Below are 56,784 nucleotides of genomic sequence, written 5' to 3'. Positions count from 1 at the left end.
CAGGCCCAGGCGAGGCGGACGGTGGCGGGGCCGAGGCGTTCGAGGCGGGTGACGAGGCCGCTGCCCTTGAGGGCGGCGGCGAGGTCGCGGAGTTCGTGGGCGCCGCCCGCGGTGGGTTCGAGGCCCTGGTCGCGGACCTTGGCGGCGAGCTCGACCGCCTCGAAGGGGTTGCCGGAGGTGACGGTCCAGCACTCGTGGCAGAAGGCGTCCTCGGCGTGGGCGCCGACGCGGTCGCGGACGAGCTGGGCTATGGCGTCGGTGGTGAGCGGGGCGAGACCGAGGGGCCGTTGGCCCGAGCGGCGGCCGGTGAACTCCGCTCCCTCATCGGGGAGTTCGTCGGGCCGGTAGGCGACGACGAGGAGCATGGGCAGTTCCTCGGCGCGCGGCGCGAAGGCGGCGAGCCAGCCGAGGGACTCGGGGTCTGCCCAGTGGGTGTCGTCGAGGACGACGACGAGCGGGGCGCGCCGGACGGCGAGGTGGGTGAGGACCCAGTCGAGTCCGTCGCGCAGGCCCTGCGGGTCGGGCGGGGAGCCCGCGCCGGTGGCACGCAGTCCGAGGGCGGGGCCGACGATGTCGTACCAGGAGCCGAGCCGTTCGCGGAGTTCGGTGTCGGAGGCGTGGGCCAGTTGGGGCTGGAGGAGCTGCCGGGCGACGTGGAAGGCGACCCGCTGCTCCTGGTCGCCGCCCCGGGCGGAGAGCACGGTGCAGCCGCGGGCGGCGGCGAGGCGCCGGATCTCGGCGAGCAGGGTGGTCTTGCCGAGCCCGGCGGGGGCGGCGTAGGCGAGGAGGCCGCCGCGCCGGGCGGCGCGGGGGAGGTCGGCGGAGTCGCCGTCGAGCGCGTCCGACGGACCGGGGAAGGGCCTCGGGGCCGCGCCTGGGAACGGCCTCGGGCCCGTGGCGGCGTCCGCGCCTGGGAACGGCCTCGGGCCCGCGGCGGCGTCCGCGCCCCGGAGGGTGGCGGGCCGGGCGAACGGTGGCCCCGCGTCGGGGACCGCGACGAGGCGGGGGCCGCGGGGCGCGGGCACACGGTCGGGCCGACCGGGGGGTGCCTCGCCGAGGCCGGTCAGGAGGTCGAGTGCCTCCTCGGCCGCCGTGAGCGCCGCCTCGCGTTCGAAGAGGCCGAAGCCCTTCCGGGCCTGCCTGCCGTCCTCAGCTACCACGTTCCACCCCCACACCGGGGGCGCGCGCCCGGCGTACGGTGCGGAGTGCCGGGCGGGAGGCCCCGCGAAGGCCCCAGCGTACGCCCGGAGGAGTGAGTTGAGACCCTCAAACGCCCAAGCGAGGGCGCGCGGTGGCGTCCACCGCTCATTTGGCTCGGCAGAGAGCGGTGGTGAGCACCTTCATGGCGGCTGTCGCCGCCGCGTCGGACAGGGTCAGACCGGTTTTGGCGGAGAGCGTGACCTGCCGCTCGTCGTCCGCGGAGGTGAAGCTGAACGTCTGGTATCCGACGACCTCTCCCGTGTGGCCGACGACCGGCCCGTCGGCGGCGCACGTGTTCGCGTTGCTCTCCAGGCCGAGGCCGTAGGAGCGCCCAGGCCGCCCGGGGTTCATGGGCTGCGTGGCACGCATCTCCCGCAGCAGGCGGGGCGGCAGCAGCCGGCCGTCGAAGAGCGCCTTGTAGAAGGTGTTCAGGTCGTGGGTGGTGGAGATGAGGGTCCCGGTGGCCCAGTAGACGGCGGGGCTGAACTCGGTGAGGTCGGTGGGCGCGGCGCCCGCTCCCCGGCCGTCGAGCCATTCGTAGCCGTGCAGGTGCGGGCCGGGGATGCTCGGGGTGGCCGGGAAGGAGGTGTCCTTGAGACGCAGGGGCCGCAGGATGGGGCGGTCCGTCTCGTGCCGGAGCGACCGCCTGGTGACGTGCTCGACGAGCAGTCCGAAGACGACGTAGTTGGTGTTGGAGTACTCCCAGGTGGTGCCAGGGGCGGGTCTGTCCGGCGCGTCGGTGACGAGTGCGATGAGCTCACGCGGGGTGTACGTGGCCTTCTGCGCGTCCCGTACCGGGTCGGGCTTCCTCAGCAGGACGTCGGTGTAGCGGGCCAGGCCGCTGGTGTGGTGGAGCAGCTGGCGTACGGTGATGTGCTCGCCGCCCGGCGCCACGCCAGGGAGCTGTCCCTCGATGGTGTCGTCCAGCCTGACCCTGCCCTCGGCCACCAGCTGGAGGACGAGCGTGGCGGTGAAGCTCTTGGTCACGCTTCCGGCCCGGAAGCGGTCACCGGCCTTGGCGGTACGTCCCGTGGCCAGATCGGCGGTCCCGCTGCTGCCGTGCCATGCGCCGCGCCCGGTCCGTACCTCGGCCACGGCTCCGGGGACGCCGGCGGCGACCGTGGCGTCGAGGCCTGCTGGAGCGCGACCCGGTCCGGCCCGGGCCCCGGGGCGGCGGGAGCGGCTGGAGTTGACTTCAGCCTAGGCCGGTGGACCCTCCCGACGATCATGACTGGGGAGGAGTGACGCCCTTCTCTTCCCTAGGGGTTACCCCGAGGGGGCTCCGAGGGGGCTCCCCCGCCTTCGCGAGACGTTCGAGAACGGCCAGCGCCTCCTCCGCGTGGGCGTGTTCCACGAAGAGGTGGTCGTGGTGGAAGCCCGCCACCACGTTGCAGCTGAGCCCCGCCCCGGCGAGCGCCCCCGCGACGGCGGCCGTCAGCCCGACGGCGTCGAGCGCGGAGTGCACCCGCAGCGTGATCCGGCCCGCCACGTAGTCGTACGGGAGGGCCGCGGCGTCCGCATCCTCCTGGCGTACGACAAGGGTCAGACCCTCGTCCTCGGCGACGGTGACCACCGGGGCGACCCCGGCCGGGGCGGGGCCGTCCACCGTGGTGAAGACGTAGCGGCCGGGGTCGAGTTCCGGCCGCATCCCGGCGAGCAGCCGGGTCAGATCACGTTCCGCGTTCATGGACGTCAGGGTAGGTGTGCCCCGCCGTCACGACTCAGCGGGTGGGCGGGGTGTCGCCGACGAGCCACATGGAGAAGAACTGCGCGCCACCTCCGTAGGCGTGGCCGAGCGCCCGGCGCGCGCCCTCCACCTGGTGCTCGCCCGCCTCGCCGCGTACCTGGAGTGCCGCCTCGGCGAAGCGGATCATCCCGGAGGCCCCGATGGGGTTGGTGGACAGCACGCCGCCGGAGGGGTTCACGGGCAGGTCGCCGTCGAGTTCGGTCACCCCGGCCTCGGTGAGCTTCCAGCCCTCGCCCTCCTCGGCGAAGCCGAGGTTCTCCAGCCACATCGGCTCGTACCAGGAGAAGGGCACGTACATCTCGACGGCGTCGATCTCCCGCCGGGGGTCGGTGATGCCGGCCTGGCGGTAGACGTCGGCGGCGCAGTCCCGGCCCGCCTGCGGCGAGACGAAGTCCTTGCCGGCGAAGAGGGTCGGTTCGCTGCGCATCGCGCCGCCGTGCACCCAGGCGGGCGGGCGCGGTGAACGGGCCGCGCCCTCGCGGTCGGTGAGGACCATGGCGCAAGCGCCGTCGGAGGACGGGCAGGTCTCGGAGTAGCGGATCGGGTCCCAGAGCATCGGGGAGGCCTGGACCTTCTCCAGGGTGAGGTCGTGCTCGTGGAGGTGGGCGTACGGGTTCTTCAGCGCGTTGCGCCGGTCCTTGTACGCGACGAGGGAACCGGTCGTGTCGGGGGCGCCGGTGCGGCGCATGTAGGCCCTGACGTGCGGGGCGAAGAAGCCGCCCGCGCCGGCGAGCAGCGGCTGCTGGAAGGGGACGGGCAGGGAGAGGCCCCACATGGCGTTGGACTCGGACTGCTTCTCGAAGGCGAGGGTGAGGACGGTCCGGTGGACGCGCGCCGCGACGAGGTTGGCGGCGACGAGCGCGGTGGAGCCGCCGACCGATCCGGCGGTGTGCACCCGGAGCATCGGCTTGCCGACGGCGCCGAGCGCGTCGGCGAGGTACAGCTCCGGCATCATCACGCCCTCGAAGAAGTCCGGGGCCTTGCCGATGACGACGGCGTCGATGTCCGCCCAGGTCAGCTCGGCGTCCTCCAGGGCGCGGACGGCGGCTTCGCGAACGAGTCCGGCGAGCGAGACGTCCCGGCGGGCGGCGACGTGCTTGGTCTGGCCGATGCCGACGACGGCGACGGGCTCTTTCGATGTCACGGCCTTACCTGACATGGGGCTCCCCTTCCAGGACGGCGACCAGGTTCTGCTGGAGGCAGGGCCCTGAGGTGGCGTGGGCGAGGGCGCGGTCGGAGGCGCCCCGGTGGATGCGGGCGGCGGCCTCGCCGAGGCGGACGAGTCCCGCGGCCATGACGGGGTTGGCGGCGAGGGCGCCGCCGGAGGGGTTGATCCGGACGGTGTCGTCGAGGCCGAGCGCCCTGGCGAGGACGACTTCCTGGGAGGTGAAGGGCGCGTGGAGTTCGGCGGTGTCGACGGGCGCCTCGAAGGCTCCGGCGCGCTCGGCGGCGAGGCGGGTGGAGGGCGAGTCGGTGAGGTCGCGGACGCCGAGGGAGTGGGCCTCGATACGGTGGTCCATGCCCCGGATCCAGGCGGGGCGCTCGCAGAGTTCGCGGGCCCGGTCGCCGGCGGCGAGGATCACGGCGGCGGCTCCGTCGCCGATCGGCGGGCAGTCGCCGGTGCGCAGCGGCTGGACGACGTACTCGCCCTGGGGGCGGGCGCCGGGCAACTGGGCGTGCGGGTTCGCGGCGGCGTCCGTGCGGCTCCGGCCGGCGATGGCGGCGAGCGCGGGTTCGTCGGTGTGGCCCGCGTCGACGAGCGCCTGGGCCTGGAGCGCGGCGAGGGCGACGGAGTCGGGCCAGAGGGGGGCGAGGTAGTAGGGGTCGAGCTGGCGGGTGAGGACGTCGCGGACGGAGCCGGGCGAGGACTTCCCGTAGGCGTACACGAGGGCGGTGTCGGCCTCCCCGGTGAGGAGCTTCACCCAGGCCTCGTACAGGGCCCAGGCGCCGTCCGTCTCGACGTGGGACTCGGAGATCGGCGGCCAGGCGCCGACGCCGTCGAGAGCCATGGTGAAGGAGAAGGCCCGTCCGGCGAGGTAGTCGGAGGAGCCGGAGCAGGTGAAGCCGATGTCGGAGGTCTTCAGTCCCGTCTGCCGGAGCACGTCGTGCAGGACGGGCATGACCATCTCGACCTCGGAGAGGTCGTCGGTGCGGCGGCGGTGGTCGCTCTGGGCGAAGGCGACGATCGCCACCTCTCGTCCCGGCCGGTGCGGCGTCACAGCAGCTCCTTGTAGGTGTCGTAGTCGGCGTCGGGCTCGCCGGTGGGCCGGTAGTGGTCGGGGTAGCGGCCGTCCTCGCTCCACACGGGTTCGACGCGCAGGCCCATGCGGACCTGGTCGTACGGAATGCCGGCGATGCGGCCGTGCAGGGCGAGCCCGGCACCGTCGAGGGCGATGTGGGCGTAGACGTACGGGACCTCGATGGCAGCGCCCTTGGCCTTGATGTTGACGATGCAGTACGTCGTGACGGTGCCGCGCGGGCCGACCTCGACCTGGTCGGTGGTGGCGACCCCGCAGGTGGGGCAGGCGCCGCGGGGCGGCACGTACACCTTGACGCAGGAGGGACACCGCTCGCCGACGGTACGGCGCTCGGCGAGCGCGTGGAGGTAGCGGGTCTGGGCGCGGCCGGGGCTGTAGGTGTAGTCGAGGCGGGCGGGAGCGACGATACCGGTGACCGGGGTGTCGCCGAACTGTCCGTCGTGCGGCCGTGGTTCGACCGCACGGTCGTCCGCGGGGCCGTCCGTGGGGTCGTCGCTCTCGTACGCGTACGGCTCGAAGCAGGCGATGTCGGTGATGGCGCCGGAGCGTTCGGCGGCCCAGCGGATGCGGACGCGCAGCCCGGTGCGGACGGCCTCGGGGCCGGGGGCGTCGAGGGCGTGGAGGAGGGCGGTGTCGGCGCCGTCGAGGCGGACGAGGACCCAGGCGAAGGGCGTCGCGAGCGGCTGTCCGGTGCGGGGCTCGGGGTTCCAGGCCCAGGTGGTGACAGTGCCGGTGGCGCCGACCTCGACGAGCTCGCGGAGTTCGGCGGCGGTGGCGGGGTCGTACTCGACGGGCGGGACGAGCACGTCGCCCGTCTCGGTGCGGACGCCGAGCACGGTCCGCTCGCGCAGTCCGGTGAGGAAGGCGGACTGGACGGGGCCGAGGGACCGGGTGAAGGGGAACTCGACGACGAGGGGGGCTTGGAGGGCCTCCGGCGGGGAGGCGGGGACGGGTGTCATGGGGCGGGCTCCTTCGATGAGGGCGGTGGCGTCCGGTGCGGGGTGGTGCTGCTGCCGCTGCGCGGGGGTTCTCCCTGCCCCGCCAAGGGGCCGGGCGGGGGGCGGCGGACAGGTCACTCCCGCCGGTACACCGGCGGCCGCTTCTCCGCGAACGCCCTCGCCCCCTCCTTCGCGTCCGCCGTGTCGAAGATCGGCCAGCCCCGCTTCAGTTCGGCTGCCAGCCCTTCGGTCTCGGTCATCTCGGCCGTCTCGTAGACCGACGCCTTCACCGCCTCGACGGCCAGCGGGCCGCACGCGTTGATCCGTTCGGCGATGTCGAGGGCCGCGTCCAGCGCCGTGCCGTCGGGGACGACGCGCCCGACGAGGCCGATGCCGGCCGCCTCCTCCGCGGTGTACGGGCGCCCGGTGAGGAGCATCTCCAGGGCGTGGGTGCGGGCGATCTGGCGGGGCAGGCGGACGGTGGAGCCGCCGATGGGGAACAGGCCGCGCTTGACCTCGAAGAGGCCGAAGGTGGCGGAGGTGCCGGCGACCCGGATGTCGGTGCCCTGGAGGATCTCGGTGCCGCCGGCGACGCAGTAGCCCTCGACGGCCGCGATGACGGGCTTGCGCGGGCGGTGGTGGCGCAGCATCGCCTTCCAGTGGAGGTCGGGGTCGGCTTTCAGCCGGTCCCGGTACTGCTCGCCCTCCATGCCTTTGCCGGCCAGCGCCTTGAGGTCCATCCCGGCGCAGAAGGCGCCACCCGCTCCGGTGAGGACGATCGAGCGGATGCCGTCGTCGGCGTCGGCCTCCAGCCAGCCGTCGTGGAGGCCGACGAGCATCGGCAGTGAGAGGGCGTTCTTGGCCTCGGGCCGGTTCAAGGTGAGGACGAGCGTGGCGCCTTCGCGCCGCACGTCCAGGTGTTCGGTGCCACCCATGGGGTCTCCCGTCTCCAGTTCTGGAACAGGTTGCAGGAGTGGGAGGTCCAGTTCAATAGTTTTCTGACACTCAGTCAGATTCTTCTGCGCATCCCCTTCCCCCCGTCGGCGGTCGGCGCTCTAATGACCGCCGAGTCACTGCGTACCCGTACGAGTCAGCGCGAGCCGGGGTCAGGAGGAACGGTGGAGTACAACCTTGCCGACCTGTTCGAATCGGTGGTCGACGTGGTCCCGGACCGCGAGGCTCTCGTGTACGTCGATCACCCGGGCACGGGTGAGGAACGCCGCCTCACCTACGCCGGACTCGACGCCGCGGCCAACAGGATCGCCCACCACCTCATCGAGTCGGGCATCCGTCCCGGTGAGCACCTCGGCCTCCACCTGTACAACGGCGTCGAGTACCTGCAGACGGTCCTCGCCTGCCTCAAGGCGCGGATCGTGCCGGTCAACGTGAACTACCGGTACGTGGAGGAGGAGCTCGTCTACCTCTACCGGGACGCCGACCTCGCCGCGCTCGTCTTCGACGCCGAGTTCACGGAGCGGGTGGCGTCGGCGCTGCCGCAGACGGAGAAGCTGCGGCACCTCGTGCGGGTGGGTAACCCGCCCACCCGTCGCCCGACCACCACCCCTCAAGGAGCTGCTGCGCAGCACAGCGCCGAATTCGAGGGAGCGCCGGCGCTCGACTGCGTACCGTTCGCCGAGGCGGAGGCCGCCGGCTCGCCGGAGCGGGGCTTCGGCCCGCGCTCCGGGGACGACCTCTTCATCATCTACACCGGCGGGACGACCGGGATGCCGAAGGGCGTCCTGTGGCGCCAGGAGGACCTGTTCTTCGCCGGCCTGTTCGGGGGCGAGCCCTCGGGCGAGCCCGTGAAGCGCCCCGAGGAGCTCGCCGAGCGGGTCGCGGCCGGCAGCCCGGGCATCACCTTCTTCCCCGCGCCGCCGCTGATGCACGGCACCTCGACGCTGACGGCGTTCATCGCCTTCAACTACGGCCAGCGCGTCGTCCTGCACCGCAAGTACGTGCCGGAGGAGGTCCTGCGCACCCTGGAGAAGGAGAAGGTGTCCAGCATCTCCCTGGTGGGCGACGCCATGCTGCGCCCGCTCGTGGACGCGCTGCACGGACCGCTCAGGGGCACGGACCTGTCAGCGCTGTTCAGCCTGTCGTCATCCGGGGCGATCATGTCGGAGACCGTACGGGCCCAGCTCCAGGAGCTCATGCCGAACGTCCTGCTCCTCAACAACTTCGGCTCCACGGAGTCCGGTTCCAACGGCCGCGCCACGGACGACTCCGGCCCGGACAAGGGCTTCCGGCTGCACGTCAACGAGCGCACCCAGGTCGTCGACGTGGCCACCTACGAGCCCGTCGCGACGGGCGAGGTCGGCAGGCTCGCCCAGCGCGGGCACGTCCCGCTCGGCTACTACAACGACCCGGCCAAGACCGCCGAGACCTTCTTCCAGAAGGACGGCGTGCGCTGGGTGCTCCTCGGCGACATGGCGACCGTCGACGAGGAGGGGGTCGTCACGGTCCTCGGCCGCGGCTCCCAGTGCATCAACACGGGCGGCGAGAAGGTCTACCCGGAGGAGGTGGAGCAGGCCCTGAAGTCCCACCCCGACGTGTACGACGCCCTGGTCGCCGGGGTCCCCGACGCCCGCTGGGGCAACCACGTCGCCGCGGTCGTCCAGCTCCGGGCGGACGCCCCGCCACTGGACCTGGAGGCGGTGCAGAGCCACTGCCGCCCGCGCCTCGCGGGCTACAAGGTGCCGCGCCAGCTGGTCCTCACCGAGCGGATCCAGCGCTCCCCGAGCGGCAAGGCGGACTACCGCTGGGCCCGCTCGGTGGCGGTCGACGCGGACGCGAAGACGGACGCGGATACGGACGCGGATACGGACGCGGGTGGGTCCACCGGGGGTTGATCCCGGGCCGGGCCAGACCGGCCGTATCACGTCTACAGACCGAACTCCCTCACGGCGCCGAGGAATTCGCCCGGCCTGGACGCGTGGATCGAATGCCCGGCATCGATGGTGACCAGGCGAGCGCCGGGAATGCGGTCGGCGAGCCAGGACTGCTGCTCCTGGGGCACGTGGCTGGACGGGCCCCCGGCGAGTACGAGGGTGGGGGCCGTGATCGCCGGGAGGCCCTCGCGCCAGGCCGGGTCGGGGGCGTTCAGCTGGGCATCGGTGGTGGTGACGATCCCCCAGTCGAAGGGGAGCCGCCCCTCGGGGCGGTCGGCCACCGGGCGCGGCGGGTCGAGCGGGAAGAAGACGGGCGCCTCCTCCAGGACGAGACGGCCGATGAGGCCCGGCTCCCGCTGGGCGAGGAGGTACGCGGCCGCGCCGCCCATCGAGTGGGCGACGACGGTCGCCCCGGCGAGACCGAGGGCGCGCAGGAAGCCGCCGAGCTCGTCGCGGAAGTCCTCGAAGCCGTAGCGGCCCGTGCGGTCGCTCAGTCCGTGGCCGGACAGATCGAGGGCGTACACCCGGTGGTCGGCGGCCAGCTCCTCGGTGACGGCGTGCCAGCCGGTGCCGTCCTCGCCCCGGCCGTGGACCAGGACGACGGGCGGGGCCTCGGGCCCGCGCACCCGGTAAGCGAGGCGTACGCCGTCCACGGTGACCGTGTGGACCTCCGGGTCGAGGAAAGCGGCGACGGGGCGGACGAAGGCGTCGGCGTCGTCCACCCAGGGGAAGTGTCCGGCGCCGGGCAGGACGACGAACTCGGCCTCGGGGAAGCAGGCCGCGGCCTCGGCCGCCCTGGCCGGGGTGGGTCCGGCGTCGTACTCCCCCGCCAGGATCAGCACCGGCGCCTTGAGCGCGGTCAGCGCGCGCCGGGTCGCCTCCGGGTCGTAGGCGCCCTCGCCGTGGTAGGCGGAGGCGGCCTCCCACCGGATCTGCCGTTGCGCTGTCGCCGCGTGTTCCCGGGCGGCCTCGTCCCAGCGGCCGTAGGCGAAGGGCGCGGTGATCTCCATGACGCGCGGGAGCGGGGTGTCGGGGCCGATCGTGGCGACCCCGGCCCAGGCCTCCGCGTACCACGGCTGGTCGGCGAAGATCGTGACGGCCTCGTCCCACTCCTCGTCGGTGGTGCCGAGGCCGAGCGCCCATCCGCTGGAGGTGACGAGGACGAGGGAGCGGACGCGGTCGGGGTGGGCGGCGGCGTACAGGGTGGCCAGGTTTCCGGCGGCGGAGTGGCCGAGGAGGTCGATCCGCTCCAGGCCAAGGTGTGCGCGGAGGGCTTCGACGTCGCCGACCTGGCGGTCGCAGCGGTACGTGCCGGGGTCGGCCGGCTCGGCGCTCGCTCCGGTGCCGCGGGCGTCGAGCACGACGAGGGTGCGGTGGGCGGCGAGACCGCCGAGGTCGCCGAGGTAGGCGGCGTCGCGCATGGGCCCGCCCGGCAGACAGATCAGCGGCTCCCCCGCACCCTCCCCGAGTGTCCGGTAGGCGAGTTCGGTCCCGTCGTACGTCGTGAAGGTCGGCATGCCGCCGATCATCACCGCCTGCTGTTGATCTTCGCAACGGATTTCGCCGAGGGCATGGACGACGGGGGGAACCGGCGGGAGAACCGGTAGGAGGAACCTTGGGTGGACCCTTGGGTGGACCGGTGGGAGGACCGGTGGGAGGACCGGCAGCGGGTTCGGCGGGCGCTCCCGAGGGCGCGATACGGTGGACGGATCCGTCCCCGCCATGCGAAGGAACCGTTCCACCGTGCCCGAGACCCGGGAATCCGCTCTGCGCGGCGACTGTGCCAACTGCTTCGGGCTGTGCTGCGTGGCGCTGCCCTTCGCCAAGTCGGCCGACTTCGGCGTGAACAAGTCGTCCGGTGAGCCCTGCCGCAACCTCCAGGAGGACTTCCGCTGCGGCATCCACACGCGGCTGCGGCCCAGCGGGTTCCAGGGCTGCACGGTGTACGACTGCTTCGGCGCGGGACAGCGGGTCTCCCAGGTGACCTTCGGCGGCGTGTCCTGGCGCGAGGCGCCGGAGACCGGGCGCCGGATGTACGAGGTGTTCCCCGTCGTACGCCAGCTCCACGAGCTGCTGCGCTACCTCACCGAGGCCCTTGCCCTGTCGGCCGCCCGCCCGCTCCACGCCGAGCTGCGCGCGGCTCTCGCCCGGGTCGAGGCGCTGGCCGGAGGAACGCCGGACGCGCTGGAGAAGCTCGACGTGACGCCCGTGCGGGCCGAGGTGAACCCGCTGCTCCTGCGCACCAGCGAGCTGGTCCGGGCTTCGGCCGGCGGCCGGCCGAAGAGCCGGCGGGGGGCCGACCTGATCGGCAAGCGGCTGCGCGGGGCGAAGCTGCGGGTCACGGATCTGCGCGGCGCGCTCCTGATCGCCGCCGACCTCACCGGCGCCGACCTGACGCTCACCGATCTCATCGGTGTCGACCTGCGGGACGCCGACCTGTCGGGCGCGGACCTGACCGACGCCCTCTTCCTCACGCAGCCACAGCTGAACGCGGCGCGCGGAAACGCCGCGACCCGCCTCCCGGCGGGCTTCGAGCGCCCCGCGCACTGGGCGACCTGACGCACCGACCGCCCCGATCCCCGGTTCAGCGAGGCCCGACCACGAGGATCTCGCCCACGCGGTGACCCTCCTCCACGGGCCGGTGCAACGTCGGCGGCCAGTACCTCGTCGACGCCTTCGCCACCCTGGCGGCCGGCGGCACCCTCTCCAGCGTGGCCGCTCCTCCGAGGCGGTACAGGCTCTCCTCGGTCGGCGCCTCCACGGCAAAACCGTCCTGGATCTCGCGCAACCGACCGGATCCGACACCGTCACCACAAGCTCAGAAGCTGTACGTGTACGGGGTCGTCGTGGAGAGCGTCAGGAAGCCGAGGCGCTGGAGGATCGGGCGGCTCGTCTCCGCCGCGTCGACCTGGACGTAGCGGTGGCCGCGGGCGGCGGCGATGCGGGCGCGGTGGGCGACGAGTGCGCGGTAGAGGCCGCGGCCACGCCAGGCCTCGACGGTGCCGCCGCCCCAGATTCCGGCGAAGTCGGTGCCCGGGGAGAGTTCGAGGCGACCCGCGCTGACGGGTTCCCCGGCCGCGAGGGCGACGACCGCGGTGACCGTGTCCGGGTCGGCCGCGAGCCGGTCGAGGAGCTGGCGGCCGATGTGGGAGCTGTCGGTGCCGAAGGCGCGTTCGTGGACCTCGACGACCTGGCGTACCCCGGCCTCGTCGGTGACCGCGTGAAGTTCGACGCCTTCGGGGAGCGGCACCTCCTGAGGCAGGGCCGCGGCCTCGGCGGCCATCAGGGTCTCGGGGTCGTCCACCGTGAAGCCGGCGGCGAGGAGGCGGTCGGCGAGGTCGGCCGGGGCGTCGTGCCCGTACAGCTTCCACTCGAAGGACAGTCCGGCGGCGCGGTAGTGGGCGATCTGCCCGGCGATCACGGCGTCGGCCCCGGGGCCGTCGAGGCCGGACCACAGGACGCCGTTCCAGGCGTGCGCCGGCCCGGTCTGCCGGACGACGGGTCCGACGCGCTCGACACGGCAGCCCGGCCCGTCGGGGCGCGCCTCGCGGCGCAGTTGGCGGTCGTAGAGGTCACGGAGGTACTGGGGTTCCATGCGGGTCACTCCAGCACCCCGTCCGGCGCCCCGGCAACAGGTTTCGCCTGGCCAGGGCGCTGGGGTCGGGTGCGGGGTCGGCACCGGAGTCAGAGCCGGGGCCCTGGGGTCGGGGTCGAGGCAGGGGCCGCGGTCGGGGCCGCGGTCGCGGTCGGGGCCGCGGTCGGCGTCGGGGCCGCGGTCGGCGTCGGGGCCGCGATCGGGGCCGGGGCCGCGGTCGGCGTCGGGGCCGCGATCGGGGCCGGGGCCGCGGTCGGCGTCGGGGCCGCGGTCGAGGTCGAGGTTGGGGTTGGGGTCGAGGTCGGGGTCGGGGTCGGGGTCGAGGCAGGTGATCGGGAAGCCGTCACCAAGTGACGGGGAGCGAGACCGGGCCTCGGTTGACCGTTCCCCGGCGCCATGCGATCCGCTCGGGTTCCACCGCTGTGGCGAGTCCGGGGAAGCGGGTGAGAAGGGTGGAGAGCATCACCTCGGCCTCCATCCGGGCCAGTTGGGCGCCGGCGCAGTAGTGCGCGCCGTGGCCGAAGGCGAGGTGCGGGGCCTCGTTCCGGTCGAGGTCGAGCCGGTCGGGGTCGGTGTACACGGCGGGGTCGCGGTTGGCCGCCGGGTAGAAGACGTAGACGGCCTCTCCCTCCCGGATCGTGACGCCGCCGACCTCGATGTCGGCGGTGGCGATCCTGGGCATGCCGACGCCGTTGCGCTGCGGGATGTAGCGGAGGAGTTCGTCGACGGCCCTGGGGAGGCGGTCGGGCTCGGCGCGGAGCTTCGCCGTCTGCTCGGGGTGGACCAGCAGCACGTACAGCATGGTGGCGACGATGTTCCGTACGGCGTCGAGGCCGTTGAGGGTGAGCATGACGGACATCGACACCAGTTCGGGCGTGCTGATGCCGCCGGTGGCGCGGGCGGCGGCGAGTTCGCTGACGAGGTCGTCGCCGGGGTGTTCGGTGCGGTGCCGGGCGAGGTCGGCGAAGTAGCCGGCGATCTCCTTCTTGACGGTCTCGCCCTCGGCTGCGGTGGTGTCGCTGGAGAGGACTCCGGCGCGCCACCGCTCGACCCGGTCGAGGTCGGCGGCCGGGACGCCGAGGAGTTCGGCGATGACCGTGGCGGCGAGCGGGCCGACGAAGGTCTCGGCGAGGTCTGCGGGCGGGCCCGCCTCCAGGGTGCGGACGGCGAGGGCTTCGGCCGTCCGCCGGGTGTGCTCGCGCAGCGCGACCATACGGCGCCGGCCGAAGGTGGACGCGACGAGCTTGCGGAGCCTGGTGTGGTCGGGCGGGTCGGCGCGGCCCACTCCCCCGGCGGGCGCGAGGGTGTGCGGGGTCATGCTGGTGACGGGCCTGCCGACGGTCAGGGCCCGGCTCAGTCGCGGGTCGGAGGCGATCTGCCTGACGTCCTCGTAGCGGGTCACGAGCCAGGCGTCGCCCTCACCGTAGGGGAGCCTGACACGGGCGACCGGCTCCTCGCGGAGGAGCCGGTGGGGCAGCGGATCGAAGACGGTGTCGGGAAGCGGGGGCACGGCCCAGTCGTGGACGACGAGGCCGTGCTGTTCCGGCGGTGGGGTCATGGGTCGGGGGTCGCCTCCGCCCGGGCGGGGGCCGTGGCCGGCCTGTCGGCGTCGTGCCGGAGGGGGGTGATCTGTTCGATGTCGTAGCGGACGCGGAGCTGTTCCACGGCGGCGTGGTCGACCTCGCCGCCCGAGCCGAGGATCTCCATGAGCTCCTCGAAGTACCGCTCGTGGTCGGGCGGGGGTGAGGCCTGGAACAGCATCCGTACCGGTTCCCCGGTGGGGTTGGCGAAGGCGTGCGGGCAGCCCGGTGGCACGAGGATCAGTGTGCCGGGGGTGGCCCGGACCGCCCGCTGTCCGGTTCCGGACTCCCACTCCCGCCAGCTGTCCGGAGTACGGACGAGCGGCTCGAACGCGAGGACGTCGAGCTCGCCCTCCAGGACGTAGAAGAGCTCCTCGCTGTGCCCGTGGGCGTGGGCGCCGACGTCGAATCCGGGTGGTACGACCACCTCGAAGGTGGAGGCCGTACGGGAGTGTTCGCCGGTCACCTTGAAGGTGACGTGCTGGGCGGCGGTGGTGAAGGTCCTGCCGTGGCCGGGCGGCACGACGAGGCCGCCGCCCGGTCCGATGGCTGTGGCGGTCACGGGGTGCGGGCTCCTCTCACCAGGTGACGGGCAGGGTCTCGGGGCCCCGGATGAGGGCGCCGCGCTGCCAGCGGATCTCCTCCTCGGGGACGGCGAGCCGCAGATCGGGGAAGCGGGTCCACAGCGATTCGAGGAGGATCTCCGACTCGATGCGGGCGAGGGCGGAGCCCGGGCAGTAGTGCGGTCCGTGGCCGAAGGCGACGTGCGGGTTGTAGCCGCGGTCGAAGTCGAGCCGCTCCGGCTCGGCGAAGACGTCCGGGTCGCGGTTGGCGGTCAGGTACGAGACGTAGACCGGGTCTCCCGCCGGGATGGTGACGCCGCCGACCTCGACGTCCTCCAGGGCGATGCGGGAGAGGCCGACGGCGTTGCGGTGGGGGATGTAGCGGAGGAGCTCGTCGACGGCCTGCGGGACGAGTTCGGGCTCGGCGCGCAGTCGGGCGAGGTGCTCCGGGTGGGTGAGCAGCGCGTACACCATGTTGGCGCTGTTGTTGCGGACGGCGTGGGCCCCGCCGATCTGGATGAGGACGGCGAGTCCGACGGCCTCGTGCTCGGTGAGGGTGTCCTCGTCGACGGCGTCGGCGAGGACGGCCGCGAGGGTCTCCTTGCCGGTGCCGTGGCTGCGGCCGATGAGTTCGGTGAAGTACCGGCCCATCTCGGCCTTGGCCTGCTCGCTGGCCTCCCGGCCCGCGCCGGCGGAGATGATCGTGTCGGACCAGCGGGCCATGAGCGACTGGTCGCCCTCGGGCACGCCCATGAGTTCGCTGACCATGGCGAGCGGGAAGGGACGGTTGACGAGTTCCATCAGGTCGGCGGGGGCGCCGTGTTCCTCGACCCGGTCGAGGAGCCGGTCCATGACCTCCTGGGCGTGGTCGCGGAGCGCGCGGAGGGCGCGGGCGCTGAACGCGCGGGCGACGACGCGCCGCATCCGGGTGTGGTCCGGCGGGTCGGCGAAGCCGACGGCGCCTTCCATCGGGATGAAGTGCGGGGCGACGCGGGTGATGGCGCGCCCCCAGACGGCCTGGCGGCTGAAGCGGGGGTCGACGGAGACGAACTTGACGTCCTCGTAGCGTGTGACGAGCCAGGCGTGGCCCTCGCCGTGCGGGAGTCGGACCCGGGTGACGGGGTCCTCGTGCAGCAGTCTGGCGAGGAGCGGGTCGAAGTCGAGGCCGGTGAGGTCGGGCACGGCCCAGAAGTGCACTTGGGGCGTGTCGGCGGTGCCGGGGGCGGTGGTGGTCACGGGGCCACCCCCGCCGTCGTGTCGGGGGCGCGGGTGTCGAGCGGGAACAGGGCAGGCATGACGTTCACTTTTCCCCGGAATGCCGCCCGACCGCCCCACTTCACCCAAAAGCACCCCAAGGTGTGATCCCAGGGCGAAACGACTGCCCGACGGGAGCGAACACGTCGCACCCCTTGCCAACCCCCCGGCCCCAGTGGTTTTACTGGCCCGTAAAGGATCTACCGAATGATCGGTAGTCCGTTTTACGGCATCGTGGACGACGGTACGGGTGAAGGAGTGGCGCATGCCGGATCTGACGGGACTGCTCGACAGCGGCGAACGGCTCGGGCGCGAGGAGCTGGCTGCCCTCCAGCTGGAGCGGTTGCGCGCGACCCTGCGGCACGCGTACGAGAACGTGCCCTTCTACCGCACGTCCTTCGACGCGGCCGGCCTGTCCCCCGACGACTGCCGCACGCTCGCCGACCTGGCCCGGTTCCCCTTCACCGCCAAGTCGGACCTGCGCGACCACTACCCCTTCGGGATGTTCGCGGTCGACCAGTCCCGGATCCGGCGCGTCCACGCCTCCAGCGGCACCACCGGTCGCCCGACCGTGGTCGGCTACACCGACAGGGACCTGGACACCTGGGCCGACGTGGTGGCCCGCTCCCTGCGCGCCGCCGGTGCGCGCCCCGGGCACAAGGTCCATGTGGCGTACGGATACGGCCTGTTCACCGGCGGGCTCGGCGCCCACTACGGCGCGGAGCGCCTCGGGTGCACGGTGATCCCCGCCTCGGGCGGCATGACGGCCCGCCAGGTGCAGCTCATCCAGGACTTCCGGCCCGAGATCATCATGGTCACCCCCTCGTACATGCTCACGCTGCTCGACGAGTTCGAGCGGCAGGGCGTGGACCCTCGCTCGACCTCGCTGAAGGTGGGCGTGTTCGGCGCCGAGCCGTGGACGGAGGCGATGCGGAAGGAGATCGAGGAGCGCTTCGCCATCGACGCGGTCGACATATACGGCCTGTCGGAGGTGATCGGCCCCGGCGTGGCGCAGGAGTGCGTGGAGACCAAGGACGGCCTGCACATCTGGGAGGACCACTTCTACCCGGAGATCGTGGATCCGTTCACGGGCGAGGTGCTGCCGGACGGCGAGGAGGGGGAGCTCGTCTTCACCTCCCTCACCAAGGAGGCGATGCCGGTGATCCGCTACCGGACGCGCGACCTGACCCGGCTGCTGCCGGGGACGGCGCGGGTGTTCCGGCGGATGGAGAAGGTCACGGGGCGCAGCGACGACATGATCATCCTGCGCGGGGTGAACCTCTTCCCCACGCAGATCGAGGAGATCGTGCTCCGCACGCCGGGCGTGGCTCCGCACTTCCAGCTGCGGCTGACCCGGGAGGGCCGGCTCGACGCCCTGACGGTGCGGGCCGAGGCCCGCGCGGAGGCGACGGGCGAGGAGCGTGCGCGGGCGGCCCTGGCGATCGCGGCGGCGGTCAAGGACGGGGCAGGGGTCTCGGTCGGGGTCGAGGTGGTCGACCCCGAGACGCTGGAACGGTCCGTGGGCAAGATCAAGCGGATCGTGGACCTCAGGGAGTCCGGCAGCGGGGGGTGACGATCCCGCGTCTCGCGGAGATCGTCTCGCGGAGATCGTCGTCCTTGGGCCGAGCAGGCCCTCCGCCGGCCGGGGCACCGATCGCCGGAAGGTCACCGCTGAGCCGGCACCGCCGGACCGTCACTCCTGGGTCGAGTAACGGTCCCTCAGTTCGCGCTTGAGGATCTTGCCGCTCGCGTTGCGCGGCAGTTCCGGGATGAAGTGGACGCGTTTCGGGGCCTTGAAGTGGGCGAGCTTCTCCCGGGCATGCGCGAGGAGTTCGGTCTCCGAGACCTCGCCGCGCGGGACGACGACCGCGGTGACGGCCTCGATCCAGCGCTCGTCGGGGAGGCCGATCACGGCCACCTCTGCGACGCCCGGGTGCGTGTAGAGGGCGTCCTCGACCTGCCGCGAGGCGACGAGCACTCCCCCGGAGTTGATGACGTCCTTCACCCGGTCGACGATGGTGAGGAAGCCCTCGGCGTCGCGCACGGCGAGGTCGCCCGAGTGGAACCAGCCGTCCCGGAAGGCCGCCTCGGTCTCCTCGGGCTTGCGCCAGTAGCCCTCGCACAGCTGCGGTGAGCGGTAGACGATCTCGCCGGCGGCGCCGTCGGCCACGTCCTTCCCGTCCTCGTCGACGACCCTTGCCTCGACGTGGCGGACGGGCCGCCCGCAGGAGTCCATGCGGCCCTCGTGCTCGTCGGGGCCGAGGACCGTCGCGAGGGGGCCGATCTCCGACTGGCCGAAGCAGTTGAAGAAGCGCAGTCCGGGCAGCCGCGCCCGCAGCCGTTCCAGTACCGGTACGGGCATGATCGAGGCCCCGTAGTAGGCCTTCCGCAGCGGCGACAGGTCCCGGTCGGCGAAGTCCGGATGGTTGGCGAGGCCGATCCAGACGGTCGGCGGGGCGAAGAAGCTGTCCGCGCGGCCCGTCGTGATCAGGTCGAAGAGGGCGCCGGGGTCGGGTCCGTCGACGATCGTGTTCTCGGCGCCGACGGCGAGGTAGGGCAGCAGGAAGACGTGCGTCTGCGCCGAGTGGTAGAGCGGCAGCGCGTGGACCGGCCGGTCGTCCTCGCGCAGGTCGAGGGCCTCGACGGCGCTCGCGTACTCGTGGACGAGCGCGCGGTGGGTCATCATCGCGCCCTTGGGCAGGGCGGTGGTGCCCGAGGTGTAGAGGAGCTGCACGACCTCCCCGGCGTCGCGCTCGCTCCGGTACTCCTCCGGCACGGCGATCGCGTCGAGGAGTGAACCGGGCGCGTCCCGCAGGGCTTTCACCGCGAAGCCGTCCGGGACGCGGTCCACGAGGGCGGGGTCGGCGAGGACCAGCGAGCTCTCCGACTGTTCCAGGAGGTACGCGAGGTCGTCGCCGGCCAGGTGGTGGTTCACGGGCACGTGGATCAGGCCCGCCCGCGCGCAGGCCAGGAACGCGATGAGGTAGGCGTCCGAGTTGTGGCCGAAGGTCGCGACCCTGGCCCGGTCGGGGAGGCCATGGCCGTGGCGCGGCTCCCGCAGGACGGCGGCGGCGGTCGACACGGCGGCGTCCAGCTCGGCGTACGTCCAGGTCCGGTCGCCGTACCGGACGGCGATCCGGTCCGGGACGCGCTGGGCGCTCATGCGGAGGACGCCGTCGACGGTGCGGCTGAGGAGTCGTTCCATGCCGCGATCCTCAGCGTGCGACGGGCGGAAGGTCAAGTACCGTGCGGCGCGCCGTACCTCCGGCACACACACCCCGACCTCGGATACCGAACGGGATGTTGACAAGGGGGCACGCAACTGCGTGCATGGTCCAACCCGCAGTGCTCATCCATCCGTTGGGAGGCATCTTGCACCTCCGCACCCGTCTGAAACACCTGGCGCTCACCGGCGCGGCTCTCGCCGTCGTCACCGCCACACTGCCCGGCGCGGCGGCGGCCGACTCCGGCGACCGCGGCCACCGGCCGTCCGACCGGGGTCTGTCGGCCGTCATCCGGTACACCGAGTACGGCATCCCGCACATCGTGGCGAAGGACTACGCGAACCTGGGCTTCGGCACGGGCTGGGCGCAGGCCGCCGACCAGGTCTGCGTCCTCGCCGACGGCTTCCTGACCGTGAACGGCGAACGGTCCCGGTACTTCGGTACGGACGCGGCCCCGGACGGTTCGCTCTCCTCGGCCACCTCGAACCTCTCCAGCGATCTGTACTTCCGCGGCGTGAAGGACGCCGGGACGGTCGAGGAACTGCTCCGGACGCCCGCGCCGGCCGGGCCGAGCGGCGACCTCAAGGAACTGATGCGGGGCTGGGCGGCCGGCTACAACGCCTGGCTGCGGAAGAACCGCGTCACCGACCCCGCCTGCGCGGGCGCCGACTGGGTCCGCCCGGTGACGGCGCTCGACGTGGCGCGGCGCGGTTTCGCCGTCTCGGTCCTCGGCGGACAAGGCCGGGCCGTCGACGGCATCACCGCCGCCCGGCCGCCCGCCGCTCCGCCGGCATCCACCCAGGCACCCGAACCGATATCCGGCCCGGCGTCCGACGAGGCACCCGGTGCGGATCCCGATCCGGCGCGCACCGCCGAGGCGGCCCGTGCGCTGTTCGCCGCGGAGAACGCCACCATGGGCTCCAACGCGGTCGCGTTCTCCGGGGCCACGACGGCGAACGGGCGCGGGCTGCTCCTGGGCAATCCGCACTACCCCTGGCAGGGCGGCCGCCGCTTCTGGCAGTCCCAGCAGACCATCCCTGGTGAGCTGAACGTCTCGGGCGCCTCGCTCCTCGGCACGACGGTCGTGAACATCGGCTTCAACGACAGGGTCGCCTGGAGCCACACCGTCGCCACCGGCGTCCCCCTCAACCTCCACCAGCTCACGCTCGCGCCGGGCGACCCGACGTCCTACCTGGTGGACGGCCGCCCGGAGCGGATGACCGCGCGCACGGTGAGCGTCCCGGTCAAGGGCGGCGACCCCGTCACCCGTACGCAATGGTGGACGCGGTACGGCCCCGTCGTCGGCGGCCTCGGAGCGCAGCTCCCGCTGCCGTGGTCCGCGACGACGGCGTACGCGCTCAACGACCCCAACGCCGTCAACATGCGCGGCTCCGACACCGCGCTCGGCTTCGGCAGGGCGCGCTCGACGCAGGACGTCGCCGACACGCTGCGGCGGACGCAGGGGCTTCCGTGGGTCAACACGATCGCGGCCGACTCGGCAGGGCACTCGTACTTCAGCCAGTCACAGGTGCTCCCCCGGATCACCGACGAGCTCGCCCAGCGCTGCTCGACCCCGCTGGGCCGGGTGACGTACCCGGCATCGGGCGTCGCGGTGCTCGACGGTTCGCGCGCGGACTGCGCGCTCGGGTCCGACCCGGACGCGGTCCAGCCGGGGACCTTCGGTCCGGCGCGGATGCCGGTCCTGCGGGACACCCCGTACGTCGAGAACTCCAACGACAGCGCCTGGCTGACCAACGCCGACCGGCCGCTGAGCGGCTACGAGCGGATCTTCGGCACGACCGCCACGCAGCGCTCGCTGCGCACCCGGGGCGGTGTCGAGGACGTGGCGGCGATGGCGGACCGGGGGCGGCTCACGGTGGCCGACCTGCAGCGGCAGCAGTTCGCCAACCGGGCGCCGGCCGGTGATCTGGCGGCGGCCGACGTCGCCGCCGCCTGCCCGGCGGCGCTGCCGGACGATCCGGAGGCCTGCCGGGTGATCGGCGCCTGGGACAGGACGGTGAACTCCGAGAGCCGGGGCGCGCTGTTCTTCGACCGGTTCTGGCGGAAGTTCGCCGGTTCCGTGCCGCCGGCCGAGCAGTGGAAGGTGCCGTTCTCGGCGGCCGACCCGGTCCGCACCCCGCACACCGTGAACACGGCCGCGCCGGGCTTCGCGAAGGCGCTGCGTGACGCGGCGGCGGAGTTGCGGGCGGCGGGGATCCCGCTGGACGCGCCGCTCGGCTCGCACCAGTTCGTCGTACGGAACGGGGAGCGGCTCCCGGTGAGCGGCGGGACCGAGTCGCTGGGCGTCTGGAACAAGACGGAGCCCGTGTGGAACGCGGCGGGCGGCGGCTATGTGGAGGTCGCGCACGGGACCAGCCACGTACAGGCCGTGGGCTGGGACGGGGGCCGCTGCCCGGTGGCCCGCACCCTGCTCTCGTACTCCCAGTCATCGAACCCGCAGTCCCCGCACTACAGCGACCAGACCCGGCTGTACGCGGGCGAGCGCTGGGTGACCTCGCGGTTCTGCGAGAAGGACATCCTGCGCTCGCCGGCGCTCCGGGTGGTGGCCGTCAGGGACTGAACGGGCCGTCAGGGGCTGAACGGAGCGTCAGGGACCGAGCAGCCCTCATGGGCTGAACGAGAGGAACACGAAGGCGGCGAAGATCACGAGATGGACGCCGCCCTGGAGGAGCGTGGCCCGTCCGGGCACCACGGTCAGCGCGCTCACCACACCGGTGAGGGTGAGCAGGACCAGATGGAGCGGGCCGAGGCCCAGCACCAGGGGCCCGGACAGCCAGATCGACGCGAGCGCGATCGCCGGAATCGTCAGTCCGATGCTGGCGATCGCGGAGCCGTAGGCGAGGTTGAGGCTGGTCTGCATACGGTCGCGGCGGGCCGCGCGGACGGCGGCGAGGGTCTCGGGCGCCAGCACCATCAGGGCGATGACGACACCGACGACCGCCTTCGGCAGACCCGCCGACTCCACGCCGTCCTCGATGGTGGGCGAGACCAGCTTGGCGTTGCCGACGACGGCGACGAGAGCGAGGACGAGCAGGCCGAGACTGGCCAGGGTCTCGCTTCTGCCCGGCGGGTCGGCGTGCTCGTCCGCCGCCTCCTCGCCGGGCCGGGGCACGGGGAGGAAGTAGTCGCGGTGCCGGATGGTCTGGACGGCGACGAACACGCCGTACAGGCAGAGCGAGGCGACGGCGGCGAACGCGAGCTGCGCGGAGGAGAACTCGGGTCCTGGCTCGCTCGTGGTGAAGGTCGGCAGGACGAGTGTCATGACCGCGAGGGTGCAGACGGTCGCGAGCGCGCCGCCGGAGCCCTCGGCGTTGAAGACCGCGACGCGGTTGCGGAGGGCGCCGACGAGGAGGGACAGGCCGACGATGCCGTTGCAGGTGATCATCACGGCGGCGAAGACGGTGTCGCGGGCGTAGGTCGAGGTCTTCTCGCCGCCTCCCGCCATGAGGGTGACGATGAGTCCGACCTCGATGACGGTGACGGCGACGGCGAGGACGAGCGAGCCGTAGGGTTCGCCGACGCGGTGGGCGACCACCTCCGCGTGGTGGACGGCCGCGAGGACGGCGGCGATCAGGCAGAGCGCGATGAGCCCGACGGCGAAGCCGGGAAGGTCTCGCCCCCAGGCCGCGCCGAGCGCGAGCGCGGCCACCACCGGGCCCCAGGTGGTCCACTGTCGTGTCAATGACGCCGTGCTCGAACTCATGATCCGCATCCTGCCATATGGCAGCTTTCACCCTTTTCGTTCAGCGGTCGTGACCCTCCCAGTACGGGTCGCGGAGGCGGCGCTTGTACAGCTTGCCGTTGGGGTCGCGGGGCATGGCGGTGACGAAGTCGACCGTCTTGGGGCGTTTGAAGCCGGCCAGGCGGTCACCGCAGTGGGCGAGGATCTCGTCCGCGAGCGCGGGGCCCGGCTCGTGCCCCTCGGCCGCCTCGACGACCGCCTTGACCTCCTCCCCCCAGTCGGCGTGCGGGATGCCGAAGGCGGCGGCGTCCGCGACGGCCGGGTGCGTGAGGAGCGCGGCCTCGATCTCGGCCGGGTAGATGTTGACCCCGCCCGAGATGATCATGTCGATCTTGCGGTCGCGGAGGAAGAGGTAGCCGCCCTCGTCGAGGACGCCGAGGTCGCCGACGGTGAAGAAGTCGCCGATGCGGTTCTTCGCGGTCTTCGCCTCGTCCTTGTGGTACTGGAAACCGCCGGTGTTCATCTTCAGGTAGACGGTGCCGACTTCGCCCGGGGGCAGTCGCTTCCCGTCGTCGTCGAAGACGGCGAGTTCGCTGATGGGCCAGGCCCTGCCGACCGTACCGGGCCTCTTCAGCCACTCCTCCGCCGTGGCGAAGGCGCCGCCGCCCTCGCTGGCCGCGTAGTACTCCTCGACGCACCGGCCCCACCAGTCGATCATCGCCCGCTTGACGTGCTCGGGGCAGGGCGCGGCGCCGTGGATCGCGTGGCGCATGGAGGAGACGTCGTACCGCTCCCGTACGTCCTGGGGAAGGGAGAGCAGGCGGTGGAACTGGGTGGGGACCATGTGGGTGTGGGTGCAGGCGTACCGGTCGATGAGCCGCAGCATCTCCTCCGGCGCCCACCGGTCCATGAGGACGAGGGGGTGCCCGATGTGCAGGGCGGCGGAGGCGAACTGCAGGACGGCGGTGTGGTAGAGCGGCGAGCAGACGAGGTGGACGTTGCCGTCGGCGGGCCGGATGCCGAAGATGCCGAGGAAGCCGCCGAGATGGGTCTCCTCCGGGAGCTTCCCAGGCAGCGGGCGGCGGATGCCCCGGGGGCGTCCGGTGGTCCCCGAGGTGTAGTTCATGACCCAGCCGAGCGTGCGGTCGGCGGGCGCCGACCCGTCCTGGCCGTCGAGGAGTTCGGCGTACGGGCGGAAGCCGGGCACGGTGCCGACGGCGTACCGGTGGCTGGGGGCGAGCCCGGCCTCGTCGGCGGCGAGGGTCGCCGCCTCGCCGAACCGCTCGTGGGCCAGCAGGACCTTGGCGCCGGAGTCGGCGACGATCCAGGCGATCTCGGGTCCGACGAAGTGGTGGTTGACGGGGACGAGGTAGAACCCGGCCTGGGTGGCGGCGAGATGGGCCGTGAAGAACTCGGGGCCGTTGGGCAGGACGACGGCGAAGGCGTCTCCGCGTTCGAGTCCGGCGGCGCGCAGCCCGTGGACGAGGCGGTTGGCCTCGGTGTGCAGCCGGCCGGCGCTCCACTCCTCGCCGTCGGGGGCGACGAGCACCGTACGCCCGGGGTCGGCGGCCGCCTGGGCCCAGAAGCCGGTGGGTCCCTGGCTCATGCCTCGCTCCGTCCCGCGATGCGGTTGATGCGGTCGACGGCCTTCTCGAAGCCCCGGGTGAGCTCGTCGACGACCTGCTGGACGCTGCGCTCGGAGTTCATCCGGCCGACGATCTGACCGACGGGTGTGCCGAGGAGCGGGTCGATCTCGTACTTCTGGATACGGGAGACGGCCTCGGCGACGAGGAGTCCCTGGAGCGGCATCGGGAGGGTGCCGGGGCCGGCCGGGTCGTCCCAGGCGTCCGTCCACTCGGTGCGGAGCTGGCGCGCGGGCTTGCCGGTCAGGGCGCGGGAGCGGACGGTGTCGCCGGAGCCGGCGGCGAGGAGCTTGGCGGTGAGGGCGCGCGAGTGCAGGTCGGCCTCGGTGGTGGTGAGCCAGATCGAGCCGAGCCAGACGCCCTGGGCGCCGAGGGCGAGTCCGGCGGCGATCTGCTCGCCGCTGCCGATGCCGCCGGCGGCGAGCACGGGCAGCGGGGACACCGCCTCGACGACCTCCGGGGTGAGGACCATGGACGCGATCTCGCCGGTGTGGCCGCCCGCCTCGTACCCCTGGGCGACGACGACGTCGATCCCGGCGTCGGCGTGGTGGCGGGCGTGCCGGGCGCTGCCCGCGAGGGCGGCGACGAGGACGCCGTGGTCGTGGGCGCGGGCGACGACGTCCGGGGGCGGCGAGCCAAGGGCGTTGGCCAGCAGTTTGATCGGGTAGTCGAAGGCGACGTCGAGCTGGCCGCGCGCGACCTGCTCCATCCAGCCGGTGATCCGCCAGCCGGAGGCCTCGCCCTCGGCGAGTTCGGGCACGCCGTGCTTGGCGAGGGTCGCGCGGACGAACGCGCGGTGCTCCTCGGGGATCATGGCCTCGACGTCCGCTTCACTCAGCGTCCGACCTCCCGGGGCCTCGGCCTTCTTCGCGGGCATCACGACGTCGAGGCCGTAGGGCAGGCCGTCCGTGTGCTCCTGCATCCAGTCGAGGTCGCGGGCGAGGTCGTCGGGCGCGGTGTAGCGGACCGCGCCGAGAACTCCGAATCCGCCGGCTCTGGTGAGGGCGGCGGCCACCGCGGGGAAGGGCGTGAAGCCGAAGATGGCGTGCTCGATCCCCAGGGTGCGACTCAGCTCCGTCTTCATGGGCGGCAGGATGCCGCAGCGGGGCGACGGAGGGAAGAGATTTTCTGATGCCGCGTCAGATTCTTTGGCGGCGGCGCCTCTGCGTCGGACGCCGTCCGGCTCGGCTCACCTTTCCTCCGGGGCGTCGACGGCCGGCCTGACGTCCTGTGACGCACGGCGTTCTGCCCGTTGCGCGTCCAGTGCGGCCCTCGCCTCGGCGACCTCCCGCGCGATCCGCTCCGTCAGCAGACGCACCCGGGCCTCTCGTTCCGCGCCGGTCAAACCCGTGAGGCCCAGCCTGGCGTCACGTTCCTCCTGGGACACGGTGCCCTCCCTCTCCTGGGTCGGCCTCTGCCGATCCGCCACCGGTGCTTCACGGATGGGCAGCGTACCCGTGGCGTCTCCGTGGCGGCGGGGCCGGGGCGGCAACAAGGGGGGCCGCGTATCTGCCGTACGACGGCGGCACGTCGACGTTTCGTCGCGGCGCATCGTGGGAGAGGGTGGGCATGACGGAGGATGCGGCACGACACGGAGTTCTGAGCCGCCGCGCGTTCGGCGGTGGCGTACTGGCCCTGGGAGGCGCGGTGATGATCGGTGTGGTGCCGGGGGCCGCGGCGGCGCCGGGGCCTGAGGGGGCGGGATCCGCGGGGGCCGGCCCCGGGCGGGCGGCGCGGCGGACGACGTTGCGGCGCGGGTCGGCCGAGCGGGCCGGGCTGCTTCCCGGGCACCTGGACCGGCTGGTGACGGACGCCGAGGCCTTCCTCTCCCCCTCTCCCACGCACCCCTGGTACGCGGGCGCCGTGCTGCTCGCCGGGCGCGGCGGGACCGTCGCCCTGCACCGGCCGATCGGCTCGGCCGTGCGCTACTCCGCGTACGACGAGAAGACGGACACCGGGGTCGAGCTGCCGCCGGGCGAGCGGCTCCCGATGACCGAGGACACGGTCTTCGACCTGGCGTCCGTCTCCAAGCTCTTCACGTCGATCCTGGCGGTGCAGCAGATCGAGCGCGGGGCCCTGGAGCTGGAGGCGAAGGTCACCGCGTACCTCCCGGAGTTCGGGGGTGGCGGGAAGCGGGACGTCACGGTTCGTCAGCTGCTCACGCACACCTCGGGGTTCCGGTCCTGGATCCCGCTGTACCGGGAGCCGACCCGGGAGGGGAAGCTGCGGCTGCTCTGGAACGAGGTGCCGGCGAACCCGCCGGGCTCCGCGTACCTCTACTCCGACCTGAATCTGATCTCGCTCCAGCTGATCCTGGAGGAGATCACCGGTCACGGTCTGGATACCCTGCTCCACGACGAGATCACCGCTCCGCTCGGGATGCACCGCACTCGTTTCAACCCACCGCTCTCGTGGCGGCCGGGGATCGCGGCGACCGAGGACGCCCGGCGCCCCTGGTCGGGGCTCGACCGGGGCATGGTGTGGGGCGAGGTCCACGACGAGAACGCGCACAGCATGGGTGGAATCGCCGGCCACGCCGGAGTGTTCTCGCGCGCCTGGGACCTCGCGATCCTGGCTCGCACCCTCCTCAACGGCGGGGCGTACGGCCGCGCCCGCATCCTCTCCCCCGAGTCCGTGGAGCTGATGTTCACCGACTTCAACACCGCCTTCCCCGGCGACGAGCACGGTCTCGGCTTCGAGCTCCACCAGCACTGGTACATGGGCGCGATGGCCACCCCGCACACGGCCGGCCACACCGGATTCACCGGCACCAGTCTGGTCCTCGACCCGACGACCGACGCCTTCCTGATCGTCCTCGGCAACTCGGTCCACCCGGTGCGCTCGTGGCGCTCCGGCTCGGCGCCCCGGGTCGCCGCCGCGAACAACCTGGCCCGCGCCGTGCCCGTCCGCCCCTCCCGGGGCCGTACCTCCTGGTTCTCCGGCATGGCGAGCGCCACGACGGCCACGCTGACGCTCCCTCATGTGGCGGGCGCGGCGCGCCTGGAGTGCGCGCTCTGGTGGGACACCGAGCCGGGCGCCGACAAGGTCGCCCTGGAGGCCTCGGCCGACGGCGGCGCGACCTGGGGACCGGTGCCGTTCACCACGGACGGTGGCGCCGAGCACCCGACGGGCTCGGTCGGCGGCTGGTCCGGCCGCGTCTGGCACACCGTGTCCGCGCCCCTGCCGACGACGGACGCGCGCCTGCGCTGGCGGTACACCACGGACCAGCGGTACGTGGGACGGGGCGTGTACGTGGACGGGGTGCGGCTCCTCGACGGTGCGGGGCAACCGGTGTTCGACGAGGCGCGTCCGGCCGACGGGGCGCGCATCGAGGCCGACGGCTGGACGCGGTCCGCCGATTGAGGGCGTGCGGGGCGGACTCCCGGGCGGACTGCGCAGACATGATCACACGAGGTGGCGAGGGGGTCAGTCGCCGGTCTGCGACGCCGTGCGCAGGGCGGTCAGGACCGGGCTGATCAGAGGGTGGTCCTCGGCGCCGCGCCGGACGGCGGCGAAGACCCTGCGGGTCGGGGCGACGCCGTCGATCGGGCGGACCGCCACGCCCGTGAGCTCCATGCCGCGCAGCGCGGAACGCGGCACGAGCGCCACGCCGGCGGAGGCCGCCGCGAGGGCGACGACCGCGCGGAAGTCGTCGGAGGAGTGCTCCGGGCGCAGTGTGAACCCGGCGTACTCGCAGGCCAGGACGGTCACGTCATGGCAGGGGTTGCCGGCGGACTGGCCGATCCAGGCGTCCTTGGCGAGGTCGCCGAGCGCGACCCGTTCACCGGCGGAGAGGGGGTGGCCTGGCGGCAGGACCGCGTCGAAGGGTTCCGCGTAGAGCGGGACGCGGGTGAGGCGGGCGTCGTCCTCGCCCGGGGCTCCCCGGTACTCCACCGCGACGGCCACGTCGACCTGCCGGTCGAGGACCATCATGAGGCTCTCGTCGCCCTCGGCGTCCTGGACGCGGACCCGGATGCCGGGCGCGGTGCCGGCCAGAGCCGTGAGGGCGGGGGCCACCACGAGACCGATGCCGGTGGCGAAGGCGGCGACCGTGACCGTACCGGCCTCGCCGGAGCTGTAGGCGGCCAGTTCGGACTCGGCGCGCTCCAGCTGGGCGAGGACGGCGTTGGCGTGGCTGAGCAGGATCTCGCCGGCCGGGGTGAGGCGCGCGCCGCGGGCGCTGCGGTCCACCAGGCGGTGGCCGGTCTCCTGCTCCAGGGCGGCGAGCTGCTGGGAGACGGCGGAGGGGGTGAGATAGAGCGCGGCGGCCGCCGCCGTGACCGTACGGTGGTCCGCCACCGCACGGAGGATGTGCAACCGCCGCGCTTCGATCATGCTCCTAGTCTCGCAGGCCGCGGGGCCCGCGCACGCCACCCGCTAGAGGGCCGCGCGGGCCTCGACGAAGGCGTCCACGGCCCGGTTCACGTCCTCCATGGAGTGCGCGGCGGAGAGCTGCACGCGGATACGGGCCTGGCCCTGCGGCACGACCGGGTACGAGAAGCCGATCACGTACACGCCGCGCTCCAGGAGCAGCTCGGCCATCCGGCCCGCCTCGGACGCGTCGCCGATCATGACCGGGGCGATGGCGTGGTCGCCGGGGAGGATGTCGAAGCCCTCCTCGGTCATGCGGGAGCGGAAGAGCGCCGTGTTGGCGTTCAGCCGGTCGCGCAGGTCTCCGGCGGACTCCAGAAGGTCGAGGACCTTGAGGGAGGCGGCGGCGATGACCGGGGCGAGGGTGTTGGAGAAGAGGTACGGGCGCGAGCGCTGGCGCAGCAGGGCGACGATCTCGGCGCGGGCCGCGACGTAGCCGCCGGAGGCGCCGCCGAGGGCCTTGCCGAGGGTACCGGTGATGATGTCGACGCGGTCCATGACGCCGTGCAGCTCGGGGGTGCCGCGGCCGCCGGGGCCGACGAAGCCGACGGCGTGCGAGTCGTCGACCATGACCATGGCGTCGTAGCGCTCGGCCAGGTCACAGATGTCGGCGAGCGGGGCGACGTAGCCGTCCATGGAGAAGACGCCGTCGGTGACGATCAGCTTGCGGCGGGCGCCGCCCTCGGTGGCCTCCTTGAGCTGCTGCTCCAGGTCGGCCATGTCGCGGTTGGCGTAGCGGAAGCGGCGGGCCTTGGAGAGGCGGATGCCGTCGATGATCGAGGCGTGGTTGAGGGCGTCGGAGATGACGGCGTCCTCGGGGCCGAGGATCGTCTCGAAGACGCCGCCGTTGGCGTCGAAGCAGGAGGAGTAGAGGATCGTGTCCTCCTGGCCGAGGAAGGAGGACAGGCGCGCCTCCAGCTCCTTGTGCACCTCCTGCGTGCCGCAGATGAAGCGGACGGACGCCATGCCGTAGCCCCAGCGGTCGAGCGCCGCGTGGGCGGCGGTGACGACCTCGGGGTGGTCGGCCAGGCCCAGGTAGTTGTTGGCGCAGAAGTTGAGGACCTCGCCGGGACGGCCTCCGGCGGTGACGGCGACGGTGGCCGACTGAGGGGTGCCGATCACACGCTCGGGCTTGTGGAGACCGGCCTCGCGGATCTCTTCGAGGGTGGCACGGATGTCGTCGCGTACGGAATCGAACATGGGTCAGGCTCCCGCAGTCCAGTCGAGGATGATCTTGCCGCTCTTGCCGGAGGCTGCGTCGTCGAAGGCGGCCTCGAAGTCGAAGTACGCGTACCGGCCGGTGACGACGGGGGCGAGGTCGAGACCGCCCTCCAGGAGCACCGACATCGCGTACCAGGTCTCGAACATCTCGCGGCCGTAGATGCCCTTGACCGTGATCATGGACGTGACGATCTTCGCCCAGTCGACGGCGAAGTCCTCGCTGGGCAGGCCCAGCATGGCGATCTTTCCGCCGTTGGTCATGTTGGCGACCATGTCGCGCATGGCGTGCGGGTTGCCCGACATCTCCAGGCCGACGTCGAAGCCCTCCTTGAGCCCGAGGGTGCGCTGGCCATCGGCGATGGTCTGCTCGGCGACGTTGAGGGCGAGGGTGACGCCCGTCTTGCGCGCCAGGTCGAGGCGCTCCTCGCTGACGTCGGTGATCATGACGCTGCGGGCGCCGGCGTGCTTGGCGACGGCGGCGGCCATGATGCCGATCGGGCCGGCGCCGGTGACGAGGACGTCCTCGCCGACGAGCGGGAAGGACAGCGCCGTGTGCACGGCGTTGCCGAAGGGGTCGAAGATCGCGGCGATGTCGAGGTCGACGGGGACGCGGTGCACCCACACGTTGGAGGCGGGCAGCGCCACGTACTCGGCGAAGGCGCCGTCCCGGCCGACACCGAGGCCGACGGTGGCGCGGCAGAGGTGGCGGCGGCCGGCCAGACAGTTGCGGCACTTGCCGCAGACGAGGTGGCCCTCGCCGCTGACCAGGTCGCCGACGGCGATGTCCGAGACGTCACGGCCGACGGAGACGACCTCGCCCACGAACTCGTGGCCGATCGTCAGGGGCGTGGCGATGGACTTCTGCGCCCAGCCGTCCCAGGAGCGGATGTGGAGGTCGGTTCCGCAGATACCGGTCCGCTTGACCTTGATCAGTACGTCCCCGGGGCCGGTCTCCGGCTCGGGCACGTCCGTGAGCCAGAGTCCCGGCTCCGCCTTCAGCTTGACCAGCGCCTTCAATGCAACGGCTCCCGACGTGCGTGTCCTGTGATGTGGGGGTGCGGGCACGGTGGAGCGCCCAAGATCCCTGGAAGAGAATCTTCCGTAACGCGGGGCTCCTGGTCCATCGAGGATTTCTTAAGCGCGCTCGCAGATCAGCTTCACGCCCCAGGCGGGAGGAGGCCGACGTCAACCGGGGTGCGCTGTTCGTCACCGCCCGAGGGCGCGCGCGTCATGGTCCGAGGACGGACGCTCGGGGCACCCGTCCGAGGACGCTCGGGGTCACCGTCCGAGGGCGCGCGGGGTCACCGGCCGGGCACGCTCGGGAGCACGGTCCGAGGACGCGCGCATCACGGTCCGAGGGCGCGCGGGGTCACCGTCCGAGGGCGCGCGGGCTCACCGTCCGAGGGCGCGCGGGGTCACCGTCCGAGGGCGGCCATCGCGGCGTTGTGGCCGGGGACGCCGCTGACTCCGCCGCCGCGGATCGCGCCCGCGCCGCACAGCAGCACGTTGGCGTGGTGCGTCTCGACGCCCCAGCGGCCGGCGCCCTCGTCCCCGTGCGGGAAGGAGAGGTCACGGTGGAAGATGTGGCCGCCGGGCAGGCGCAGTTCGCGTTCGAGGTCGAGCGGGGTCTTCGCCTCGATGCAGGGGCGGCCGTCGTCGTCGAGGGCGAGGCAGTCGGCGATCGGCTCGTCGAGGTGGGCGTCGAGCTGGGCGAGGGTCGCCTTGAGGAGCGCGGCGCGGGCGCCCTCGTTGTCGGCGGCGAACAGCCGGGCGGGCGTGTGCAGACCGAAGAGGGTGAGGGTCTGGTGGCCGCGGGCGGCGAGTTCGGGACCGAGGATCGTCGGGTCGGTCAGGGAGTGGCAGTAGATCTCGGAGGGCGGGGCCGTGGGCAGGTGTCCGGCGGCGGCCTCGGCGTGGGCGGTAGCCAGCTGCTCGTACCCCTCGGCGACGTGGAAGGTACCGGCGAAGGCCTCGCGCGGGTCGACGGAGCAGTCGCGGAGCCTGGGGAGCCGGGTGAGCAGCATGTTGACCTTGAGCTGGGCGCCCTCCGCGGGCGCCGGGGGTGTCTCGCCGAGTAGGGCGGCGAGCTCCTGCGGGGAGGCGTTGACGAGCACCTGCCCGGCGTCGACGGTGGACTCGCCGTCGTCGGCCGTGCGGTAGGTGATGGTGGCACGGTGGCCGTCGGTCTCGACGCGGGTGACCTCGTGCCCCGTCCTCAGGTGGGCCCCTGCCGCGCGGGCGGCGTCCGCGAGGGCGTCGGTGAGAGCGCCCATGCCGCCGACGGGGACGTCCCAGTCTCCGGTGCCGCCGCCGATGACGTGGTAGAGGAAGCAGCGGTTCTGGAGGAGCGTGGGGTCGTGGGCGTCCGCGAAGGTGCCGATGAGGGCGTCGGTGAGGACGACTCCGCGGACGAGGTCGTCGGCGAAGCTCCGCTCGACGGTCACGCCGAGCGGCTCCTCGAAGAGCATCCGCCAGGTCTCGGCGTCGTCGACGCGGGCGCGGAGCTCCTCCCGGGTGGGGAGCGCCTCGGTGAGGGTGGGGAAGATCCGCCGGGCGGCCCGCCCGGTGCGCCCGTAGAACGCCTGCCAGGCCTCGTACTCGCGGTCGGAGCCGGTGAGCGCGGCGAAGGAGGCCCTGGTGCGGTCGGGCCCGCCGCCGACGAGGAGTCCGCTGTCGCCCTTCGGCGTGTACGAGGAGACGGACCGTTTCCGCACGGCGAAGCGCAGTCCCAGCTCCCGCACGATCTTCTCGGGGAGGAGCGAGACGAGGTACGAGTACCGGGAGAGCCGGGCGTCGACCCCGGCGAAGGGCCGCGTGGAGACGGCCGCCCCGCCGGTGGAGCCGAGCCGCTCCAGGACGAGGACGGACCGTCCGGCACGGGCCAGATAAGCGGCGGCGACGAGGCCGTTGTGGCCACCCCCGACGACGACGATGTCGTACGCGCGGGGAGCGGCGGGGGCGCCGGGGAGCGGGTCACGGGCGGTCATGGCTCATGCTCACACGACGCCACGGGACCGGGGAAGACCACGGAGGCGGGCGGGTCGGGGTGGGCGGCCGGTCAGGGGTGGGTGGTGGGGCAGGTGGGGTGGCCGGTCAGGGGGCGAGCCGGTCAGGGGGCGGTGGGTCAGTGGTGGTGTCCCGGTCAGGGCGCTGTGGGTCAGGTGGGGTAGCCCGGTCAGGAATGCCGTGGGCCGGCTGCCGCTCTGCGGTGGAGGGCGACCGCCTCCGTGTGGCGGCCGAGGCGCTCCAGGCAGTGGGCCTCGTCCTCGAGTCCGGCGAGGGTGTCGGGGTGGTCGGGGCCGAGGACGCGGCCGCGGATGGCGGCGATCGCGCGGTGTGCGGCCAGCGCCTCCTCCCAGCGGCCGAGCCGGCCGAGGGCCACGGCGGTCTCGCGGTGGCTCAGGAGGGTGTCGTGGTGGTCGGGGCCCAGGACGCGCTCCCGGGCGGAACGGACGCTCTCGGACTCGTCGAGGGACTCCGCCCAGCGACCGAGCCTGCCGAGGTTGACGGCGAGGGCGTGGCGGGCGCGCAGGGTCTCGGGCCCGTCGGAGCCCTGCACGCGCGTGCGGGCGGCGACGACGTCGCGGCAGACGTCGAGCGCGTCCGCGGCCTGCCCGATGCGGCCGAGGCAGACCCCGGTCTCGTAGCGGGCGGTGAGGGTGTCCGGGTGCTCGTCGCCGAGGGCCGCGGCGCGCGCGTCGGCCACCTTGCGGTACTGGGCGAGCGCCTCCTGCCCGCGTCCCAGCCGCCCGAGGGTGTACGCGACCTCGTGGCGGGTCACGAGCGTGTCGGGGTGGTCCTCGCCGAGCAGCCGGGCCCGGGCCTCCACGACCTCGCTCGCCGTGCGGTACGACTCCTCCAGCCGGCCCAGGCGCCCGAGCGTGAAGGCGAGGTTGTGACGGCAGCGCAGGGTATCGGGGTGGTCGGGCCCCACGGTGCGCTCGCGGGCGGCGAGCACGGCGACGTACAGCTCGTACGCCTCCGTGTGCCGCCCGAGGCGGCCCAGCGCGTACGCCCGCTCCTGACGCGCCGCCAGGGTGTCGGGGTGGTCGCCGCCGAGGGCCCGGGCGCGGCCCTCGGCGACCCGGTCGAAGACGTCCAGGGCGTCGGCGGGGCGGTCGAGCCGGGCGAGCGCGAAGCCGACCTCGTAGCGAGTGGTCAGGGTGTCGGGGTGGTCGTCGCCGAGCACACGGGCACGGTGTTCGGCGACGGATCGGAGAACCGCCTCGGCCTCGTCCCAGCGGTCGAGCCGGCCGAGGCCGATCCCGGCACGGTGGCGGCCGGCGAGCACCGCGAGCAGCTCCGCCGTGGGGCCGGGGGCGGGGGCGGCGCTCTCGTCGGCGAGCGAGCTCGCGTCCGAGGCGCGCGTGGCGGTGGTCCACTCGGTGGTGAGGACGGCCGCGGCCGGGTCGTGGGCGGCCGGTCGCGGCGCCGCGACGGTGCCGGCCGGGGTCCCGGGCCGGGGTCCGCCGCGCATCTCCCGTGCCCACGCGGGCGCGGGCGCACCAGGGCCGGGACGCGGAGCTCCCGGGACCGGGTAGGGCGCGGTCTCCGCGAGCTCGACGCCCGGTGCCGTGACCGGAACGGCCACGGGCGCCGGGGACAGGGCGAAGCGGCCCGAGACGATCCGGCGCCGCAGGTCGCCCGCGTCGGCCGGACGCTCCTCGGGGACCTTGGCCAGCAGGTCGACGACGATCCGGTCGAAGTAGGGCGGCAGCTCCGCGCGGTGGGAACGCGGCGGGCGCGGCACGGTGTCCCGGTGTCCGATGAGGATCGCCCAGGAGTCCCCCAGGTCGAAGGGCGGGGCTCCGGTGGCCAGTTCGTACAGCACGCAGCCCAGCGAGTAGAGGTCGCTGCGGTGGTCGACCTCGCCGCCGCCGATCTGCTCCGGGGACATGTAGTGCGGCGTGCCCATGGCGATGCCGGTCCCGGTGAGCTTGGAGGTGAAGCCCATGTCGGTGCCGAGTCGCGCTATCCCGAAGTCGCAGATCTTCACCGTCCCGTCGGCCAGCCGCATGATGTTCGCGGGCTTCAGGTCGCGGTGCACGATCCCCTGGCGGTGCGTGTAGGCGAGGGCGTCGGCGACCTGGTCGGCGATCTCGACGAGGTCCTGGACGGGCAGGGGGTGCTGGGCGTTGGCCGCGAGGAGCTGGCTGAGGTTGCGTCCCTCCAGGAGCTCCATGACGAGGAAGAGCACGCCGTCGTACTCGCCGAAGTCGTGGACGACGGTGATGCCCCGGTGCTGGAGCGCGGCGGCGACGCGGGCCTCGCGCCGGAAGCGCTCGCGCACCACCGAGAGGAAGTGGGGGTCGTGCTGCGGACCGAGCGGTTTGAGGCACTTCACGGCGACGCCGCGCCCGAGTGCCTCGTCGGTGGCACGCCAGACCTCGCCCATGCCTCCGCGGCCGATGACCTCGTGCAGGCGGTACCGGCCCTGGATCAGCCCGCTGTCCCCCATCGTGTGCTGTCGCCCCCGTCGCTTCCGTGCACCCGCCCCGACCTGTCCAGTATGGCCGCAGCCTCTGACAGTGGGTACGGGTAGGGCGCGTGTCAGGGATCGGAACGGTTCCCGGTACCCGGGTGGCGGGTCCCGGCGCCCGGTTCGCGCTGGGCGCCGAGGCGGGCGTAGGGATCGGGGCGGGTGTCCTGCCCGAGGCGGTCCATGGCCCGGAGGATGTGCCGGGGCGGCAGACGCCAGCGGAGGCGGTCCGGCACGCACCGGAGCAGGTTGGCCGTCGCCGTGAGCCGGTGGGTGACGGTTTCGGCCGCCGGGGCGGGCCTGCCGTAGAGGGCGTGGGCGTAGGGGGGCAGAGTGTCGTACGCGAGCGCTGCCACGCGCCGCCAGATCACCTCGCGCGCCGGTATCAGGACGGGTTTCACCGGCGGACGGCGCAGGAAGTCCTCGACGGTCCGCGCGTCGGGTCCGGCTTCGAGCCGGGGAAGTATCGACGTGAAGTAGCGGGCGAGTTCGGCGGTGGAGCCCGGGACGGTCTCCGGGTCGAGGCCGACGAGGCGGGCGGAGACGCGGTGCTCGTCGAGGTAGCGGTCGGCCTCGGCGTCGGTGAGCGGGATGCCGGAGCGGCGCGCCACCGAGAGGTACGAGTCGATCTCGGCGCAGTGAACCCAGAGGAGGAGTTCGGGGTCGTCCACGCCGAGCTTCCGGTGGATCCGGCGGACGCGGGCGCCGGCCGCCTCCGCCGCCTCGGTCGTCCCGTAACTCAGGGTGCCCACGAAGTTCGCGGTCCGCATGAGCCGGCCCCAGGGGTCCTCCCGGAAGCTGCTGTTGATCATGACGCCGCGGACGGCGACCGGGTGCAGTGCCTGGAGCCACAGGGCCCTGACACCGGCGATCCACATCACGGGGTCGCCGTGCAGCTGCCAGGTGACGGAGCGGGGTCCGAAGAGCCCGGGATCGGCGTCCTGCCTCATGGCGCTCAGGCTACGCCGGAAGTGGGCGCCGGGGACCGGCCCGGGGGCGAACCGCCCCCGGGGGAACACCCTCCGGGGGCGGCCACGCCGGCACCGCACCTCCTGCGTCCCAGGTCCCCGGGCTGTCGGCCCGTACGCTCCGCGCTCGTCGGGCGATCATCCAGCACCGGCCGCGGTGGCCGACGGGATCACGAAGGACGCCAGTGCCGCGAGGGCGCCCACGCCCGCAGCGAGTGCCAGGGCGCCGGGAAGGGACCAGGTCACGACCGGTGCGGCGACCAGGGCGCCCAGGGCGAATCCGGTGGCTTTCAGGCTGGCGCCGGTGGTGAAGATCTGGCTGCGCAGGTGCTCCGGAGCCTCGCGGTGGCGGATGGCGAACAGGGCGGCCAGTTGGGGCCCTTCCCCGATCCCCGCGACGAGTACGGCCACGACGAGCATGCCGGGGTGACTCCCCATGGCCAAGGCCGGTGCGAAGGACTGGACGAGGGCGCCGGCCCAGATGATCGTGTCGGGGGCGAGTGAACGCGGAAACCGGGCGAGTACGGCGTTGGCCACCAGGGCGGAGCCCGCCGCGCAGGAGAGCAGCACCGCGCCCCGGCCGACTCCGCCCAGCGCACGCTCGCCCAGGAGAGGGATACACGCCGTCAGCACGCCCTGGGCGACGCAGGAGACGACCGAGGTGAGGGTCGCCCGGGCCAGCGACGGTCTTCCGACGATGATCCGTAGCCCGGCGGCGAGGTCGCCGATCAGCGAGGTCGCCCGAGCCTTCCGCGCCCGGCGGGGACGGGCGGGCAGCGTCCACGCGGCGGGCAGTGCCGAAGCGATGAGCGCCGCGGAGACCGCTACGGCCGTTGGGGCCCCCAGCGCCTCCGCCACACCGCCGGCGAGTGCCGGACCGGCCAGGCTCGCCACGCCGAACGTCATGGCGTCGAGCGCGTTCGCCCGGGGCAGCTGGTCGACCCGTACCGCACGGGGCAGTTGGGCCGTCCATCCGCCCGACAGGGCCGGGCCGAGCAACCCTGTCACCACGGCGATCAGGAGGGTGACAGCGAAGGGCAAGCGTCCGAGTCCCACGAGAACCGTCCCCAGGCCCGCCGCGTACAGGACGAGGGCCGCGGCCAGCAGGCGGCCCGGCCGTCCCGTTCGGTCGAGGAGCGCCCCGAGCACCGGCCCCCCTACGGCGGCGGAGATCGTGATGCCCGCGAGCAGCGACGCCGCGTCGGCGGCGGATCCGGTCAGGGCGAATCCCGCCAGCATCAACGCCGGTCCTGACATCTCGTCCCCGGCACGGGCGGTCACCGCGCCTGCGAGATAGACGGGCAGTGAGTAACGCTTTCTCATGAGCAAGACGTTACGGAGGTAACTCAAACCTCAACAAGATGCGTTACATTCCCCTTGTGTCCTCCCCCAACGACGACTGGTCCACCCGGCACTCCGTCCACAGCACGGCCCGGCGGACCGCCGCCCTGGTCAACGCTCTCGCCGACGACCGTCCCGACCCGGCGGACGTCGCCGACGTGCTCCGCGCCTACGGCGAGACGGACCCCATCGACCTCACCCCTCACGATGTCACCGCGATGCGCGCCGCCGCGGCCTTGCTGCGGCAGGTCTTCGCCGCCGAGGACGCCGACGACGCGGCGGCCACCCTGAACCGCCTCCTTCACGACCACGCGGGACCACTCCGCCTGACCTCGCACGGCGGCAGTACCCCCTGGCACCCGCACCTCGACCACGACGACGACGCCCCCTGGGACGAATGGCTCCTCGCCTCGTCCTGCATGGCCCTGGCCGTTCTCGTCTGGGACCGCCAACGCCCGCCCGGCGGCATCTGCGCATCCCCCAGCTGCCAGAACGTCTTCCTCACCCAGGGCAGCGGCCCCGAACGCCGCTACTGCTCCCGCCGCTGCGCGACCCGCGAAAGAGTCGCGTCCCATCGACGCGCCCGCTCCACCGCAGGGCCGAACCCGGCCTAGGGCGTGTTACTCGGCGTCGAGCTGGTGGTCGGCCCAGACGTAGCTTTCGGGCAGCAAGTCGGCGATGAGGACGGTTCGGATGCGGTCGTCATTGCCGACGATGACCTTGAGGGCCGGGAAGTAGTCGAGAAGGACCTGACGGCACCGGCCGCACGGGGGAACGATCCCACGGTCGCGGTCGCCCACCGCGACGATCGTGTCCAGCTCGTAGGCACCCTCGGTTGCTGCCGCGCCGATGAGGACCAGCTCGGCGCAGGGTCCTCCGGTGAAGTGGTAGGCGTTCACGGCGGTGACGATCCGGCCGTCCTCGGCGCGGGCCGCGGCCGCCATGGTGTGGTTGTCGCCCCGGCAGCGAGTGCGCGCGACGTGCGCCGCTGCCTGGATGAGTTCGTGGTCGACGGGTTGGGTCTGCCTGGTCATCTTCTCTGCCTTCGTCAGGTGTCAGGCGACGTTGACCCGGGTGACGCGGGAGCGCAAGCGAATATCGGTGGTGCGCCTGTTCCGCCAGATGATGTAGCAGCGGATCATGCTGCCCTGCTCCTTGTGCAGGAGCCGGGTGCGCTTCCGACAGCATGGTCGGGCTCCAGGTCGAAAAGGGCAGGTCGTGTTCGGTCGGCTTGGACTTCGCGATCCTCTTGGTCCAGCGACGCTAGGGAAGGGTGACGGCCGCGCGCCGCCCGGCACAGCACCGGGACGGCGCGTCACATCGCGACAGGGCAAACGTTGCCTGATGCGGCACTGCCACGTTCAAACCCGGCCTAGCCGATGTCCACCAGACGTGCCCAGTCCGGCGGCGAGTCCGGTACGTAGTCGGGGTCGTCCTCGTCCCAGTTCCGGGGCGTGTTCCGGCGGGTGAAGCGGCCGACCACCGTCCGGCACGGTGGTCGTCGCGCCGGCCAGGGGGTCTGGCCGTCGGTCAGGACCACGACGACGTCCGGCCGGGGCCGCGCGGCGAGCGCCGCGGCGAAGCCGGTTCGCAGGTCCGTACCGCCGCCACCGATCAGCGGGATGCCCTCGGCGCGGCACAGCGGGTGCGCGATCCGGGCCGCCGCGTCGCACGACACCACGGTCACCAGGTCACGGCGTCCTCCGACGGCCTTCGCGATCGCGGCGACCTCCAGGAGCGCGCCGCCCAGCTCGGTGTCGCTCACCGAACCGGACGTGTCGATGACCACGGAGACCCTGGGCGGTCTGCGCCGCAGGCTCGGCAGGACGGCTCCGGGCACCGCGGCCGAGCGTCGTGAGGGCCGGCCGTACGTGTGGTCCTCGCCCGCTCCGGAGCCGCCGACCGCCGAGCGGACCGCCGCTCCGAGCAGCTCCCGCCACGGCTGGGGGGTGTGGAAGGCCTCCTCCGCCCAGCGGCGCCAGCCCCGAGGGGCGTCCCCCGGGCGGCCGGTGATGCCCTGCGCCACCCGGAACCGCACGGCGTCCTGTTCCTGTTCGCTGAGGCCGTGCGCTCCGTCCGGTCCCAGGTCCCAGGGCCGCTCCAGGCCGTCGGCGCCGCTGCCGCAGTCGAGCCAGGCGGCGGCGTCCAGGTGCGGACCGAGCCTGAACTGCCGTAGGTAGTCCTCCATGAGCTCCCCTTCGGGGAGCCCGAGGGACGCCGGATCGACCGCGCCTTCGGGCCGGGCGAGACCGTCGCCGAAGACGTCGTCGTTGATCTCGCAGTCCGCGGCGATGTTGATCCGCAGCCGGTCGCCCGGCCCGGTCAGGCCCCGCCGCCTCGCGACCCGGTCACCACGGCCGTGGTGGTCGCGGAGCAGGTGCGACACCTCGTGCACCCACACCCCGGCCAGCTCCTCGACCGGCATCCGGTCGACGAAGCACGGGGAGACGTAGCAGCGCCAGTACCGGTCGACGGCCATCGTCGGCACCCGCCGGGACTCCACGACGTGAAGGGCGAAGAGGGCGGTGGCCAGGTAGGGCCGGGCACGGACGGCGTTCAGCCGGGCGGCGAAGAGCTTGTCCCGGTCGAGTGCCTCCGGCATCTCAGGAGCGGCGGACGCGCTCGGTGTACGCCCGGTCATCGGGCCGTCCCCTCCTCCGCGACCGCGACCCGGGCCGCCGCGCGGTCCGCCCGCCGGGACAGGGACACCGCGCCCGCCAGCCGTTCGATCGACGCGGGCACGTCCCACTCCTCCTGTCGCAGTGCGGCGAGGGCCGTGGCGGGGACGACGACCAGGTCGGGCGCTCCGGTGTCCATCGCCCGGGCCAGGATGGCCCAGGCCGCGTCCCAGCGGGACTTGTCCGGGCGGGCGCGGACCGCCGCCACGACCCCGTCCAGCGCGGCCTGCCGCCGGTCCCCCCGCTCGGGCAGGTCGGCGTGGCCGGGGTCGGCGAGCAGCGCCTCGGGGTCCGGCAGGTCCATCCGGTCCACGGCGGCGAGGAGTTCAAGGCCCGGCCCGTCTCCCACCGTGCCCCTGACGAGCAGGGACAGGACATCGCGCGCGGACCCCGCCGCGGTCGCGAAGGCGAGCAGATGCAGGGTCATCTCCCAGCTTCGGGGCGACGGCCAGGCGCCGCCCCGGCGCGTCTCCCCGCTCGGCAGCCGGTGGACGAGGGCGGGGCGGGCGGCGAGGAGCCCGCAGACCGCGCGGCGGGCGAGGTCCACGGCCTCCGGCAGCTTCGCCGAGTCGAGCCGCGGCAGGGTGGCCCGCGGCCAGGTCCCGCCGAGGCCGCGGACGACGACCTCGTGGTCGTGGGTCCACTGGAGGTGCACGAAGCGGTTGGCCAGCGGCGGGCTCAGCTCCCAGCCGTCGGCCGCCGAGGCGCGCGGGTTGGCCGCGGCGACGATCCGTACGCCCGGCGGCAACCGCAGGGCACCCACCCGCCGTTCGAGTACGAGGCGCAGGAGAGCGGCCTGCACGGCGGGGGTCGCGGTGGACAGCTCGTCGAGGAACAGCAGCCCCCGCCCGGCCCGTACGAGACGCACGGCCCAGTCCGGCGGCGCCATCGGGATGCCCTGTTCCGCGGGATCGTCGCCGACCACCGGCAGCCCCGAGAAGTCCGAGGGCTCGTGGACGCTGGCGATCACCGTGGTGAGCGGAAGGTCGAGGGACGCGGCCAGTTGCGTCAGGGCCGCCGTCTTGCCGATGCCCGGTTCGCCCCACAGCAGTACGGGCAGGTCGGCGGCGACGGCCAGGGTCAGCGCCTCCAGCTGGGGATTGGCGCGCGGCTCGGTGCTCACCTCACGCAGCAGGGCCAACAGGTCCGATGCGACGCCGAGTTGGTCGAGACCGTCGGAGTGCGTCGGGGCGTCGGTGGTGTCCGCCGTGCTTCCCGTGGACGTGAGCGTGGGCGTGGCGGTGCGCACGGAGGTCTCGGTGTGCGTGGGGGTGGTGGCGTACAGGGTGTTCGTCGGCATACGTGATCACCTGGGGTTCGACAGGGCCTGTTCGGCCGGGAGGAACGGAGAAGTGCGGTGGACCCGGTCAGCGGCGGGTCCGAGCAACGGTGGGCGCGGTCAGCCCCGGTCAGCGGCGGGTTGCGTCGCGGGGGTGCACGCGCCGGTCACGGGGACGTCGGCGGTCGCGCGGGAGGAGAAGGGGGCGGTCGGGGGCGGGGCCGGTCAGACCCGCTCGGTACAGGCCGTAGGTGATCCGCCGGTGCGCGGCCGCCTCCAGTTCGTCGCGCAGGGCGCCGCCGCGCAGCAGTGCGTCGGGCCCGAGGAGGCCTTCGACGACGGCCAGCGCGCCGGCGCTGTCGCCGTGGTCCAGGCGTTCGCGGACGCCGCTGAGGCAGTCCGGTCGGCGGTGGGCCTCGTCGATGGCCTGGAGGCACGGCAGCGGCGTACCGCTCAGCGCGGCGAGGAGTTCCTCTCGCGCGACCTCGGCCGGATCGTGGTCCATGGGGGCCAGTACGCCGTCGACAAGGCCGATCCGGTGCCGGGCGCCCCGGCACTCCACGAGGCGGGGCCGGCCCGCCGGGTCCGGGGGCCGGAACGGGACGGTCCCGCGGTGGTCCGGTACGAGCGCCGCGGCGACGAGAGGGTGCAGCCGGTCGCTCCGGAGGAGTCCGGCGCGGAGCAGTTCGAGGTCGGGCAGGACCCACGTGGCCGCGTCGGGCAGGACCGGCAGGGTGGCGGCGACGTTCTCCGGTGGCGCCGGAGTGACTGCCGCGTCGCCGCCGGGGAGGGGTTCCAGGAGCGCCCGTCGCCGGGACCCGAGCCGCACCAGGACGGCGGCGCCGTCGGATCGCCCCTCCGCGCGGTTCAGGAGCTCCGCCTCGGCCGCCCACCGGTCGACGGCGCAGCTGCGTCCGGGCGGAAGGAGCCCCGACGCGGCGGGAACCGGGGCGGGTTCGCCACCGGAGCCCGACCGGGCGCGGAGCTCACCGGCTCTGCGCGCGTCCCACAGGTGGCGGTGCAGGTCGAAGCGGTACCGCCGGTGGGGGTGCGGATGGGGGTGGGGGGAGGGAGGACCGGTCCTGATCCCGGCCCCGGGGCCCGTGAGGGAGCCGTCCCACCACGCGAGGCTGATCCGCTGACCGGCGTCCGCCCAGGCGGGCGGAGTCCGTACCACGAGGCACGGAACGGGTCCGTCGCCGTCCGGTCCTGTCCCGTCGTACCGCGCGAGCGCGACGGTCAGGCCCGGGCGCAGCAGTCCGTCCGGAGCGATCCGCGGCATGTGCCAGCGCAGCAGGTCGGGTGCCAGATGGCGCAGGTCGTCCCGGACACGGCGGGCGAGGTCGCGGCCGTGCAGACGCGCCACGGTACGGAGATCGAGATCGATGTCGATACCGGCGGCGGCGCAGGCCCCCGCCCAGTCGCCGACGAGGCGGCGCGCGGAAGCGGTCTCGATCATGGAGGGCGGCACGGCGAACTCGCGCACGCGCACCCAGAGGGAAAGGCGGGAAGTCCCGTTCGCTGTCGAGGTGGGCATCAGCACTCACCTTGCGCGGACGGGTCCTCCGATCTGTCAAGAGAGCGAGTCGTCGTCATCACCTTTTGATCATAGAGTCGGCCGACGGTGACCCGCCACTCGTTTCCGCGCCGGTTCCCCGATACCGGAGATCCCGTATCGCGAGCGTATGGAAAACCGCATACGCCGTCGCGACGGCCCTCCGATTCCCATGGGGGCATGAACGACTACGCATCCCTGCCGGCGCCGCTCCGCCGTACGCGCAGGACCCTCCTTCTCGGCGTGGCGGTCCTGGGCGTGGCGAGCGCCCTGTTCGCCGTGCGGAGGCCGCTCATGATGTCGGCGCCGCGGTGCATGGCAGGACGGTGGCACGGCTGTCTCGACACGTTCAACGGTGTGGTGCTCATATCGTTGGTCGCGGTGCCGTTGGCCGTCCTGGTGGCGTGGGCGCTGGCGCGCCGGCGGCGGGCAGCCGGTGCCACCTCGGCGTGGCGGCTGTCGCTGGCCGAGGTGGGCATGGTCCACGGGACGGTGCCGTTCCTCTGGTTGACCCTGATGCCGGGCGCCGGGGTCGGCATCGTCCCGCCCCGGGTGAGCCTGGTGCCGCTCCGGGACCTGGTCACGATGGGGTCCCTCGGGATCATCGGAAACCTGCTGGTCTTCGCGGCGTTGGGGTTCTTCGCCCCGATGCGGTTCGCGGCCCTGGCGTCCCTGCCGCGGATCCTGGCGCTCGGGGCGGGCTGCTCGGTCCTGGTCGAGACCGCGCAGTACGTCCTGCGGCTGGACCGGGTGTCCTCCGTGGACGACGTCCTCGTCAACGCCACCGGCGCCGTGCTGGCCGCGCTGGCGTCACGGCGCTGGTGGCGCACCGCCGCGGAAGCACCCTCGAACGCGTCGGCGACGGCACGTGCTGCTTAGGCTTCGGACATGCGCGTACTGATCGTGGAGGACGAGCCCTACCTGGCCGAAGCCGTCCGTGACGGTCTCCGGCTGGAGGCGATCGCCGCCGACATCGCCGGTGACGGCGACTCCGCCCTGGAACTGCTCAGCGTCAACTCCTACGACCTCGCGGTCCTCGACCGCGACATCCCCGGCCCGTCCGGCGACGAGGTCGCCCGGCGCATCGTCGCCTCCGGCAGCGGCATCCCGATCCTCATGCTCACGGCCGCCGACCGGATCGACGACAAGGTCTCCGGGTTCGAGCTCGGCGCGGACGACTACCTCACCAAACCGTTCGAGCTGCGGGAACTCGTCCTGCGGCTGCGCGCGCTCGACCGCAGGCGCGCGCACGCCCGGCCGCCCGTCAGGGAGATCGCTGGTCTGCGGCTGGACCCGTTCCGCCGGGAGGTCTTCCGCGACGGGCGTTACGTCGCGCTCACCCGGAAGCAGTTCGCCGTGCTCGAGGTGCTCGTCGTCGCCGAAGGCGGGGTCGTCAGCGCCGAGGAGCTGCTGGAGCGGGCCTGGGACGAGAACGCCGACCCCTTCACCAACGCCGTCCGCATCACCGTCTCCGCCCTGCGCAAACGGCTCGGCGAACCATGGTTCATCGCCACGGTGCCCGGCGTCGGCTACCGCATCGACACCGGCGAGGACACCACGGGCCCCGGCGGCGCGCGTGCCTAGCCGCCCCGCACGGCGGCGGGGGCTCAGTGCCCGGCTGAAGCTCGCCCTCAGCTACGCAGGGTTCCTCGCCGTCGCCGGCGCGCTCCTGCTTGCCGTGGTGTGGGGATTCCTACTGCGGTACGTGCCCGACAACTCCCAGGGCCTTCTCGGGGTCTCCCCCAACCGCTACCTCCTTGTGCGCACCTTCGCGCCCGCCGCGGCCGTGGTGATGGCCTTCCTGCTGGTGTTCGGGCTCCTCGGGGGATGGGTGCTCGCCGGCCGGATGCTCGCACCGCTCACGCGCATCACGGACGCGGCACGGAGCGCCGGGAGCGGGTCGCTGTCCCACCGGATCCGTATGGAAGGCCGCCAGGACGAGTTCCGTGAACTCGCCGACGCGTTCGACACGATGCTCGACCGACTCGAGTCGCACGTCGCCGAGCAGCAGCGGTTCGCCGCGAACGCCTCCCACGAACTGCGCACCCCGCTGGCCATCTCGCAGACGCTGCTCGACGTCGCCCGCAAGGACCCCACGCGGGACCGGGACGAGCTCCTCGCGCGTCTGCAGACCGTCAACACGCGCGCGATCGACCTCACGGAGGCCCTCCTGCTGCTCAGCCGCAGCGGCCGGGGGACGTTCACCCGCGAGAGCGTCGACCTCTCCCTCCTCGCCGAAGAGGCCGGCGAAACCCTGCTTCCCCTCGCCGAGCGACGCGGGATCACGCTCGGCGTCACCGGCGCCGGCGAGGCGACCTGGACGGTCGGCTCCCCGACGCTCCTGCTCCGGATGGTGACGAACCTCGTCCAGAACGCCGTCGTCCACAACCTCCCCGCCGGTGGCACCGTGACGGTCCACACCGAGGCCCAGCGGGGCGCGAGCGTGCTGCGGGTCGAGAACACGGGCCGACCGCTCCCGGCGGAGCTCGTACCGACCCTCACCGAACCGTTCCAGCGCGGCACGGAACGCGCACGCACCGACGAGCACGCCGGGGTCGGCCTCGGACTGGCCATCGTGCAGAGCATCGTCCGCGCCCACGACGGAACCCTCGACCTCGCGCCCCGCCCCACCGGCGGTCTCGTCGTCACGGTCCGGCTTCCCGTCACCCCGCAGGCCCCACCCCCGAGCGGGGCCCATCGGCCTCTCTAGGCGCCGGCCGGCGAGGCGCCCTTGCGGATCGTGCAGTGGAGCGAGTCGTCGATGACGTCGGCGACGATCGTGTCGCCGGGGTCCGCCTCGCCGCCGAGGAGCAGGGAGGCGAGGCGGTTGTCGAGTTCCGCCTGGACCGTGCGGCGCAGCGGCCGGGTGCCGAACGCCGGCTGGTAGCCGTGGGCGACGAGGAGCTTCTTCGCCGCTTCGGTGACCTCAAGGGTCAGACCCTGCGCGTGGACGCGGTGCTTGCTGCTGTCGAGGAGGTGCTCGAGGATCTCCGACAGGTCTCCCTCGGTGAGGCTGTGGAAGACGATGATGTCGTCGATGCGGTTGAGGAACTCCGGCAGGAACCTGCCGCGCAGGTCCTGCATCAGCTCGTCCTTGAGCTCCGCCGCGTCACCCTCGTGGGCGAGGATGCGATGGGCGCCGATGTTGGACGTCATGATGACGACACAGTGGTGGAAGTCGACCGTACGGCCCTGGCCGTCGGTCAGCCGGCCGTCGTCGAGGATCTGGAGCAGCGTGTTGAAGACATCGGGGTGCCCCTTCTCCACCTCGTCGAACAGCACGACGCTGTACGGCTGGCGGCGGACCTTCTCGGTGAGCTGGCCGGCCTCGTCGTAACCGACGTATCCGGGAGGCGCGCCGACGAGCCGGGCCACGGTGTGCTTCTCCTGGAACTCGCTCATGTCGAAGCGGATCATGCGGTCCTCGGCGCCGAACAGCAGCTCGGCGATGTCGGCCGCGGTGACCGAGACGACGCCCTCACGGCGCTCCTCGATGCCCGCGAGCTCGCCCTCCACCTCCGCGATCTCCCGCTTCAGCTCCGAGGCCTTCTCGAACTCCTCGCCCGCGACGGCCTGGTGAGTGGTCGCCCACAGGAGGTGTTCCGTGTCGAGGTCGGACGTGCCGTCCTCGGTCGCCTTGCGCGCGGCGAGGTTGAGGAGCTCGTGCGACGACTCCGTGAGCAGCCGCCCGATCGGTACGCGCTGCACCGCCGGGGGCGACGAGGCGGGCGACATCCCGAAGAACCGGTTCAGCAGGTCGCTGAACGGGTCGTCGGACGAACCGAAGGGGGAACCGAACGCCTCGACATGCCGAGCTCCTGATGCGCAAGGGGGAGGGTCGGGTAGGGGCCTCGTCTCACACCCAAACCCGATGCCGATTCGTCCGCAACCGAAGGGAGCGGCGTACAGGGGGCCCGTTCGTCGGGGCCGGCGGGAGGAGCCGTATCGTCGCCGTCGGGCAGACGGCATGATCACCCCAGTCACCCCTTCTCCCCGTCACGCCGTCAGTCGCCCTGGTCACCCGATCACCCCGGTCACCGGCCACCGGCCACCGGTCACCCCGGTCCATCGAAAGGCATCCGCCATGAACGTTCCCGCATCCGGTCGGCGTGTGCTCGTCAGCGGCGCCTCACGGGGGCTCGGCCGCGCGGTGGCGCAGGCGTTCGCGGCCAACGGCGACCGCGTGGCCGTCCACTTCGGCTCACGCGAGGAGGAGGCCCGTACCACTCTCGCCTCCCTGGCCGGGGCCGGCCACGCCCTGGTCGGCGGCGACCTCGCGGACCCGTCGGGGGCGGTGGCCGTGGCCGACGCGGCGGCGGAGGCGCTCGGCGGGATCGACGTCCTGGTGAACAACGCGGCGGTGAACATCCGCCACCCGCTCGCGGACACCCCGTACGAGGAGTGGGTGGCGGTCTGGCAGCGGCACGTGGCCGTGAACCTGCTCGCCACGGCCAACCTCAGCCATCTCGCGGCGCGCCGGATGATCGACCAGGGCGGCGGGGGCCGGATCGTGAACATCGGCTCCCGGGGCGCCTTCCGCGGCGAGCCCGACCATCCGGCGTACGGGGCGACGAAGGCCGCCGTGCACGCGCTGGGCCAGTCGCTCGCGGTCTCGCTCGCGCCGTACGGCATCGCCGTCGCGTCGGTCGCCCCCGGGTTCTTCGCGACGGAGCGGGTCGCGGAGCGCGTGGAAGGCCCCGAGGGCGAGGCGATCCGGGCGCAGAGCCCGTTCGGCAGGATCGGCTCGGCCGAGGAGATCGCGGCGGCGGTGCTGTGGCTCGCCTCCCCCGCCGCCGAGTGGTCGTCCGGCACGATCCTCGACCTCAACGGCGCTTCGCATCTGCGGAGTTGACGCGGCGAGGGAGCGGCCGAGGCGGGCCGGCGCTCGCGGAAAGCGCGCGCGACGGCCGGAGGTGTGGTCAGGCGGCGGGGGTGGCCCCAGGGGCGACGCCCAGGACCCGGTCGAGATAGGGGTTGGCGAAGACGCCGGTCGGGTCGAGCGTGTCGCGCAGGGCGACGAAGTCGTCGAAGCGGGGGTAGCGGGGCCGCAGGCGCTCGGCGTCCAGGGTGTGCATCTTGCCCCAGTGGGGGCGGCCGCCGTACGCGCCGAGGATCTCCTCGCACGCCGCGAAGTACCGGCTGTACGGCATCCGGTGGTACTGGTGGAAGGCGATGTAACAGGTCTCGCGGCCGTGGGCCGTGGAGAGCCAGATGTCGTCGGCGGCGGTGAACCGGACCTCCAGCGGGAAGGAGACGCGCTCGCCGTGCGCGTCGATCCACCGCTTGACGTCCCTGAGCGCGGCGACGGCGTGCTCGCGCGGAAGGGCGAACTCGCCCTCGTGGAAACGGACATCGCGCGGGGAGGCGAAGACCCGCGCGGAGTGGTCCGTCCACTCGCGGGTGGACATGGCCCGTGCGGCGAGCCGGGTGATCGGCGGCACCAGGGACGGGATCCTCGTACCCAGCCGGCACAGCCCCTCGAAGCCGAGGTTGCTGACGGTCTCGTCGACGCGGCGGCTCAGCGCGCCGATGGGCTTGAGCGGCGTGCCGGCCGGCATCCGGGTGAAGCGGCGGGTGAGCGTGGTGCCGCTGTGGGGGAACCAGAAGAACTCGAAGTGGTCGTCGCCCTCAGTGAGTTCGTCGACGCGGGCGAAGGTGTCTTCGACGGGCATCGCCGCGTCGCGGGCGTGCAGGGCGAAGCTCGGGACGCACTGGAGGGTCACTTCGGTGATGACGCCGAGGGCGCCGATGCCGATGCGCGCGGCCTGGAACAGCTCGGGGCGCTCTTCGGCGTCGCAGTGGACGACGGTCCCGTCCGCGAGGACCATCCGGAGTCCCCGGACCTGGGTGGCGATGCCGCCGAACCGAAGACCCGATCCGTGCGTGCCCGTCGAGATGGCACCGGAGACCGTCTGCCGGTCGATGTCCCCCATGATCTCCATGGCGAGACCACGGGCGGCGAGCAGCGGGCCGAGCTTCCACAGCGGCATCCCGGCCTCGACCGTGACCAGCCCGGTCCCGGGGTCCACGGCGCGCAGACCGTCCATCCGGTCCAGACGGAGCTGGACGTCGGGGGCGACGGCGGCCGGGCTGAAGGAGTGGCCGGCACCGACGGCCTTCACCCGCAGGCCGTCCCGGACCGCTTCCCGGACGGCGGACGCCACCTCGCCCGTACCGCCCGGGGTGCGGACCCGCACCGGCCGCGCCTCCTCGTTCCCCGCCCAGTTGCGCCACACCTCGGTCATGGCCAGAAGTCCTCTCCGCGGGAAGCCCGCCGGAAGTCCGCCGCGGGCGCCGTGCCGGGCCGCGGTCCTCGGCAGGGTGAACCCGGACGCTCGTCCAAGTCAAGAGGTGAGGACGCTTGACTTGGACGGTTGACCAAGAGACGGTGGCGGCCGCCGCACCGGTCCCGAGAAAGGCCGTACGCCATGGGAAGTTCGACGCCAGCGCAGCACCCGACGCACGCCGCGGGCCAGCCCGTACCGCATGCGACACCCGCCTCGGACCAGCCCGACCCGCATGCGACGCCCACCTCGGACCAGCCCGCTCACCGCCCGTCCCGCCCCGCGGACTTCGCCGCTCTGCGGCGGGCCACCGCCGAGCTCCAGCCGCCGTTCGCGGTCGTCGATCTGGGGGCGCTGCGCGCCAACGCCGCCCTGATGGCCGGCCGTGCGGGCGGCAAGCCGATCCGCCTCGCCAGCAAGTCCCTGCGCTGCCGTCCGCTGATCGACGAGGTGCTGCGACTGCCGGGGTTCGACGGCATCCTGGCGTTCACGCTTCCCGAGGCCCTGTGGCTGGCGGAGGAGAGGGACGACGTACTGGTCGGCTATCCGACGGCCGACGTCCCCGCCCTGCGCCGGCTGGCCGGCGACGAGGCCCTGGCGGCACGCGTCACCCTCATGATCGACTCCGTCGAGCAACTGGACCTCGTCGCCTCGGCCGTCGGCACGGACGGGCCGCGACTGCGCGTCTGTCTCGACCTCGACGCCTCCCTTCGACTCCTCGGCGGGCGCCTCCACCTCGGGATGCGCCGCTCCCCCGTCCACTCGCCGCGCCAGGCCCGTGACCTGGCCCGCGCGGTCCTCGCGCGGCCGCGTTTCCGGCTCGTCGGCGTCATGGCGTACGAAGGGCAGATCGCCGGTGTCGGCGACGACCAGCCCGGTCCCGCGATCGGCCGCGCGGCCGTGCGCCTGGTCCAGCGGATCTCCGCACGCGAGCTGCGCGGGCGCCGGGCGGCGGTGGTCGGGGCCGTACGGACGATCGCGCCCCTTGAGTTCGTCAACGGCGGCGGGACGGGCAGCCTGGAGACCACCTCCGCCGAACCCGCCGTCACCGAGCTCGGTGCCGGGTCCGGGCTGTACGCCCCCGGTCTCTTCGACCACTACCGGCGTTTCCGCCCGGTGCCCGCCGCCTACTTCGTCCTCGACGTCGTACGCAGGCCGGCCGCCCGTCATGTCACCGCCCTCGGGGGTGGCTGGACCGCGTCCGGCGCGCCCGGTCAGGACCGGCTCCCGACGCCGGTGTGGCCGGCCGGTCTGCGTCTACTGCCGCGCGAGGGCGCCGGCGAGGTCCAGACCCCGCTCACCGGAGAGGCCGCGGACGGCCTGCGCCCGGGTGACCGCGTCTGGCTCCGGCACGCCAAGGCGGGCGAGCTGTGCGAACGCGTGAACCGGCTCCACGTCGTCGAAGGCGACCGGATCGTCGACGTCGTCCCGACCTACCGCGGCGAGGGCCACGCCTTCCTCTAGCTCCAGGCCTTCGCGGACACCGGCCGTCGCGGACACGCGCCGACCCCCGACCCCCGACCATCGCCCCACCCGACCCCGACTGTCGTCGCCGCCCCCGGCCGTCGCGGACCCCGGCCGCAGGGGTACGTTGACCGCGCCCCGCCACCGATCCCAGGGAGACCGCACATGGCCCGCCAGTCGGCCGACGAGAGCCGCGACCAGCTGGTCGAGGCGGCGCTCCGTGTCATGATCCGTGACGGCGTCGCCAAGGCCACCACCCGAGCCATCGTCGGTGAGGCCGGGCTCCCGCTCGGGGCGTTCCACTACTGCTTCCGGTCCAAGGAGGAACTCCTCCACGGCGTGCTGAAGCGGATCATGCTCAGGTCCCTCGACTTCTCCCCGCCCTCGGCGACCGAGGGCGCCTCACCCGCCGACGTCATCCGCGCCGCGCTCCACGCCTACTGGGAGCGCGTCCGCGAACGGCCCGCCGAGCACATGGTCACCTACGAGCTCACGCAGTACGCGCTGCGCCGGCCCGGCCTCACCGAGGTGGCCCGCCGCCAGTACCGCCACTACCTGGACGTCAACGGCGAACACCTGCGCACCATCGCCCGGCTCGCGGGCATCCGCTGGGAGGCGGACCTCCAGGTCCTGGCCCGCTACGGACTCGGCGTCCTGGACGGCCTCACGCTCACCTGGCTCATCGACCGCGACGACGCCCAGGCACTCGCCGCCCTCGACCAGTACGCCGACCACCTGGCCGCGATCGCGGTCCCCCTCACGGCCGCCTCGCGTCTGGGAGACTCCGCCCCATGACCGGATCAGCCATCCCCGCCAGCACGAGCACCACCACCACCACCGTCGTCGTACCGCTCACGGCCGCGCACGCCGACGCGGTCGTCGCGATCTATCAGGCCGGCATCGACGAGGGCAACGCCACCTTCGAGACCACCGCCCCGACCTGGGAGCAGTTCGACGCGGCCAAACTGCCCGAACACCGCTTCACCGCGCTCGACGAGGACGGCCGGGTGCTCGGCTGGGTGGCGGCCACGAGGGTCTCCGACCGGTGCGCGTACGCCGGTGTGGTGGAGCATTCGGTGTACGTGCACCCCGACGCCCGGGGACGCGGCGTCGCCTCCGCGCTGCTCGCGGCTCTCGTCGACTCCACCGAGGCGGCGGGGATCTGGACCGTCCAGTCGGGCATCTTCCCCGAGAACACCGCCAGCCTCGCCGTCCACGCCCGCGCGGGCTTCCGGGTCATCGGAACCCGTGAGCGCGTCGGGCGTCACCGAGGCGTCTGGCGCGACACCGTCCTCGTCGAACGCCGTAGCCCGCACATCGATTGACCGCCCCAGGAACGGCGGCCGGATCTCGGAGTGCGGGCACCGGGCGGTACTGCGCCCAGTGCCCCGCTCCGGGGAGGGACCGGCTCAGCGGCGGACGCGGGGCATGCCCAGGCCTATCCAGGAGATGATCTCTCGCTGGATCTCGTTGTTGCCGCCGCCGAAGGTGAAGATGACGGCCGAGCGGTAGCCGCGTTCCAGTTCGCCGTGGAGGACCGCGCCCGCCGAGCCCTCCTTGAGGGCGCCCGCGGAGCCGACGACCTCCATGAGGGCCGCGTACGCGTCGCGGCGTGCCTCGGAGCCGTAGACCTTGACGGCGGAGGCGTCCTGGGGGGTGAGGGTGCCGTGCTGGACGGCGTTCACCATCTGCCAGTTGAGGAGCTTCATCGCGTCGAGGCGGGCGTGGGTGCGGGCGAGGGTGCGGCGGACCCAGGGGAGGTCGAGGACGCGGCGGCCGTCGGTGAGCTGCGTGTCGGCGGCCCAGCGCTGGACGTCGTGGAGGGCCCTGATCGCCATCGTCCCGTGGGCCGCGAGGGTCACGCGCTCGTGGTTGAGCTGGTTGGTGATGAGGCGCCAGCCCTTGTTCTCCTCGCCGACGCGGCGTGAGGCCGGGACGCGGACGTTGTCGTAGTAGCTGGCGGTCGTGTCGTGCGAGGCGAGGGTGTTGATGATCGTGCAGGAGTAGCCGGGGTCGCTCGTCGGGACGAGGAGCATGGTGATGCCCTTGTGGGGCGGGGCCTCGACATCGGTCCGGACGGCGAGCCAGACCCAGTCGGCGGTGTCGCCGTTGGTGGTCCAGATCTTCTGCCCGTTGACCGTGTACCGGCCGGTGGCCTCGTCCCCCTCCCGTACCGCGCGGGTCTTGAGGGCGGCGAGGTCGGTGCCCGCGTCGGGCTCGCTGTAGCCGATGGCGAAGTCGAGCTCGCCGGAGAGGATCCGGGGCAGGAAGTACGCCTTCTGCTCGTCGGTGCCGTACCGCATGATCGTCGGCCCGACCGTGTTGAGGGCCATGAGCGGCAGCGGCACGCCCGCCTGGGCGGCCTCGTCGAAGAAGATGAACTGCTCCATCGGGGAGAGTCCGCGCCCGCCGTACTCGACGGGCCAGCCGACCCCCAGCCAGCCGTCCTCGCCGAGCCGCCGCACGGTCTCCCGGTAGAAGCGCTTCTGGGCGGCCGGGTCCTCGTAGCGGGTGTGGACGTCCTCCGGGACGAGCTCGGCGAAGTACGCCCGCAGTTCGGCACGCAGGCTGTTCTGGGCGGGCGTGTACTCGAGGTGCATGGGGGCCTCCCGTGGCGGCGCGCTCGTGCGACGGCGGCCACGGTAGAACGTGTTTCACAAATGCGAAAGGCCCCGGCCCCGGTTCGGACGAGCCGAACCGTGGTCGGGGCCAGGAGCTGGGAGGAAGGCCCAGGCCCGTCCGGACCTAGGGCAGGAGCTCGTCCATGGACGCGCGGCCCTTCTCCGCCATACGGCGTTCGGCCCAGGCGAGGTTCTTCGGATTCACGTCACGGCCGGAGGCCAGGACCAGGTCCTCCGCCGTGAAATCGCCCTCCGATCCGGCGTGGAGCAGCCGGTCGGGCGTCGGGAGATCCCCCACGGACGTCTTGTCGGGCTCAGCGTTCATGCCGCCTCCTACGTGTTCTTCCGGCACTCGCCATTCTCGTGTCCTGCCGACCGGAGCGCATCCGGGGCGATGTCCGGAGCGGGCCGCGAGGCGGCGGCCGGTCCACCCGTGTCGGTGGCGTGTCGGTGGCGTGTCGACGGGCCCCGGGAGGGTGGGACGAACCCACCCGACCAGAGGAGTCAGCGATGTCCCAGCCCCCGGACTTCCCCCTGCGGCGCCTGCGCGTGACCGTCACCCGCCGGATCACCCCGCGCACGCTCCGTGTCACGCTCGGCGGCCCGTCCCTGGCCGCGTTCGCGCTCGCCGGTCCCGACCAGCAGGTGAAGCTGTTCTTCCCCCGCACGGAGGGCATCGAGCCGGTCCTGCCCGCCGTCGGGGCGGACGGGGACGTGATGCGGTGGTACGCGGCCTACGCGGCGATCCCGGAGGCCGAGAGGCCCTGGATGCGGAGCTACACCATCCGGGCGCACGACCCGGCGGCGGAGACCGTCGACATCGACTTCCACCTGCACGGGAACGGTGGCGGCGACGGCGAGGGGCCGGCGACCCGCTGGGCGCGGTCCGCTCGGGCCGGTGACCCGCTGGGCGTGTTCGGTCCGTCGGCCGCCTTCGCGGTGCCTTTCGACGCCGGCGCTCACGACTGGACCCTCCTGTACGCCGACGCCTGCGCGGTGCCCGCCCTCGCCACGGTCGTCGCGGTGCTCCCAGCGGGCCGGCGGGCCCTCGCGTACGTCCAGGTCGACGACCCCGCCGACGTACAGCCCCTGCCGACGGCCGGAGACCTCACCGTGCGGCTGCTGCCCCACGACGCGTCGCCCGCCGACGCCGTACGCGCCGGGGCGCTGCCGCCCGGCAGCCCCTCCGTCTGGCTCGCGGGCGAGGCGTCCGCGGTCCGCGGGCTGCGGCGGCACCTCGTGGAGGAGCGCGGCATCGACCGCCGCTCGGTGCACTTCACCGGTTACTGGCGCCGCCGCCTGTCCCAGGACGACGCCCCGACCGCCGAGGACCTCACCGAGGCCCGGGAGCGTCTGGCGGAAGGCTGAACAGGGCGGGGCGGTCAGGGTCAGATCCCCCGTCGGGACGTGACGCGGGACGGATCACCGTCCGGCATCGGGGTTCTCCTCCGGTCCCCGGACGCGGGCCGCGGCGGTGCCGAGGGAGAGCTTCGTGCCCTCCTCGTGGTGGTGGGTGTACGCGGCCGGGGAGAGGCGCTCGCGGAGCGCCTCCTCGGCGCCTGCGCGGATCGCCGCCTCCGTCTGCGCGGCGAAGGAGCGGAAACCGCCGGCGGTCACGGGGCCGATGTGCGTGTCGTACGCGCCGAGGAGCCTGGCGCCGGTCTCGGCGTCACCCGGGCCGCCCCGGCCGGCGAGGGCCCAGGCGGCCGTCGCGCACTGGGAGACGACGAGGTAGGGGGCGACGAGGTGGGCGAGCGTCTCCAGGTCGGCGACGGCACGGGCCAGGCGCTCCAGGGCCCGGTCGTGGGCGCCGTCCAGGCAGTCGAGCCACGCCCACATGCCGCCGAGGAGGCCCCAGAAGAGCGCCGGGGTGTGCGCGCCGAACTCGCCCTCCAGTCGGGTGAGCTGGGCACGGGCCAGGGCCGGACGCCCGGTGCGGCCGTAGCGCTGGGCGAGGAGCATCCGGCCGGGACCGGCGGTCTCGGACCCCCACTCGCCGGCCTCGTCGGCGGCCTCGGCCAGGAGCCGTTCGGCCGCCTCGTCCCCGGGGCGGAGCCGGAGCCGTACGGCGGCCAGGCGCGCCCTGAACAGCGGCACCTGGGAGCGCGCGCCCACGAGGGCGGCGGCGTGCGTGGCCCGCTCGAAGTCGGCGGCGGCCTCGGTGAGCCGGCCGGCGCGCTCGTACGTCTCGCCCCGCGCCGAGAGGCACTCCGCGATGCCCCAGGCGTCCTCGGCGGCCTCGAAGAGGGCGAGTGCCTCGTCGGCGTCCGCGGGGCCGTGACCGACGAGCTTGCCCCGCATGAGGAGGGCGAAGCCGAGGTCCCAGCCGGTCCCGTGGTCGCGGCAGGCCTCGACGACCAGTGTCAGGGCCTCGTCGAGGCCGGCCAGGTCGCCCGTCATCAGCCGGGCGAAGAACCACATCGTCCCCGGCTGGCGGCAGGTCTGCGGGAGGCCGGGACGGTACGCGGCGACGAGGGCGGCGAGCCGGGCGCGGGTCTCGGGCCGTTCGAGGGCGGTGGCGCCCTCGCCGCCCTCGGCCGCGAGGGCGTAGAGCCGGACTCCCCGACGGGCTTCCTGGAGCCGCTCGCCGGTCCAGGGCGGCGGGACGTCGGCGCAGCGGCCGTCGAAGGGTCCGGCGGGGCGGACGGGCTCCTGGAACGGGTCCGGGCCGAGCCGGGCGGCGGTCGCCGCCCAGGTCCGGGCGTCCGTCTGGTGGTTCCGCAGCTGCCAGAACCAGCTCAGGGAGTGGACGAGGCAGAGCGCCTCCTGCTCGTCGCCGAGCGCCACGGCGGTCCGGAGCGCGGTCCGGAGGTTGCCGTGCTCGCGCTCCAGGACGGCGATGGCGGCGACCTGTCCGGCGCCGCGGAGCTCGGGATCGGTACGACGCGCCAGCTCGCGGTAGTACGCCAGATGCCGCCGCTCCGTCGCCG

Annotated in this window: 43 protein-coding genes and 5 pseudogenes (1 of these 48 only partly in view); 14 read left to right on the top strand and 34 right to left on the bottom strand. The window is 73.3% G+C overall.

Translation table 11 applies throughout. The features are described from left to right. The 7 genes and pseudogenes from ACWFR1_RS28345 to ACWFR1_RS28315 all read right to left on the bottom strand — a co-directional run. On the bottom strand, window positions 1-1,160 hold the 5' portion of the coding sequence (locus ACWFR1_RS28345; RefSeq protein WP_453555889.1) for a helix-turn-helix transcriptional regulator. 1,975 nt of this gene lie to the left of the window's left edge; 1,160 of the gene's 3,135 nt are visible here — the first part of the coding sequence; it begins with the start codon at window positions 1,158-1,160; its stop codon lies off the left edge, out of view. Window positions 1,161-1,305: 145 nt separating this feature from the next. After that, a pseudogene (locus ACWFR1_RS28340) lies at window positions 1,306-2,301 on the bottom strand (serine hydrolase domain-containing protein); the annotation flags it as partial. Between the two features lie 202 nt (window positions 2,302-2,503). Then, window positions 2,504-2,887 (bottom strand): annotated as a pseudogene (locus tag ACWFR1_RS28335) (ACT domain-containing protein); the annotation flags it as partial. Between the two features lie 34 nt (window positions 2,888-2,921). Next, complete coding sequence (locus tag ACWFR1_RS28330) at window positions 2,922-4,106, bottom strand: thiolase domain-containing protein (RefSeq protein ID WP_453555887.1); 1,185 nt, start codon at window positions 4,104-4,106, stop codon at window positions 2,922-2,924. Next, window positions 4,096-5,166, bottom strand: coding sequence for a thiolase domain-containing protein (locus ACWFR1_RS28325; RefSeq protein ID WP_453555885.1), 1,071 nt, complete (start codon window positions 5,164-5,166; stop codon window positions 4,096-4,098). The genes ACWFR1_RS28330 and ACWFR1_RS28325 overlap by 11 nt, the downstream gene beginning before the upstream one ends. Further along, complete coding sequence (locus ACWFR1_RS28320) at window positions 5,163-6,164, bottom strand: Zn-ribbon domain-containing OB-fold protein (RefSeq protein ID WP_453555883.1); 1,002 nt, start codon at window positions 6,162-6,164, stop codon at window positions 5,163-5,165. Before ACWFR1_RS28320 ends, ACWFR1_RS28325 begins: the two co-directional genes overlap by 4 nt. 113 nt (window positions 6,165-6,277) lie before the next feature. Next, window positions 6,278-7,078: a crotonase/enoyl-CoA hydratase family protein gene (locus ACWFR1_RS28315; protein ID WP_453555881.1), complete on the bottom strand. Its 801-nt coding sequence runs from the start codon at window positions 7,076-7,078 to the stop codon at window positions 6,278-6,280. A 183-nt stretch (window positions 7,079-7,261) separates the two neighbouring features. Here ACWFR1_RS28315 and ACWFR1_RS28310 point away from each other — a divergent pair, with 183 nt between their 5' ends. After that, window positions 7,262-8,992, top strand: a complete 1,731-nt coding sequence (locus ACWFR1_RS28310) for an acyl-CoA synthetase (protein WP_453555879.1) — start codon at window positions 7,262-7,264, stop codon at window positions 8,990-8,992. Between the two features lie 32 nt (window positions 8,993-9,024). Here ACWFR1_RS28310 and ACWFR1_RS28305 read toward each other — a convergent pair whose 3' ends face one another. Further along, window positions 9,025-10,548, bottom strand: a complete 1,524-nt coding sequence (locus ACWFR1_RS28305) for an alpha/beta fold hydrolase (RefSeq protein ID WP_453555877.1) — start codon at window positions 10,546-10,548, stop codon at window positions 9,025-9,027. Window positions 10,549-10,753: 205 nt separating this feature from the next. Between ACWFR1_RS28305 and ACWFR1_RS28300 the strand changes: the two genes are divergently transcribed. Continuing rightward, window positions 10,754-11,590 (top strand): pentapeptide repeat-containing protein, encoded by an 837-nt coding sequence (locus ACWFR1_RS28300; protein WP_453555875.1) that lies wholly within the window; start codon window positions 10,754-10,756, stop codon window positions 11,588-11,590. A gap of 25 nt (window positions 11,591-11,615) precedes the next feature. Here the strand turns inward: ACWFR1_RS28300 and ACWFR1_RS28295 are convergent, their stop codons facing one another. The 5 genes from ACWFR1_RS28295 to ACWFR1_RS28275 form a co-directional block, all read right to left on the bottom strand. Beyond that, a complete protein-coding gene (locus ACWFR1_RS28295; RefSeq protein WP_453555873.1) occupies window positions 11,616-11,792 on the bottom strand; it encodes a hypothetical protein in 177 nt (58 codons plus the stop codon). Between the two features lie 57 nt (window positions 11,793-11,849). After that, window positions 11,850-12,626, bottom strand: coding sequence for a GNAT family N-acetyltransferase (locus tag ACWFR1_RS28290; RefSeq protein WP_453555871.1), 777 nt, complete (start codon window positions 12,624-12,626; stop codon window positions 11,850-11,852). Window positions 12,627-12,969: 343 nt separating this feature from the next. Next, entirely contained in the window at window positions 12,970-14,184 is a 1,215-nt protein-coding gene (locus ACWFR1_RS28285) for a cytochrome P450 (RefSeq protein ID WP_453555869.1), read from the bottom strand. Beyond that, window positions 14,181-14,768: a cupin domain-containing protein gene (locus tag ACWFR1_RS28280; RefSeq protein ID WP_453555867.1), complete on the bottom strand. Its 588-nt coding sequence runs from the start codon at window positions 14,766-14,768 to the stop codon at window positions 14,181-14,183. The genes ACWFR1_RS28285 and ACWFR1_RS28280 overlap by 4 nt, the downstream gene beginning before the upstream one ends. Window positions 14,769-14,784: 16 nt before the next feature. Continuing rightward, window positions 14,785-16,005, bottom strand: coding sequence for a cytochrome P450 (locus ACWFR1_RS28275; protein WP_453555865.1), 1,221 nt, complete (start codon window positions 16,003-16,005; stop codon window positions 14,785-14,787). Between the two features lie 292 nt (window positions 16,006-16,297). Here ACWFR1_RS28275 and paaK point away from each other — a divergent pair, with 292 nt between their 5' ends. Next, window positions 16,298-17,596 carry a phenylacetate--CoA ligase PaaK gene (gene paaK / locus ACWFR1_RS28270; protein ID WP_453555905.1) on the top strand — a complete coding sequence of 433 codons (1,299 nt, stop codon included), beginning with the start codon at window positions 16,298-16,300 and terminating at the stop codon, window positions 17,594-17,596. A 120-nt stretch (window positions 17,597-17,716) separates the two neighbouring features. On the opposite strand, the gene ACWFR1_RS28265 is transcribed toward paaK, so the two are convergent. After that, on the bottom strand, window positions 17,717-19,228 hold the full coding sequence (locus ACWFR1_RS28265) for a fatty acyl-CoA synthetase (protein WP_453555863.1): 1,512 nt from the start codon (window positions 19,226-19,228) through the stop codon (window positions 17,717-17,719). A 167-nt stretch (window positions 19,229-19,395) separates the two neighbouring features. Between ACWFR1_RS28265 and ACWFR1_RS28260 the strand changes: the two genes are divergently transcribed. Continuing rightward, complete coding sequence (locus tag ACWFR1_RS28260; RefSeq protein WP_453555861.1) at window positions 19,396-21,828, top strand: penicillin acylase family protein; 2,433 nt, start codon at window positions 19,396-19,398, stop codon at window positions 21,826-21,828. Window positions 21,829-21,873: 45 nt separating this feature from the next. On the opposite strand, the gene ACWFR1_RS28255 is transcribed toward ACWFR1_RS28260, so the two are convergent. The 3 genes from ACWFR1_RS28255 to ACWFR1_RS28245 are packed head-to-tail and all read right to left on the bottom strand — an operon-like array spanning window position 21,874 to window position 25,677. Further along, entirely contained in the window at window positions 21,874-22,971 is a 1,098-nt protein-coding gene (locus ACWFR1_RS28255) for a calcium:proton antiporter (RefSeq protein WP_453555860.1), read from the bottom strand. A gap of 40 nt (window positions 22,972-23,011) precedes the next feature. Beyond that, the gene (locus ACWFR1_RS28250) at window positions 23,012-24,556 is read right to left on the bottom strand and encodes an acyl-CoA synthetase (protein WP_453555858.1); all 1,545 of its coding nucleotides are present in this window, start codon (window positions 24,554-24,556) and stop codon (window positions 23,012-23,014) included. Beyond that, window positions 24,553-25,677 (bottom strand): NAD(P)H-dependent flavin oxidoreductase, encoded by a 1,125-nt coding sequence (locus tag ACWFR1_RS28245; RefSeq protein WP_453555856.1) that lies wholly within the window; start codon window positions 25,675-25,677, stop codon window positions 24,553-24,555. The genes ACWFR1_RS28250 and ACWFR1_RS28245 overlap by 4 nt, the downstream gene beginning before the upstream one ends. Before the next feature lie 485 nt (window positions 25,678-26,162). Here ACWFR1_RS28245 and ACWFR1_RS28240 point away from each other — a divergent pair, with 485 nt between their 5' ends. After that, window positions 26,163-27,956 (top strand): serine hydrolase, encoded by a 1,794-nt coding sequence (locus tag ACWFR1_RS28240; RefSeq protein ID WP_453555854.1) that lies wholly within the window; start codon window positions 26,163-26,165, stop codon window positions 27,954-27,956. Between the two features lie 63 nt (window positions 27,957-28,019). Here the strand turns inward: ACWFR1_RS28240 and ACWFR1_RS28235 are convergent, their stop codons facing one another. The 7 genes from ACWFR1_RS28235 to ACWFR1_RS28205 form a co-directional block, all read right to left on the bottom strand. Then, a complete protein-coding gene (locus ACWFR1_RS28235; protein WP_453555852.1) occupies window positions 28,020-28,928 on the bottom strand; it encodes a LysR family transcriptional regulator in 909 nt (302 codons plus the stop codon). Window positions 28,929-28,970: 42 nt separating this feature from the next. Then, window positions 28,971-30,164, bottom strand: coding sequence for a glycine C-acetyltransferase (locus ACWFR1_RS28230; protein WP_453555850.1), 1,194 nt, complete (start codon window positions 30,162-30,164; stop codon window positions 28,971-28,973). A gap of 3 nt (window positions 30,165-30,167) precedes the next feature. Continuing rightward, window positions 30,168-31,202, bottom strand: a complete 1,035-nt coding sequence (tdh, locus tag ACWFR1_RS28225; RefSeq protein ID WP_453555848.1) for an L-threonine 3-dehydrogenase — start codon at window positions 31,200-31,202, stop codon at window positions 30,168-30,170. Between the two features lie 398 nt (window positions 31,203-31,600). Beyond that, window positions 31,601-33,172, bottom strand: a complete 1,572-nt coding sequence (locus ACWFR1_RS28220) for a phytoene desaturase family protein (protein WP_453555846.1) — start codon at window positions 33,170-33,172, stop codon at window positions 31,601-31,603. A gap of 188 nt (window positions 33,173-33,360) precedes the next feature. Further along, on the bottom strand, window positions 33,361-35,643 hold the full coding sequence (locus tag ACWFR1_RS28215; protein ID WP_453555844.1) for a tetratricopeptide repeat protein: 2,283 nt from the start codon (window positions 35,641-35,643) through the stop codon (window positions 33,361-33,363). A gap of 92 nt (window positions 35,644-35,735) precedes the next feature. After that, window positions 35,736-36,614, bottom strand: coding sequence for an oxygenase MpaB family protein (locus ACWFR1_RS28210; RefSeq protein WP_453555842.1), 879 nt, complete (start codon window positions 36,612-36,614; stop codon window positions 35,736-35,738). Window positions 36,615-36,770: 156 nt separating this feature from the next. Continuing rightward, window positions 36,771-37,955, bottom strand: coding sequence for an MFS transporter (locus ACWFR1_RS28205; RefSeq protein ID WP_453555840.1), 1,185 nt, complete (start codon window positions 37,953-37,955; stop codon window positions 36,771-36,773). A 38-nt stretch (window positions 37,956-37,993) separates the two neighbouring features. Here ACWFR1_RS28205 and ACWFR1_RS28200 point away from each other — a divergent pair, with 38 nt between their 5' ends. Further along, entirely contained in the window at window positions 37,994-38,587 is a 594-nt protein-coding gene (locus tag ACWFR1_RS28200) for a CGNR zinc finger domain-containing protein (protein WP_453555838.1), read from the top strand. A 6-nt stretch (window positions 38,588-38,593) separates the two neighbouring features. On the opposite strand, the gene ACWFR1_RS28195 is transcribed toward ACWFR1_RS28200, so the two are convergent. The 5 genes and pseudogenes from ACWFR1_RS28195 to ACWFR1_RS28175 form a co-directional block, all read right to left on the bottom strand. After that, window positions 38,594-39,007, bottom strand: a complete 414-nt coding sequence (locus tag ACWFR1_RS28195; RefSeq protein ID WP_453555836.1) for a cytidine deaminase family protein — start codon at window positions 39,005-39,007, stop codon at window positions 38,594-38,596. A gap of 21 nt (window positions 39,008-39,028) precedes the next feature. Beyond that, window positions 39,029-39,133 (bottom strand): annotated as a pseudogene (locus tag ACWFR1_RS28190) (transposase); the annotation flags it as partial. A 212-nt stretch (window positions 39,134-39,345) separates the two neighbouring features. After that, window positions 39,346-40,614 (bottom strand): vWA domain-containing protein, encoded by a 1,269-nt coding sequence (locus ACWFR1_RS28185; protein ID WP_453555834.1) that lies wholly within the window; start codon window positions 40,612-40,614, stop codon window positions 39,346-39,348. Beyond that, window positions 40,611-41,951, bottom strand: coding sequence for an AAA family ATPase (locus tag ACWFR1_RS28180; RefSeq protein WP_453555832.1), 1,341 nt, complete (start codon window positions 41,949-41,951; stop codon window positions 40,611-40,613). The genes ACWFR1_RS28185 and ACWFR1_RS28180 overlap by 4 nt, the downstream gene beginning before the upstream one ends. A gap of 109 nt (window positions 41,952-42,060) precedes the next feature. Continuing rightward, window positions 42,061-43,467 (bottom strand): hypothetical protein, encoded by a 1,407-nt coding sequence (locus tag ACWFR1_RS28175; protein WP_453555830.1) that lies wholly within the window; start codon window positions 43,465-43,467, stop codon window positions 42,061-42,063. A gap of 198 nt (window positions 43,468-43,665) precedes the next feature. On the opposite strand from ACWFR1_RS28175, the gene ACWFR1_RS28170 reads away from it, so the two are divergent. Genes ACWFR1_RS28170 through ACWFR1_RS28160 form a run of 3 tightly spaced genes read left to right on the top strand, consistent with a single transcriptional unit; the run spans window position 43,666 to window position 46,195 of the window. Next, window positions 43,666-44,364 (top strand): VanZ family protein, encoded by a 699-nt coding sequence (locus ACWFR1_RS28170; protein ID WP_453555828.1) that lies wholly within the window; start codon window positions 43,666-43,668, stop codon window positions 44,362-44,364. A 9-nt stretch (window positions 44,365-44,373) separates the two neighbouring features. After that, entirely contained in the window at window positions 44,374-45,069 is a 696-nt protein-coding gene (locus ACWFR1_RS28165; RefSeq protein ID WP_453555826.1) for a response regulator transcription factor, read from the top strand. Then, window positions 45,062-46,195 carry a sensor histidine kinase gene (locus ACWFR1_RS28160; RefSeq protein ID WP_453555824.1) on the top strand — a complete coding sequence of 378 codons (1,134 nt, stop codon included), beginning with the start codon at window positions 45,062-45,064 and terminating at the stop codon, window positions 46,193-46,195. The genes ACWFR1_RS28165 and ACWFR1_RS28160 overlap by 8 nt, the downstream gene beginning before the upstream one ends. Here the strand turns inward: ACWFR1_RS28160 and ACWFR1_RS28155 are convergent. Next, window positions 46,192-47,061, bottom strand: a pseudogene (locus ACWFR1_RS28155) (AAA family ATPase); the annotation flags it as partial. The gene ACWFR1_RS28160 and the pseudogene ACWFR1_RS28155 sit on opposite strands and share 4 nt — an antisense overlap. Window positions 47,062-47,569: 508 nt before the next feature. Between ACWFR1_RS28155 and ACWFR1_RS28150 the strand changes: the two are divergent. Further along, on the top strand, window positions 47,570-48,337 hold the full coding sequence (locus ACWFR1_RS28150; RefSeq protein ID WP_453555822.1) for an SDR family NAD(P)-dependent oxidoreductase: 768 nt from the start codon (window positions 47,570-47,572) through the stop codon (window positions 48,335-48,337). Between the two features lie 67 nt (window positions 48,338-48,404). On the opposite strand, the gene ACWFR1_RS28145 is transcribed toward ACWFR1_RS28150, so the two are convergent. Beyond that, entirely contained in the window at window positions 48,405-49,730 is a 1,326-nt protein-coding gene (locus tag ACWFR1_RS28145; RefSeq protein WP_453555820.1) for a D-arabinono-1,4-lactone oxidase, read from the bottom strand. 183 nt (window positions 49,731-49,913) lie between these two features. On the opposite strand from ACWFR1_RS28145, the gene ACWFR1_RS28140 reads away from it, so the two are divergent. The 3 genes from ACWFR1_RS28140 to ACWFR1_RS28130 all read left to right on the top strand — a co-directional run bounded on the left by ACWFR1_RS28140 (window position 49,914) and on the right by ACWFR1_RS28130 (window position 52,558). Continuing rightward, window positions 49,914-51,233 (top strand): amino acid deaminase/aldolase, encoded by a 1,320-nt coding sequence (locus ACWFR1_RS28140; protein ID WP_453555818.1) that lies wholly within the window; start codon window positions 49,914-49,916, stop codon window positions 51,231-51,233. Between the two features lie 165 nt (window positions 51,234-51,398). Then, a complete protein-coding gene (locus ACWFR1_RS28135; RefSeq protein WP_453555816.1) occupies window positions 51,399-52,028 on the top strand; it encodes a TetR/AcrR family transcriptional regulator in 630 nt (209 codons plus the stop codon). After that, complete coding sequence (locus ACWFR1_RS28130; RefSeq protein ID WP_453555814.1) at window positions 52,025-52,558, top strand: N-acetyltransferase family protein; 534 nt, start codon at window positions 52,025-52,027, stop codon at window positions 52,556-52,558. The genes ACWFR1_RS28135 and ACWFR1_RS28130 overlap by 4 nt, the downstream gene beginning before the upstream one ends. Window positions 52,559-52,642: 84 nt before the next feature. On the opposite strand, the gene ACWFR1_RS28125 is transcribed toward ACWFR1_RS28130, so the two are convergent. Next, window positions 52,643-53,833, bottom strand: coding sequence for an acyl-CoA dehydrogenase family protein (locus tag ACWFR1_RS28125; RefSeq protein WP_453555812.1), 1,191 nt, complete (start codon window positions 53,831-53,833; stop codon window positions 52,643-52,645). A gap of 145 nt (window positions 53,834-53,978) precedes the next feature. Continuing rightward, entirely contained in the window at window positions 53,979-54,179 is a 201-nt protein-coding gene (locus ACWFR1_RS28120) for a hypothetical protein (RefSeq protein WP_453555810.1), read from the bottom strand. Between the two features lie 185 nt (window positions 54,180-54,364). On the opposite strand from ACWFR1_RS28120, the gene ACWFR1_RS28115 reads away from it, so the two are divergent. After that, window positions 54,365-55,222: a siderophore-interacting protein gene (locus ACWFR1_RS28115; RefSeq protein ID WP_453555808.1), complete on the top strand. Its 858-nt coding sequence runs from the start codon at window positions 54,365-54,367 to the stop codon at window positions 55,220-55,222. Between the two features lie 54 nt (window positions 55,223-55,276). On the opposite strand, the pseudogene ACWFR1_RS28110 reads toward ACWFR1_RS28115, so the two are convergent. Continuing rightward, a pseudogene (locus ACWFR1_RS28110) lies at window positions 55,277-56,784 on the bottom strand (AfsR family transcriptional regulator); the annotation flags it as partial.

The organism is Streptomyces sp. NPDC055103 (genome assembly GCF_053607625.1).
This window is presented reverse-complemented; position numbering and strand designations above follow the sequence as displayed.

What these genes read in the sequence shown, in the direction of transcription:
- ACWFR1_RS28165 (WP_453555826.1), top strand. Translation starts at nt 44,374, where the DNA reads ATGCGCGTACTGATCGTGGAGGACGAGCCCTACCTGGCCGAAGCCGTC.
- ACWFR1_RS28195 (WP_453555836.1), bottom strand. Translation starts at nt 39,007, where the DNA reads ATGACCAGGCAGACCCAACCCGTCGACCACGAACTCATCCAGGCAGCG.
- ACWFR1_RS28115 (WP_453555808.1), top strand. Translation starts at nt 54,365, where the DNA reads ATGTCCCAGCCCCCGGACTTCCCCCTGCGGCGCCTGCGCGTGACCGTC.
- ACWFR1_RS28305 (WP_453555877.1), bottom strand. Translation starts at nt 10,548, where the DNA reads ATGCCGACCTTCACGACGTACGACGGGACCGAACTCGCCTACCGGACA.
- ACWFR1_RS28290 (WP_453555871.1), bottom strand. Translation starts at nt 12,626, where the DNA reads ATGGAACCCCAGTACCTCCGTGACCTCTACGACCGCCAACTGCGCCGC.
- ACWFR1_RS28215 (WP_453555844.1), bottom strand. Translation starts at nt 35,643, where the DNA reads ATGGGGGACAGCGGGCTGATCCAGGGCCGGTACCGCCTGCACGAGGTC.
- ACWFR1_RS28220 (WP_453555846.1), bottom strand. Translation starts at nt 33,172, where the DNA reads ATGACCGCCCGTGACCCGCTCCCCGGCGCCCCCGCCGCTCCCCGCGCG.
- ACWFR1_RS28265 (WP_453555863.1), bottom strand. Translation starts at nt 19,228, where the DNA reads ATGGAACGACTCCTCAGCCGCACCGTCGACGGCGTCCTCCGCATGAGC.
- ACWFR1_RS28300 (WP_453555875.1), top strand. Translation starts at nt 10,754, where the DNA reads ATGCGAAGGAACCGTTCCACCGTGCCCGAGACCCGGGAATCCGCTCTG.
- ACWFR1_RS28185 (WP_453555834.1), bottom strand. Translation starts at nt 40,614, where the DNA reads ATGACCGGGCGTACACCGAGCGCGTCCGCCGCTCCTGAGATGCCGGAG.
- ACWFR1_RS28180 (WP_453555832.1), bottom strand. Translation starts at nt 41,951, where the DNA reads ATGCCGACGAACACCCTGTACGCCACCACCCCCACGCACACCGAGACC.
- ACWFR1_RS28240 (WP_453555854.1), top strand. Translation starts at nt 26,163, where the DNA reads ATGACGGAGGATGCGGCACGACACGGAGTTCTGAGCCGCCGCGCGTTC.
- ACWFR1_RS28200 (WP_453555838.1), top strand. Translation starts at nt 37,994, where the DNA reads ATGCGTTACATTCCCCTTGTGTCCTCCCCCAACGACGACTGGTCCACC.
- ACWFR1_RS28230 (WP_453555850.1), bottom strand. Translation starts at nt 30,164, where the DNA reads ATGTTCGATTCCGTACGCGACGACATCCGTGCCACCCTCGAAGAGATC.
- ACWFR1_RS28130 (WP_453555814.1), top strand. Translation starts at nt 52,025, where the DNA reads ATGACCGGATCAGCCATCCCCGCCAGCACGAGCACCACCACCACCACC.
- ACWFR1_RS28125 (WP_453555812.1), bottom strand. Translation starts at nt 53,833, where the DNA reads ATGCACCTCGAGTACACGCCCGCCCAGAACAGCCTGCGTGCCGAACTG.
- ACWFR1_RS28150 (WP_453555822.1), top strand. Translation starts at nt 47,570, where the DNA reads ATGAACGTTCCCGCATCCGGTCGGCGTGTGCTCGTCAGCGGCGCCTCA.
- ACWFR1_RS28210 (WP_453555842.1), bottom strand. Translation starts at nt 36,614, where the DNA reads ATGAGGCAGGACGCCGATCCCGGGCTCTTCGGACCCCGCTCCGTCACC.
- ACWFR1_RS28120 (WP_453555810.1), bottom strand. Translation starts at nt 54,179, where the DNA reads ATGAACGCTGAGCCCGACAAGACGTCCGTGGGGGATCTCCCGACGCCC.
- ACWFR1_RS28315 (WP_453555881.1), bottom strand. Translation starts at nt 7,078, where the DNA reads ATGGGTGGCACCGAACACCTGGACGTGCGGCGCGAAGGCGCCACGCTC.
- ACWFR1_RS28175 (WP_453555830.1), bottom strand. Translation starts at nt 43,467, where the DNA reads ATGCCCACCTCGACAGCGAACGGGACTTCCCGCCTTTCCCTCTGGGTG.
- ACWFR1_RS28145 (WP_453555820.1), bottom strand. Translation starts at nt 49,730, where the DNA reads ATGACCGAGGTGTGGCGCAACTGGGCGGGGAACGAGGAGGCGCGGCCG.
- ACWFR1_RS28320 (WP_453555883.1), bottom strand. Translation starts at nt 6,164, where the DNA reads ATGACACCCGTCCCCGCCTCCCCGCCGGAGGCCCTCCAAGCCCCCCTC.
- ACWFR1_RS28255 (WP_453555860.1), bottom strand. Translation starts at nt 22,971, where the DNA reads ATGAGTTCGAGCACGGCGTCATTGACACGACAGTGGACCACCTGGGGC.
- ACWFR1_RS28170 (WP_453555828.1), top strand. Translation starts at nt 43,666, where the DNA reads ATGAACGACTACGCATCCCTGCCGGCGCCGCTCCGCCGTACGCGCAGG.
- ACWFR1_RS28205 (WP_453555840.1), bottom strand. Translation starts at nt 37,955, where the DNA reads ATGAGAAAGCGTTACTCACTGCCCGTCTATCTCGCAGGCGCGGTGACC.
- ACWFR1_RS28135 (WP_453555816.1), top strand. Translation starts at nt 51,399, where the DNA reads ATGGCCCGCCAGTCGGCCGACGAGAGCCGCGACCAGCTGGTCGAGGCG.
- ACWFR1_RS28285 (WP_453555869.1), bottom strand. Translation starts at nt 14,184, where the DNA reads ATGACCCCACCGCCGGAACAGCACGGCCTCGTCGTCCACGACTGGGCC.
- ACWFR1_RS28245 (WP_453555856.1), bottom strand. Translation starts at nt 25,677, where the DNA reads ATGAAGACGGAGCTGAGTCGCACCCTGGGGATCGAGCACGCCATCTTC.
- ACWFR1_RS28250 (WP_453555858.1), bottom strand. Translation starts at nt 24,556, where the DNA reads ATGAGCCAGGGACCCACCGGCTTCTGGGCCCAGGCGGCCGCCGACCCC.
- ACWFR1_RS28330 (WP_453555887.1), bottom strand. Translation starts at nt 4,106, where the DNA reads ATGTCAGGTAAGGCCGTGACATCGAAAGAGCCCGTCGCCGTCGTCGGC.
- ACWFR1_RS28140 (WP_453555818.1), top strand. Translation starts at nt 49,914, where the DNA reads ATGGGAAGTTCGACGCCAGCGCAGCACCCGACGCACGCCGCGGGCCAG.
- ACWFR1_RS28235 (WP_453555852.1), bottom strand. Translation starts at nt 28,928, where the DNA reads ATGATCGAAGCGCGGCGGTTGCACATCCTCCGTGCGGTGGCGGACCAC.